This window comes from Bradyrhizobium sp. CCBAU 11361 (assembly GCF_028128935.1).
Taxonomy (GTDB): domain Bacteria; phylum Pseudomonadota; class Alphaproteobacteria; order Rhizobiales; family Xanthobacteraceae; genus Bradyrhizobium; species Bradyrhizobium niftali.
This window is the reverse complement of sequence record NZ_LBJZ01000196.1, coordinates 110,356-168,026: the sequence shown is the minus strand read 5'-3', so window position 1 is coordinate 168,026 and position 57,671 is coordinate 110,356. Positions and strand designations below refer to the sequence as shown.

At 64.7% G+C, this 57,671-nt stretch carries 48 protein-coding genes (2 of these 48 only partly in view); 32 read left to right on the top strand and 16 right to left on the bottom strand.

The features are described from left to right. From XI08_RS37620 to XI08_RS37610, 3 genes are all read right to left on the bottom strand, one after another. Positions 1-681 carry the 5' end (the start) of an ATP-dependent Clp protease adaptor ClpS gene (locus XI08_RS37620; protein WP_271578288.1) on the bottom strand. The gene continues 1,029 nt to the left of window position 1, outside the view, so the window shows 681 of its 1,710 coding nt (coding positions 1-681); the start codon lies at positions 679-681; its stop codon lies beyond the left edge, outside the window. A 123-nt stretch (positions 682-804) separates the two neighbouring features. After that, complete coding sequence (locus XI08_RS37615; protein WP_271578287.1) at positions 805-2,424, bottom strand: DHA2 family efflux MFS transporter permease subunit; 1,620 nt, start codon at positions 2,422-2,424, stop codon at positions 805-807. Continuing rightward, entirely contained in the window at positions 2,372-3,619 is a 1,248-nt protein-coding gene (locus XI08_RS37610) for an HlyD family secretion protein (RefSeq protein WP_271578286.1), read from the bottom strand. The genes XI08_RS37615 and XI08_RS37610 overlap by 53 nt, the downstream gene beginning before the upstream one ends. Positions 3,620-3,710: 91 nt before the next feature. On the opposite strand from XI08_RS37610, the gene XI08_RS37605 reads away from it, so the two are divergent. The 7 genes from XI08_RS37605 to XI08_RS37575 all read left to right on the top strand — a co-directional run bounded on the left by XI08_RS37605 (position 3,711) and on the right by XI08_RS37575 (position 11,399). Further along, a complete protein-coding gene (locus tag XI08_RS37605) occupies positions 3,711-4,379 on the top strand; it encodes a TetR/AcrR family transcriptional regulator (protein WP_271578285.1) in 669 nt (222 codons plus the stop codon). A gap of 51 nt (positions 4,380-4,430) precedes the next feature. Continuing rightward, entirely contained in the window at positions 4,431-4,892 is a 462-nt protein-coding gene (locus tag XI08_RS37600; protein ID WP_271578284.1) for a MarR family winged helix-turn-helix transcriptional regulator, read from the top strand. A gap of 12 nt (positions 4,893-4,904) precedes the next feature. Further along, on the top strand, positions 4,905-5,675 hold the full coding sequence (locus XI08_RS37595) for an enoyl-CoA hydratase (protein WP_027543457.1): 771 nt from the start codon (positions 4,905-4,907) through the stop codon (positions 5,673-5,675). Positions 5,676-5,780: 105 nt separating this feature from the next. Further along, complete coding sequence (locus XI08_RS37590) at positions 5,781-7,862, top strand: methyl-accepting chemotaxis protein (RefSeq protein WP_271578283.1); 2,082 nt, start codon at positions 5,781-5,783, stop codon at positions 7,860-7,862. A 124-nt stretch (positions 7,863-7,986) separates the two neighbouring features. After that, the gene (locus tag XI08_RS37585; protein ID WP_271578282.1) at positions 7,987-8,928 is read left to right on the top strand and encodes a dihydrodipicolinate synthase family protein; all 942 of its coding nucleotides are present in this window, start codon (positions 7,987-7,989) and stop codon (positions 8,926-8,928) included. Positions 8,929-9,321: 393 nt separating this feature from the next. Next, positions 9,322-10,722, top strand: coding sequence for a selenium-binding protein SBP56-related protein (locus XI08_RS37580; RefSeq protein ID WP_271578281.1), 1,401 nt, complete (start codon positions 9,322-9,324; stop codon positions 10,720-10,722). An 83-nt stretch (positions 10,723-10,805) separates the two neighbouring features. Further along, complete coding sequence (locus XI08_RS37575; protein ID WP_271578280.1) at positions 10,806-11,399, top strand: hypothetical protein; 594 nt, start codon at positions 10,806-10,808, stop codon at positions 11,397-11,399. 3 nt (positions 11,400-11,402) lie between these two features. Here XI08_RS37575 and XI08_RS37570 read toward each other — a convergent pair whose 3' ends face one another. The 3 genes from XI08_RS37570 to XI08_RS37560 are packed head-to-tail and all read right to left on the bottom strand — an operon-like array spanning position 11,403 to position 13,963. Further along, on the bottom strand, positions 11,403-12,095 hold the full coding sequence (locus XI08_RS37570) for a DUF1045 domain-containing protein (protein ID WP_271578279.1): 693 nt from the start codon (positions 12,093-12,095) through the stop codon (positions 11,403-11,405). 18 nt (positions 12,096-12,113) lie between these two features. Then, the gene (locus tag XI08_RS37565) at positions 12,114-13,307 is read right to left on the bottom strand and encodes an alpha-D-ribose 1-methylphosphonate 5-triphosphate diphosphatase (protein ID WP_271578278.1); all 1,194 of its coding nucleotides are present in this window, start codon (positions 13,305-13,307) and stop codon (positions 12,114-12,116) included. Next, positions 13,304-13,963, bottom strand: a complete 660-nt coding sequence (locus XI08_RS37560; protein ID WP_271578277.1) for a chloramphenicol acetyltransferase — start codon at positions 13,961-13,963, stop codon at positions 13,304-13,306. Before XI08_RS37560 ends, XI08_RS37565 begins: the two co-directional genes overlap by 4 nt. A gap of 173 nt (positions 13,964-14,136) precedes the next feature. Between XI08_RS37560 and phnC the strand changes: the two genes are divergently transcribed. The 4 genes from phnC to phnE (XI08_RS37540) all read left to right on the top strand — a co-directional run bounded on the left by phnC (position 14,137) and on the right by phnE (XI08_RS37540) (position 17,751). Beyond that, the gene (phnC, locus tag XI08_RS37555) at positions 14,137-14,946 is read left to right on the top strand and encodes a phosphonate ABC transporter ATP-binding protein (RefSeq protein WP_027543449.1); all 810 of its coding nucleotides are present in this window, start codon (positions 14,137-14,139) and stop codon (positions 14,944-14,946) included. Positions 14,947-15,010: 64 nt separating this feature from the next. Further along, positions 15,011-15,946: a phosphonate ABC transporter substrate-binding protein gene (gene phnD, locus XI08_RS37550; protein WP_025575172.1), complete on the top strand. Its 936-nt coding sequence runs from the start codon at positions 15,011-15,013 to the stop codon at positions 15,944-15,946. A gap of 75 nt (positions 15,947-16,021) precedes the next feature. Next, complete coding sequence (phnE, locus tag XI08_RS37545; protein ID WP_027543447.1) at positions 16,022-16,906, top strand: phosphonate ABC transporter, permease protein PhnE; 885 nt, start codon at positions 16,022-16,024, stop codon at positions 16,904-16,906. Continuing rightward, positions 16,903-17,751: a phosphonate ABC transporter, permease protein PhnE gene (gene phnE / locus XI08_RS37540; protein ID WP_271578276.1), complete on the top strand. Its 849-nt coding sequence runs from the start codon at positions 16,903-16,905 to the stop codon at positions 17,749-17,751. The genes phnE (XI08_RS37545) and phnE (XI08_RS37540) overlap by 4 nt, the downstream gene beginning before the upstream one ends. Before the next feature lie 57 nt (positions 17,752-17,808). Here the strand turns inward: phnE (XI08_RS37540) and XI08_RS37535 are convergent, their stop codons facing one another. Further along, a complete protein-coding gene (locus XI08_RS37535; protein WP_271578275.1) occupies positions 17,809-19,368 on the bottom strand; it encodes a winged helix-turn-helix domain-containing tetratricopeptide repeat protein in 1,560 nt (519 codons plus the stop codon). Between XI08_RS37535 and XI08_RS37530 the strand changes: the two genes are divergently transcribed. The 3 genes from XI08_RS37530 to XI08_RS37520 all read left to right on the top strand — a co-directional run bounded on the left by XI08_RS37530 (position 19,261) and on the right by XI08_RS37520 (position 22,490). Continuing rightward, positions 19,261-19,515: a hypothetical protein gene (locus XI08_RS37530; RefSeq protein ID WP_271578365.1), complete on the top strand. Its 255-nt coding sequence runs from the start codon at positions 19,261-19,263 to the stop codon at positions 19,513-19,515. The genes XI08_RS37535 and XI08_RS37530 overlap by 108 nt on opposite strands. Before the next feature lie 243 nt (positions 19,516-19,758). Continuing rightward, positions 19,759-21,120, top strand: coding sequence for a 3-carboxy-cis,cis-muconate cycloisomerase (gene pcaB, locus XI08_RS37525; RefSeq protein WP_271578274.1), 1,362 nt, complete (start codon positions 19,759-19,761; stop codon positions 21,118-21,120). A gap of 113 nt (positions 21,121-21,233) precedes the next feature. Then, positions 21,234-22,490 carry an aminopeptidase gene (locus tag XI08_RS37520; protein ID WP_271578273.1) on the top strand — a complete coding sequence of 419 codons (1,257 nt, stop codon included), beginning with the start codon at positions 21,234-21,236 and terminating at the stop codon, positions 22,488-22,490. Positions 22,491-22,672: 182 nt separating this feature from the next. Here XI08_RS37520 and XI08_RS37515 read toward each other — a convergent pair whose 3' ends face one another. Then, positions 22,673-23,227, bottom strand: a complete 555-nt coding sequence (locus XI08_RS37515) for a hypothetical protein (protein ID WP_271578272.1) — start codon at positions 23,225-23,227, stop codon at positions 22,673-22,675. Between the two features lie 238 nt (positions 23,228-23,465). On the opposite strand from XI08_RS37515, the gene XI08_RS37510 reads away from it, so the two are divergent. Beyond that, positions 23,466-23,921 carry a cupin domain-containing protein gene (locus XI08_RS37510; protein WP_027543441.1) on the top strand — a complete coding sequence of 152 codons (456 nt, stop codon included), beginning with the start codon at positions 23,466-23,468 and terminating at the stop codon, positions 23,919-23,921. A 107-nt stretch (positions 23,922-24,028) separates the two neighbouring features. On the opposite strand, the gene XI08_RS37505 is transcribed toward XI08_RS37510, so the two are convergent. From XI08_RS37505 to XI08_RS37485, 5 genes are all read right to left on the bottom strand, one after another. After that, a complete protein-coding gene (locus XI08_RS37505) occupies positions 24,029-25,081 on the bottom strand; it encodes an amidohydrolase family protein (protein WP_271578271.1) in 1,053 nt (350 codons plus the stop codon). A 112-nt stretch (positions 25,082-25,193) separates the two neighbouring features. Continuing rightward, positions 25,194-25,715 carry a hypothetical protein gene (locus XI08_RS37500; protein ID WP_271578270.1) on the bottom strand — a complete coding sequence of 174 codons (522 nt, stop codon included), beginning with the start codon at positions 25,713-25,715 and terminating at the stop codon, positions 25,194-25,196. A 65-nt stretch (positions 25,716-25,780) separates the two neighbouring features. Then, a complete protein-coding gene (locus XI08_RS37495; protein ID WP_027543438.1) occupies positions 25,781-26,596 on the bottom strand; it encodes an MBL fold metallo-hydrolase in 816 nt (271 codons plus the stop codon). A gap of 91 nt (positions 26,597-26,687) precedes the next feature. Further along, entirely contained in the window at positions 26,688-28,214 is a 1,527-nt protein-coding gene (locus XI08_RS37490) for a permease (RefSeq protein ID WP_271578269.1), read from the bottom strand. Next, entirely contained in the window at positions 28,211-28,960 is a 750-nt protein-coding gene (locus tag XI08_RS37485) for an ABC transporter ATP-binding protein (protein WP_027543436.1), read from the bottom strand. Before XI08_RS37485 ends, XI08_RS37490 begins: the two co-directional genes overlap by 4 nt. A 261-nt stretch (positions 28,961-29,221) precedes the next feature. Between XI08_RS37485 and XI08_RS37480 the strand changes: the two genes are divergently transcribed. From XI08_RS37480 to XI08_RS37455, 6 genes are all read left to right on the top strand, one after another. Continuing rightward, positions 29,222-30,097, top strand: coding sequence for a branched-chain amino acid ABC transporter permease (locus XI08_RS37480; RefSeq protein ID WP_025575149.1), 876 nt, complete (start codon positions 29,222-29,224; stop codon positions 30,095-30,097). Between the two features lie 5 nt (positions 30,098-30,102). Further along, entirely contained in the window at positions 30,103-31,248 is a 1,146-nt protein-coding gene (locus XI08_RS37475; protein ID WP_271578268.1) for a branched-chain amino acid ABC transporter permease, read from the top strand. Next, entirely contained in the window at positions 31,245-32,003 is a 759-nt protein-coding gene (locus XI08_RS37470; protein ID WP_271578267.1) for an ABC transporter ATP-binding protein, read from the top strand. The genes XI08_RS37475 and XI08_RS37470 overlap by 4 nt, the downstream gene beginning before the upstream one ends. A gap of 4 nt (positions 32,004-32,007) precedes the next feature. Continuing rightward, a complete protein-coding gene (locus XI08_RS37465; protein WP_271578266.1) occupies positions 32,008-32,796 on the top strand; it encodes an ABC transporter ATP-binding protein in 789 nt (262 codons plus the stop codon). A gap of 159 nt (positions 32,797-32,955) precedes the next feature. Further along, a complete protein-coding gene (locus XI08_RS37460; RefSeq protein WP_271578265.1) occupies positions 32,956-34,794 on the top strand; it encodes an AMP-dependent synthetase/ligase in 1,839 nt (612 codons plus the stop codon). Between the two features lie 107 nt (positions 34,795-34,901). After that, positions 34,902-36,101, top strand: a complete 1,200-nt coding sequence (locus XI08_RS37455; protein ID WP_027543432.1) for an ABC transporter substrate-binding protein — start codon at positions 34,902-34,904, stop codon at positions 36,099-36,101. Between the two features lie 170 nt (positions 36,102-36,271). On the opposite strand, the gene XI08_RS37450 is transcribed toward XI08_RS37455, so the two are convergent. Together XI08_RS37450 and XI08_RS37445 are read right to left on the bottom strand one after the other, a co-directional pair. After that, positions 36,272-37,396 carry a lysozyme inhibitor LprI family protein gene (locus XI08_RS37450; protein WP_271578264.1) on the bottom strand — a complete coding sequence of 375 codons (1,125 nt, stop codon included), beginning with the start codon at positions 37,394-37,396 and terminating at the stop codon, positions 36,272-36,274. A gap of 94 nt (positions 37,397-37,490) precedes the next feature. Next, positions 37,491-38,222 (bottom strand): transglutaminase-like cysteine peptidase, encoded by a 732-nt coding sequence (locus XI08_RS37445; RefSeq protein ID WP_271578263.1) that lies wholly within the window; start codon positions 38,220-38,222, stop codon positions 37,491-37,493. Positions 38,223-38,897: 675 nt separating this feature from the next. On the opposite strand from XI08_RS37445, the gene XI08_RS37440 reads away from it, so the two are divergent. Together XI08_RS37440 and XI08_RS37435 are read left to right on the top strand one after the other, a co-directional pair. After that, complete coding sequence (locus XI08_RS37440; protein WP_271578262.1) at positions 38,898-44,210, top strand: VCBS domain-containing protein; 5,313 nt, start codon at positions 38,898-38,900, stop codon at positions 44,208-44,210. A gap of 145 nt (positions 44,211-44,355) precedes the next feature. Continuing rightward, positions 44,356-46,587, top strand: a complete 2,232-nt coding sequence (locus XI08_RS37435; RefSeq protein ID WP_271578261.1) for a CHASE2 domain-containing protein — start codon at positions 44,356-44,358, stop codon at positions 46,585-46,587. Between the two features lie 371 nt (positions 46,588-46,958). Here the strand turns inward: XI08_RS37435 and XI08_RS37430 are convergent, their stop codons facing one another. Next, positions 46,959-48,554 (bottom strand): ABC transporter substrate-binding protein, encoded by a 1,596-nt coding sequence (locus XI08_RS37430; RefSeq protein ID WP_271578260.1) that lies wholly within the window; start codon positions 48,552-48,554, stop codon positions 46,959-46,961. Between the two features lie 200 nt (positions 48,555-48,754). Here XI08_RS37430 and XI08_RS37425 point away from each other — a divergent pair, with 200 nt between their 5' ends. From XI08_RS37425 to XI08_RS37385, 9 genes are all read left to right on the top strand, one after another. After that, positions 48,755-50,413 carry an ABC transporter substrate-binding protein gene (locus XI08_RS37425; protein WP_271578259.1) on the top strand — a complete coding sequence of 553 codons (1,659 nt, stop codon included), beginning with the start codon at positions 48,755-48,757 and terminating at the stop codon, positions 50,411-50,413. 195 nt (positions 50,414-50,608) lie between these two features. Continuing rightward, complete coding sequence (locus XI08_RS37420; RefSeq protein WP_271578258.1) at positions 50,609-51,562, top strand: ABC transporter permease; 954 nt, start codon at positions 50,609-50,611, stop codon at positions 51,560-51,562. A 3-nt stretch (positions 51,563-51,565) separates the two neighbouring features. Further along, on the top strand, positions 51,566-52,468 hold the full coding sequence (locus XI08_RS37415) for an ABC transporter permease (RefSeq protein ID WP_271578257.1): 903 nt from the start codon (positions 51,566-51,568) through the stop codon (positions 52,466-52,468). 3 nt (positions 52,469-52,471) lie between these two features. Continuing rightward, positions 52,472-53,533, top strand: coding sequence for an ABC transporter ATP-binding protein (locus XI08_RS37410; RefSeq protein ID WP_271578256.1), 1,062 nt, complete (start codon positions 52,472-52,474; stop codon positions 53,531-53,533). After that, complete coding sequence (locus XI08_RS37405) at positions 53,530-53,727, top strand: hypothetical protein (RefSeq protein ID WP_271578255.1); 198 nt, start codon at positions 53,530-53,532, stop codon at positions 53,725-53,727. Before XI08_RS37410 ends, XI08_RS37405 begins: the two co-directional genes overlap by 4 nt. Beyond that, positions 53,724-55,139 carry an amidase gene (locus XI08_RS37400; protein ID WP_271578254.1) on the top strand — a complete coding sequence of 472 codons (1,416 nt, stop codon included), beginning with the start codon at positions 53,724-53,726 and terminating at the stop codon, positions 55,137-55,139. The genes XI08_RS37405 and XI08_RS37400 overlap by 4 nt, the downstream gene beginning before the upstream one ends. Then, complete coding sequence (locus tag XI08_RS37395; RefSeq protein WP_271578253.1) at positions 55,136-56,116, top strand: ABC transporter ATP-binding protein; 981 nt, start codon at positions 55,136-55,138, stop codon at positions 56,114-56,116. The genes XI08_RS37400 and XI08_RS37395 overlap by 4 nt, the downstream gene beginning before the upstream one ends. Positions 56,117-56,223: 107 nt before the next feature. After that, entirely contained in the window at positions 56,224-56,493 is a 270-nt protein-coding gene (locus XI08_RS37390; RefSeq protein WP_011090639.1) for a GlsB/YeaQ/YmgE family stress response membrane protein, read from the top strand. Positions 56,494-56,756: 263 nt separating this feature from the next. Then, on the top strand, positions 56,757-57,671 hold the 5' portion of the coding sequence (locus XI08_RS37385; RefSeq protein WP_271578252.1) for a type I secretion system permease/ATPase. The gene runs 834 nt beyond the window's last position; 915 of the gene's 1,749 nt are visible here — the first part of the coding sequence; its start codon is at positions 56,757-56,759; its stop codon lies beyond the right edge, outside the window.

Genomic DNA, 57,671 nt, shown 5'->3' with positions numbered 1-57,671 from the left:
TCCGTTATCCAGACACTTGACCGGGCTCTTCTCGCCGACATCGACATCGGAATATTGTAGCGGCGCAATGGCGAGCGCATAGCGGCCGCTCTTGAGGAGCCGCGAAATCGACAACGTTTCGTAGCGTTGCTCTTCGTTCAGCCCGATCAACCGGATGGCCTTGCCGAAGAGCCGGTCCACCGCTGCTTGGACATCGACCCGCATGTGGCCGGGAAATTGGCGGATCGTGGTCACGAGTTTGCCGCGCGCGGTGCTGGCAAAGTGCCAATCAAGAACGTCGCAAGCAAAGTCGAAGCTCTCTTCTTGTTCGCTCGAGGGCCCGTCCGCTGCACGCATGCATTCGCTGCACAGCCAGACGGTGCGATTGCCGATCCGAACGTCCGTCTGTCCCTCGGGCTTGCCACACAGTTCGCAAGGAGTCTTGATCGCCTCAAGCGTGACCTGCAGTCGGTGGCCAGCCAGGCAGATGAATTGCTGCGCGGATTTGAAAAGGGCTTCGGCGACGGACTGCGGGTAGGGCCCGCAAACCGCCTTTTCCTTCTGCTCGATTTGAGTAATCAGCGCGGTCGCTTCACGCTCCGATTTGCCGAAAACCTGACGGAGCAGCTCCATCACGAATTGGTGTGGCGTATCGTCGTCATTATGAATTACGAGCTGGGTCGGCTGGTTCTCGCCACGCATACTATTCATCAGGAAAAGGTCTCCGGGACAATCTATGATTGAATAGAACGAATAGGGAACATAAAAAGAAGCGACCGTCAAGTGTGACGGCCGCGACAATTTGGTGGTTAGTTTTCGAAACTGTTAGTGCGCGCCGCCCCCGCCACCGGCCGCCTTCACCTTCCGCGTCAGCAGGACCGCGATCGCGGCGAGCACCAGCACGACGCCGATCACCGCAAAGGTGTCGGAATAGCCCATCACCAATGCCTGGCGCTTCACGGTCTTGCCGAGGGCGATGATGGCCTGCTCGCGCGCGGCATGGGGGTCGGGTACGCCGTGCGCGATGAAGTAGTCCGTCATCTGCGCGATGCGGGTGCGGACCTCCTCACGGCCGAGCGTGACCGACTGGCCGATGATGTTGGAGTGGAATTGTTCGCGCTTGGTGATGATGGTGGCGAGCGTCGCCGTACCGATCGCGCCGCCGAGATTGCGGAACATGTTGCTGATGCCGGAGGCCGCAGCTGCGTCTTGCGGCGCGATGCCGCCCGTCAGCACCGAGGTCAGCGGCGTCAGCACCATGGCCTGTCCCACGGCGCGCACGATGTTCGGGATCCAGAGCTGGTCGCCGGCATAGTCCGGCGACATCGCCGTGTTCATGAAGCAGCTGTAGGCGAAGATCAGAAGGCCGGTGATCGCGATGTAGCGCGTGTCGAAGCGCTGCATCAGCTTCGGGATCAGCGGGATCAGCACGAGTTGCGGCAGGCCGGTCCAGGCCAGCACATTGCCGATCTGCTCGGCATTGTAGCCCTGCGCCTGGCCGAGATAGGCCGGCAGGATGTAGACCGAGCCGAACAGCGCGAAGCCGACCATGGTCATCGCGAGCGTGCCGAAGCCGAAATTGCGCTGAGCGAGCAGGCGCAGCCGGATCAGCGGCTTTTCAATCGTGAGCTCGATCGTGACGAACAGCGTCAGGCTGACGGCCGCGATCACCGCGAGCTTGACGATGAAGGGCGAGGAGAACCAGTCGTCCTTGTTGCCTTCCTCCAGCACCGCTTGCAGCGCCGACAGTCCGATCGCCATGGTGACGATGCCGGCCCAGTCGCCTTCCTTCAGGAGGCCGAGCTGCATCTTCTGCTTCTCCAGCGTCAGATAGAGCGCCGCCACCATCACCGCGGTCGGGATCACGTTGACGAAGAAGATGGTGCGCCAGCCATAGGTCTCGGTGAGATAGCCGCCGATGGTCGGGCCGATCGCGGGGGCAAAGGTCACGGACAGCGCAAAGATCGCGAGCCCTACCGGCTGCTGCGGCTTCGGCAGCTTGGTCAGAACCAGCGTGAATGCCATCGGGATCAGCACGCCGCCGGCAAAGCCTTGCAGGCCGCGCATCGCGATCATCGACGGCAGATCATTGGTGAAGGCGCAGGCGACCGAGAACGAGGCGAACAGCGACGCGCTCGCGAGCATGTAGCGGCGGAACGAGAACACGCGGCTCAAATAGTCGGTCAGCGGGATCACGATGATCTCGCCGATCAGATACGACGTCGAGATCCAGGAGCCGTTGTCCGCGCCGGTGCCGATGCCGCCCTCGATGTTGAGCAGCGAGGCGTTGGTGATCTGGATGTTCAGGATCGCCATGAACGAGCCGATCATGGCAGCGAGCACGGCGATCCAGGTCGCGGCGCTCGCGCGATTCGGATCGGCGGCGGCGCGATCAGGCGTCGCGGCCGGTGTTGCTTGCGTCGAAATTGAGAGGCTGTTTGACATGGCACGACCCTCCGGAGACGAGCTTCGCTTTGGGCGCCGCGACCGCATTCGCGGTCGGCGCGGTCGAACGTGTTGCAATGGTCGGGACCACGGACATGCCGGGCCGGAGCGCAATCGCGGGGCCATGCGCGGCGTCTAGCGCGATCTTGACCGGGATACGTTGCACCACCTTGGTGAAATTGCCGGTGGCGTTGTCGGGCGGCAGCAGCGCGAATTCCTGGCCGCTGGCCGGTGCGATGGAATCGACGCGGCCGTGCACGATCTGGCCCGGGAACATGTCGACCTCGATGTCGACGGCCTGTCCCGCCTGCACGTGGGTGAGCTGCGTCTCCTTGAAATTGGCGACGACATAGGCGCCATCCGTCGGCACGATCGACATCAGCTGCGTGCCGGCCTGCACGAACTGGCCGACGCGCAAGGAACGGTTGCCGATCACGCCGTCGATCGGCGAGACGATCGTGGTGTAGCCGAGATTGAGCTCGGCCTGCTGCTGGATCGCGGCTGCGCGCGCGGCGGCGGCCGTGGCTTGCACGATCTCGGCCTTGAGCAGATCGATCTGCTTCTGTGCGGAGATGAGGTTGGCGTTGTCGCGAGCGATCGCGGCGTCCGCGCCGGCGTCGCGTGCTTGCGCCTGCTGCGCATTCTGCACGCTGCCATAGCCGGTTGCGGCAAGGTTGGTGTAGCGCGTGTTCTCCTGGCTCGCGAATGTCTTCGCGGCGGTGTCGACATCGATGGTCGCCCTGGCTGCGGCGATCACCGCCTGCTGAACCTCGAGCTGCGCTTCCTTGCTCGTCACCGTGGCACTTGCGGCGGCGACATCGGCCTTGGCCTGGTCGAGCGCGACGCGGAAGTCGCGGTCGTCGATCCGGGCCAGCACCTGGCCGGCCTTCACATGCTCGTTATCGGCGACCAGAACGCGATTGAGATAGCCGCTGACTTTCGGCGCGATGGTGGTGTTGTCGGCCTTCACATAGGCGTCATCGGTGGAGACGAGGTACTGGCCGACGGTCCAGTAGTCGTAGCCGTACCAGCTTGCGCCGGCCAGTGCGACGATCGCCGCACCCATCAGCAATGCCTTGCGAAGATTGAGCTTTTGGCGGCGGATTTGGGTCGGTGCGGCAGGCAGGACGCCCTCCAGCGCGGTTGCCGGAAGAGCGGTCTGGGCGGCGGCAGTCGGGGTGGTGTGGACGGTCATGGCCGGGTCCCCTGAATTAGGAAACTTGATAATTTCCAAAATGAGACTAGCTTCGGAATTGTCAATGGAATGACAGGCATCATGTAAAGACATGGCTCGAGCAGAATCGTCAGACGCAAAATCTTCGGGGGAGTGCCGCCCGCGTGGACGGCCGCAACTGCGCAGCGACGAGGAGACGAAGGGAATCGTCCTCGACGTTGCGCGGCAGGCCTTTGCCGGTGACGGCTATGCGGCGACCAGCACCGAGGAGCTGGCGCGCCGCGCCGGCATCTCGACCAAGACGCTTTATCGTCTGTTCCCCGGCAAGGCCGCGCTGTTCGAGGCGATGTGCGCCGACAGGCTCGAACGGCTGCTCTCCGCGGTCGATCTCCAGGCCAGCGACGAGGTCGACATCGAAACAGGCCTGCGCGCCGCGCTGCTGGCCTGCGCGGATCTTGCGCTCGATCCCGAAGTCGTGGCGTTGCAGCGCATGGTGCTGCAGGAGTCGGCCGCATTCCCGGAGCTCGCTGCCAACTTCTACAAGAACGGCATCGCCCGCACCGTCACGGCGCTGACTGGCTGGCTGCGCGCCCAGGTGAAGAAGAAGCGCATCGCGCTCGACGACGTCGAGGAGGCCGCCGGCATGCTGATCGGCATGGTCGCATCGGCGCCGCAGCGTGCGGCGATCTATGGCGGGGTGGCGTTGCCGTCACGCAAGGACATCGAGCGTCGCGTCAAGACCTGTGCGACGCTGTTTCTGGACGGTTGTCGCGCTGCCTAGGCCCGGCAGCCGCCCTTTGACAATCCGGTCGGCTTCGGCTATCTATTTCGCATGCGAAATAATGACGCCACAGCGAGGCACCATCGGCTGATCTACCTGCTCAGCGTCGCACAACGCCGGCTGCAGCGCTGGATGGCCGCGCAGCCCGAGAACGAGGTGACGCCGGCGCAGGCGGGGCTGTTGTTCATCCTCGGCAGACAGGACGGCGTTCTGATGGGAGAGGCAGGCGCGGCGCTCGATATGGGGCCGGCCGGCATTTCCGGGCTCGTCGATCGCACCGCAGCCGCAAGGCTGATCGAGCGGCGGGCCGATCGCGAGGACGGACGCGCCTGGCGCGTGTGGCTGACGCCGAAGGGACGTACCGCGCTGGCCCAGGCGAAAACCTCGGCCGCGGAGATCAACGCGGCGCTGACAGAGGGATTCTCCAGCGCGGAGATCGACATCGTCGCGCGCTGGCTGACAAGCATTCAGGACAAGTTTCCAAGAGACCCTGCAAGAGATCCAGAGGAATAAGAGGAGAGCCCAATGACCGAGCATGTCCGGATCGAGAACAACGGTGGAATTCTGACGCTTACGCTGGCGCGTCCCGACAAGAAGAACGCGCTGACCGATGCGATGTACGGCAAGCTCGCCGATTCCATCGAATCTGCCGAGTCCGATCCGTCCGCCCGCGTGATCCTGATCCGCGGCGAGGGCGACATGTTCACCGCCGGCAACGACGTCGGCGAGTTCGCGGCCGTTGCGAGCGGAAGGTCGGAAGGAAGCCGTAACGTCATACGCTTCATCCAGTCGCTGGCGCGCTGCACGCGGCCGCTGGTTGCAGCCGTGCAGGGCCGCGCCGTCGGCGTCGGCACCACGATGCTGCTGCACTGCGACCTCGTCGTGCTCGCCGACAATGCGCAGCTCTCGACGCCCTTCGTCAGCCTCGCGCTGGTGCCGGAAGCCGCCTCCAGCCTGCTGATGCCGGCACGCATCGGCTATGCCCGCGCCTACGAGATGTTCGCGCTCGGCGAGACGGTGCCGGCGAAGGCTGCGCTGGAATGGGGGCTCGCCAACCGCGTCGTGCCGCTCGACAAGCTCGACGCGGAGGCCCTCGCGCTGGCGCAGCGGCTCGCCCGCCAGCCGGCCGGCGCGCTCACCGCCACCAAGAAGCTGATGCGTAACGGCGAGGCGCTGGTCGCGCAGATGCAGGCGGAGGGCGAGCACTTCGCGCAGCGCCTGCGCACCGCGGAGGCGCGCGAAGCGTTCACGGCGTTTGCCGAGCGCCGAGCGCCCGATTTCACGAAAGTCGCGTAAAGAGCGGGCCGCCCGAATGGGTGCGGATCGACTAAAACCTTAACGAAACATTGGCAGGTTGCGATGCAAGGTGGCCACTCGTTGAAGAGTAGGCCCTTTGACCCCATGGCAATGTTTAAGAAATCGGTAAGCTCGCTTCTTCTGACCTTGATGGCCCTGCTTGCGGCCGGCGCGCTGGCCAGCACGGCGATCCAGATGGTCGGGGCCTTCGGCCGCTACAGCGATAGTCTTGAAACCGCTCGGCTTGCCGCCGCCGACAAGACCATCTTCCACGGCGTGCTGTCGCTGCGCAACAATCGCGGCGACGCCCAGAGCGCGCTGCTCGGAGAGGACGAGCCGCGGGCCAAGTTGGCGGCCGCCGAGAAGGCCGAGCAGGCCGGCTATGAATCCATCGCTTCGGCGCTCTCCACGATCGAATTCGACCGGCGCGACGAACTCGCGAATACCCTGAAGCAGCGCTGGAACGAAGCCGCGCCGCAGTTCGAGTTGTTCTACGACGAAGCCAAGCGTCTACGGGCCGAGCGCAAGATGGAGCGTACCAATGTCTGGTACGATGCCGTCACCAAGGTCATCGACACCGCGAACCTCGCCTCCACCGCGGTGTCAAACCGCGCCTGGATGAACGATCCCTACATCGCCCGCATGATTCAGGTCCGCCGCTTCGCCTGGCAGGTGCGCGACCGTTATGGGGTCCATTGTTCGTCGCTTCGCCCGAACGTCAACAGCAGCAAGCCGCTCGACGACGTTCAGAAGCGGTCGGTGGCGCAATGGGATGGCACGATCGCCTCTGGCTGGGCGGGGATGGCCGAGTTGCTGGCTGCGCCCGGGGTGACGGCCGAGCTGGTTACGGCAGCGTCGGACGCGAAGGCCAAGACCGATGGCGTCCTGAAGCAGATCGGAGAGCTCACCAGGAATTTTGACGGCAGCGGCAAGCCCGCGATGCCCGCCTCGGAATGGAATGCGCTGTGCCAGTCGCCGTTCGCGCCCATCGTCGCGGTCGCGAACAAGGCGCTGGACCAGTCGATCGCGCGCGCCGAGGCCGTTCAGGGCAAGGCCCTCACCAATCTCGTCGTGCAGTCGCTCGCTTTCCTTGTGGCGCTCGCGGTGACCTTGGCCGGCGTCTATGTGGTGCGCACTCGGCTCATGCGTCCGGTGCGCGCCATTCTGGATGCCATCGCCCGCATCGGCGCGCGTGACTACGCGACACCGGTTCCGCAATCCCGGTATCCCGACGAGTTCGGTACCATGGCGGCCGCGCTCGAGAGCCTGCGCGAGAGCGCCGCGACCGCCGAGCGTCTCGGTCAGGAACGTGAATCGCAGCAGGCGCTCCAGCTTGCCCGCTCCGGCTCCGTCGATGCCGCCTGCCGCAGCTTTGACGACACCGTGCAGGCCGTCATCCACAGCGTTGCCGCGTCGGCGCGGGAGCTCGATGCGACGGCGACCGATGTGCGTACGCTGGTCTCGGAATCCAGCAGCCAGACCGCGGCGGTCGCCTCCTCCGCCGAGCAGGCCACCAACAATCTCGAGACCATCGCGGCCGCGACCGAGGAGCTCTCGGCCTCCGTCGGCGAGATTTCGGCGCAGGTGCAGTCGAGCGCGCGCGAGGCCCGCGAGGCCGTCTCGCAGGCCGAGCGGACCAACGCCACGGTCGAGATCCTCGACCAGACCGCAAGCCGCATCGGCGAGGTCGTGAAGATGATCAACGCCATCGCCGGCCAGACCAATTTGCTGGCGCTGAATGCCACCATCGAGGCTGCGCGCGCGGGCGAGGCCGGCCGCGGCTTTGCCGTGGTCGCCGGCGAGGTCAAGAGTCTCGCTGCGCAGACCGCTACGGCCACCGAGGAGATTTCCCGCCAGGTCGAGGAGATCCAGGGCGCGACGGGGCAGGCCGTGACCGCCATCCGCTCCATCGGCGGCGCCATCAGCGGCATCGACGAGAAGATGACCGCAATCGCGGCCGCCGTCGAACAGCAGCGGGCGGCCACCACCGAGATCTCGCGCAACTTCCAGCAGGCGGCGCAAGGCACCCGCGAGGTCACCGACACCATCGGCAGCGTCGCCAAGCTCAATCAGGAAACCGGCAACGCCGGCACGGTGCTGTCGGACTCCGTGAAGAAGATGTCGGCAGACGCCGACCGTCTCCGCGTCGCGGTCGAAGGTTTCCTCGGCGCGGTGAAGACCGCGTAACTTTCACATCTCTGTTCCCGGGGAACGCGGATCGGCATTGCCGCCGATCCGCGCCCCGGGTACATCTGTCGTGCCGCGCGAGTGCGGCGGTAGATGTGCGAGAATATCAGGGATGGAGAGTTCGATGCCGGTTACGCCACACCACAAGGCCCAGCGCCCCTATCGCGGGGTGTTCCCGGTCGCGCCCACCATCTTCGACGAGCGCGGCGAGCTCGACCTCGAGGGCCAGCGCCGCTGCATCGATTTCATGATCGACGCCGGCTCGCACGGCATCTGCATCCTCGCCAATTTCTCCGAGCAGTTCGTGCTCACCGATGCCGAACGGGAAACCGTGATGCACGCGGTAATGGAGCAGGTCGCCGGGCGGGTTCCCGTGATTGTCACCACGACCCATTTCAGCTCGGCCGTCTGTGCCGCGCGCAGCAAGCAGGCCGAAGCCGCCGGTGCCGCCATGGTGATGGTCATGCCGCCCTATCACGGCGCGACCTTCCGGGTTCCTGAGAAAGGCATCGTCGAGTTCTTCAGGGTGCTCTCGGGTGCGATCAACATTCCCATCATGATCCAGGACGCGCCGGTCGCCGGCACGCCGCTGTCGGTCGAGCTGCTCGCCCGGCTGGCGCGCGACTTCTCCAACATCCGCTATTTCAAGATCGAGGTGCCGGGCGCCGCTGCAAAGCTCCGCAGCCTGATCGAGGCGGGCGGCAAGGATATCGAAGGCCCGTGGGACGGCGAGGAGGCGATCACGCTGCTGGCCGATCTCGACGCCGGCGCCACCGGCGCCATGACCGGCGGCGGCTATCCCGACGGCATCCGCCAGATCATCGATCCCTATTTCGCCGGCAAGCGCGAGGAAGCGAAAGCCGCCTATGAGCGCTGGCTGCCGCTGATCAACTACGAGAACCGCCAGTGCGGCCTGATCGCCTGCAAGTCCATGATGCAGGCCGGCGGCGTGATCAAATCGGACGCCGTGCGCCATCCGCTCCAGCCGCTGCATCCCGCGACGCGCGCGGGGCTCTTGGAGCTGGCAAAGGAGCGCGATGCGCTGGCGCTGCGGTGGGGGAAGTAGCGGCCAATTCCCCAGTCGTCGTCCCGGCCTAGTGCGCAATTGCGCACGGGGGCCGGGACCCATACCGCGTGATCTATCGGTGAACGCAGGTGTTGGTACCGCGGGAAGACTTTTCACTACTTGCCGTCGCCAAACTTCTCCCTGGGGTTATGGGTCCCGGCCTTCGCCGGGACGACGAGTGTGAGGCGCGCCCTGGCCTGATCCCACCGGCTTCCATCTGCCCGAAGGCGTCGAATTAGCGCGGCTCTAGCCGTTTCCCGCGGCCCGGCGATGACGTATTGTATGCTCGCCAACCAAGCCCGCGGAGCATCTCAGGACATCGCATAACAGCTCTTCATTATGCCGCTATCCCGAGCCAGTTGGCGCGAACCGACAGAACAGGGAGGCAGTGCCATGACGATAAGGCCGGATCCCACCTTTCACGCATCGCCAAAGCTTGCGATGGAAGCACCTGCGGAGAACTTTGCCTATACGTTGCTGCTCAGTCCGGATTTCTCAAAGCCGGATGCTCTCGCGGTCATCGACGTCAAGCCGGGATCGCCGACCTATAGCCAAATCGTCCACACAGTGACGATGCCCAACAAGGGCGACGAGTTTCATCACTTCGGCTGGAACGCCTGCTCCTCCGCCTTGTCGCCGCTCGCCGGACACGCCTTCATCGAGCGGCGCTATCTCATCATCCCCGGGCTGCGCTCGTCGCGGATCTACATCATCGATACCAAGCCCGATCCGACCAAAGCCAAGATCCACAAGATCATCGAACCGGAGGAAGTCTTCAAGAAGACCGGCTACTCGCGGCCGCACACCATCCATTGCGGGCCGGACGGCATTTACGTGAGCACGCTGGGCGGCGGCGGCAAGGACGGCACCAACGGACCTCCAGGCGTTTTCATCATGGATTGCGAGACGTTCGAGGTGCTTGGACGATGGGAGATCGACCGTGGCCCGCAGACGCGGCACTATGATTTCTGGTGGAACTTGCCGCGCGACTACATGGTGACGAGCGAATGGGCGCTGCCGCCGCAGTTCGAGAACGGGATCGTTCCGGAAGATCTGCTGTCGAACAAATATGGCCATTGTCTCCACTTCTGGGATCTCCGCGCCCGCCGCAACGTCCAGACCATCGACCTCGGCGCCAATCATCAGATGGCGCTGGAGGTGCGGCCCGCGCACGATCCGGTTCGCGAATACGGCTTCGTTGGCGTTGTGGTTGACACCACCAACCTCGAAGCATCGATCTGGACCTGGTGGCGCGAAGGCGGAAAATTCCATGCCGAGAAGACGGCGACGATCCCTCCCGAACCCGCGCCAAAGGAGCAGCTCCCGCCGCTTCTGCAGGGATTTGGCGCCGTGCCGCCGCTGGTGACCGACATCGACCTGTCGATGGATGACCGGTTTCTCTACGTCTCGTGCTGGGGCACGGGTGAAATGCGCCAGTACGATGTGAGTGATCCGCGAAAGCCGAAGCTTGCGGGCTCCGTTCACATCGGCGGCATCGCGCGCCGTACCCCCCATCCGAACGGCAAGGCATTTGCGGCAGGTCCGCAGATGGTCGAGATCAGCCGCGACGGCAGGCGCCTGTACTGGACCAATTCGCTCTATTCCACCTGGGACGACCAGTTCTATCCCGATGGGGTTCCGGGCGCGGAAGTCATGGCCAATGTCGGTCGCAACGGCGGCCTCGAACTCGACAAGGACTATTTCGTGAGCTTCCCCGACGGATATCGCGCGCACCAGATCAGGCTCGAGGGCGGCGATTGTTCGACGGACTCCTTTTGCTACCCGTCGGTCTAGATGGGGGGCACGCGAGCCCGGCGCTTGGCTGGCTCTGGCTGGCTCTTGTCGCGAGCGGTCTCTACCACGGGGTCAATCCGGGAATGGGATGGCCGCTCGCCGTTTCGGCCGGGCTCATGGACAAGAACCCACGCGCGCTCTTCCGCGCGTTGTGGGCCCTGTCGGCCGGGCATCTCCTGGCAACACTTATCGTGCTGCTGCCATTCGCGTTCCTGCTCATGCTGGCCGAGTGGCAACGTCCCATCCAGATCGGCGCGAGCCTTCTCGTCATCGGTTTCGGTGTCTATCGGTTGATCGTGCGACGCCATCCCCGCGCGCTGGCACGAATTGCGCCAACGCGATTGGCGCTCTGGTCATTTGCCGTGGCCATTGCTCACGGCGCCGCCTTGATGCTCGTGCCAATCTATCTCGGGCTCTGCCAGGCCTTCGGGCTCGATGCCGGCCATGCGGCGGCGGGCGCGCTGATGAAGGCGAGTCTCGGGATGGCGGTGCTGGTGTCGCTGGTGCACGTTGCCGCCATGGTCGGCGCCGGCGGATGCCTGGCGTGGCTGGTCTACCGCTATCTGGGATTGAGGTTCGTCTCGCGTAGCTGGTTCAATCTGGACGCAGTCTGGGCGACCAGTCTCGTTCTGGTTGGCGCGGTCGCGCTCGGCTTCAATCTTGCGAGCTGGCGCTGAGGTCTACCGCGGCAAAGCCCACTCGCCGATGATGCGGAATCGCGCCTTGGTCTCGTCCTGCTTGAACAGGGCGAGGCGGTCGATCGCCAGCGTGTCGAGACGAAGCGACGCGAACCGCGTCCGCAACATCTCCAGGATCGGGCCGCGGCGTTCAGCATCCAGTCGGCCGGTCAGGGTCATGTGGAAGCGGAATTCCTCCATCACGTAGGGGTAACCCCAGCGGTCGAGATAGTCGCGCTGCCGCTCGCTCAGCTTCTCCGGCTTGCGCCGCGCGCGGTCCTCTGCAGTGAGAGCGGCGCGGAAGGAATCGAACTCGCGCGCGCAATCGGCGGCGAGCTGCTGGAGCGCATCGACCGGCTCGGCCGGGATGACGGCGATGAAGCCGCTGATGGTGTCGACGATCGGGCGGATCGCCGGGATCGGCCGTGCCTTTTCGGCGAATGTCGCGCAGGCTGCCATAAGCTCAGCCTCGGTGCTGCCGGGCGCGAGCGCCATCGGCGCCTTTAGCGTGGCGTGAAAGCCGTATTTGCGGGGATCGGCGGAGACGTCACGCCAGTCCGGTGCAACGTGCAGCGCCTCGCGCGGGAACGGCACCTCGTTGCCGGTGTAGGCGTCATAGCCGAGCAGCGCGGCACCGAAGTGGGAGAGCGCACTGTCGGCGCCGGCGGCAAAATAGATCGCGTAACGGGGAATCATTGCCCGAGCATAACCGGTTTATGCCGCAACAACAGCCTCGCGCGGCGCCGCCGCCGCGCAGAGCAGTCGTGTCGCATCGGTGAGATGCACGAGCTTTCCGCCCGATATCACCGCGACCAGCCGCGGCCGCAGCGGCACGGTGTCGTCGACCAGCAGGATGTCGGCGCGACGTCCTACGGCGAGGATGCCGCGGTCGGCAAGGCCGGTGGCGCGCGCCGGCCCGGCGGAGACCAGGCTCCAGGCCTCCGTCAGCGGCAACACGCCATCGGCGGCGAGGCGGAACGCGGCGAGCAGCTGCGCGGGATAGTAATAGTCCGACGCCAGCACCGAGCAGAGCCCCTTTCCGATCATGTCGGATGCCCTGGTCCAGCCGGTGTGGCTGCCGCCGCGCACGACGTTCGGTGCGCCATAGACGATGGCATCGCCGTGGCTCGCCGCCGCCCGCGCCGTCTCTTCGTTGATCGGAAACTCGGCGATCATCGCGCCCAGCTCGCGAAACTCCTGGCGCATCGCGGGCGTCGCATCGTCATGCGAGAGCATCCGCACGTCGGCCGCACGGGCAGCCGCCGCGAGCCGCGACACGGAGGCCGGAACTTCGGCGGCGCGCGAGATCACGCGGTCGACCAGCCTGTCAAAATCCTCGCTGGACAAGCCGGTGCGCTCCACCATGCGGTTGCGCTTGCGCGGATTGGAGATGTCGGCAACGACCCCGTCCATGTGGTCGTTGAAGGCAAACAGGTCGACGCGGCCCTCGCTGAGCCACTGGCTGATCTCAGCCTCTGCATCGAGATTGTAGGTCTCGTGCCGCAGATGGAAGCGAGTGTCGGCAGCAAATTGCGGCCGCTGCCGCTCGATCGCCTCCATCAGGCCGCGCGCATTGTCGGTGCTGCGCAGGCCCGGCTCCCACGAGCAGGTCGTGGCGTGAAACACGGTGGTGATGCCGTTGCTGATCGCCTGGCGGTCACTATCGGCGAGCGCGACGTCGATCGGGAAGTCCACGCCGGCGCGCGGCATCATCTGCCGCTCGAAGGCATCGCCATGCAGATCGACGATTCCCGGCAGCACCAGCAGATTGCGCGCATCGATCGCGAGCCGAGCCCGGCCACGGGCGGCATCGACCTGTGCGATGTCCGTTCCGGACACGCTGAGTGAAGCCTCGACCAACTCGGTGCCGATCAGGGCCCGGCCGCCCTCGAGGTAAATGTCTGTCACGCGACCGCGCTTCGTTTGCTGGCAGGGGAGTGTGCCCGTGCTTCATACGTGGAGAGAAAATCTTCAATCCCGAGCTTACGGAAATCGGGCAGCGCTTCACGCAATTTGTCGTGATCCCAGTCCCACCAGGCCAGCCTGGCGAGCCGTCCGGCGATCTCTTCCGAGAAGCGGCGCCGGACGATCCGCGCGGGATTGCCGGCGACGATGGTGTAGGCCGGCACGTCCTTGGTGACGATAGCGCCGGCCGCGATCACCGCGCCGGTGCCGATGTTGCGGCCCGGCAGCACGATCGCGCCATGGCCGATCCAGACGTCGTGGCCGACATGGACGTGATGCTGGCGCCGCCAGTCGAAGAAATCCGTGTCGTCGCTCTCGCCCTCGAAATAGGCGCTGGAACGATAGGTGAAGTGCGCCTGCGTCGCGCGATGCATCGGATGGTTGCCGGGATTGATGCGTGTCATCGCCGCGATCGAGCAGAATTTCCCGATGGTGGTGTAGGTGATCTGCGAATCGTTCACGACATAGGAGTAACCGCCCATGCTGACTTCATGCAGGATCGTGCGCGCGCCGACCTCGGTATAGGCACCGAGGCTGGTCTCGTGCAGCTTGGCCGAGGGATCGATGGTCGGTTGGACTGAAAGGGCTTTGCCGGCCATGTCGTATCCGAAGCGTGTGGGCGGGCGTTCCTCTTCGAGCGGCTCGATGACAATGTCATGACGCGGCGATGACAGGGGATGACGTGTGTTGGATCGCCGCACTGCAACGTGCATGTCACACAAGTGTCAAGCGTCGGCGTTAGCGGTGGGTCCCAGCTACTCTGGAGCCCTGCATGCTGGTGGTTGAAGGTCTGACGTGCCGCTTTGGCGCAAAAGCCGCGGTGGACGACGCTTCGTTTCAAATTTCCCCCGGCGGATTCGTCGGGGTGATCGGACGATCCGGCGCCGGCAAGTCGACCTTGCTCCGGACCATCAACCGCCTGGTGACGCCGACGCAGGGACGCATCCTGTTCGACGGCATCGACGTCACCGCGCTGCGCGGCAAGGAGCTGCGGCAGTGGCGAGCGCGCTCGGCGATGATCTTCCAGCAATTCAACCTCGTCGGCCGGCTCGATGTTCTCACCAACGTCCTGATGGGGCGTCTCGCGACGATGCCCGCCTGGCGCTCGCTGTCGCAGACCTGGCCCGAGCACGACAAGGCGCTCGCCATGTCCGCGCTCGAACAGTTCGACATCGCCGCGCTCGCCGCCCAGCGCGCCGACCAGCTCTCCGGCGGCCAGCAGCAGCGCGTCGCGATCGCCCGCGCGCTGGTGCAGCAGCCCGACATCATCCTCGCCGACGAGCCGATCGCCTCGCTCGACCCGCGCAACACCAAGATCGTGATGGATGCGCTGCTGCGCATCAACAAGCATTTCGGCATCACCGTGCTCTGCAACCTGCACTCCCTCGACCTGGCGCGCAGCTATTGCGACCGCCTGATCGGCATGGCGCAGGGCCGCGTGGTGTTCGACGGCGCGCCGTCTGCGCTGACCGATCACGTCGCGCGCGAACTTTACGACCTCGAAGCCACCGACGTCATGGGCGGCACGCCGGTGCCGGCGCCCGAAGGCATTCCGGCGCTCGGAACGGCGGCCGCCGCCTGAGCCGCATCGCTCCTGTAGTTGCCAGTTCTTGCGTCAACCGACCCCAACCGATGAAGAGGGTATCATGATCACTCGCAGATTAGTTCTTGCCGGCGCCGCTGCGCTCGCGTTCACGACTTCAGCCTCCGCCGACGACTGGAAAGCCAAATATCCCGAGCTGACCTTCGCGGTCATTCCGGCGGAAAACGCCTCGGGCGTTACCGAGCGCTGGGCGCCGTTCATGAGCTATCTCTCCAAGGAATTGGGCGTGAAGGTCACGCTGCGCATCGCCAACGACTATGCTGCCGTGATCGAAGGCCAGCGTGCCGGCAATATCCATATCGCCAGCTACGGCTCGGCCTCGTTCGCCCGCGCCCGCCTGACCGGCGTCAAGACCGACGCCTTTGCCAACGACATCAACTCGGACGGCTCGACCGGCTACTATTCGGTGTTCTTCGTCAAGGCGAACAGCCCCTACAAGAGCATTGATCAGCTCAAGGGCAAGAACCTCGGCCTGGTCGACCCCAATTCGACGTCCGGCAATAACGTGCCGCGCTTCGAGCTCGACAAGATGGGCATCGCGGACGCCGACACCTATTTCAGCAAGGTCGTCTTCACCGGCAGCCACGAAAACGCGATCCTGGCGCTGGCGCAGGGCACGGTCGACGTTGCGGCCAACCAGTGGACCAGCGACGACGATTCGACGCTGGCGCAGATGCTGACCAAGGGCATGCTGAAGAATGCCGACGGCTCGCCGATGAAGAAGGACGATTTCCGCATCATCCACAAGTCGGCGCCGATCATCAACGGCCCCTATGCCTACAACTCCGATCTGCCGGAAGAGGCGAAGGCGGCGATCGCAAAGGCGTTCTTCGATGCGCCGGCCAAGGACAAGGCGGCCTTCGACCGCCTCCAGGACGGCCAGAAGAAGGGTTTTCATCCCGCCACCACCAAGGACTGGGATGGCACGATCGAGCTGATCAAGTTCGTCGATGCACTGCGTAAGAAGAAGGCGTCCTGAGTTTCGGGACGAGCTACTTGAGCCGGGTCGATGGACCCGGCTCTTTCTCTTTGATCGGCCACTTTTCCTGATCAGATGACCGTCGCGGTTTCGATCCTGCCTGAGCAGCAACTGGCTGCGCTGAACGCCGCTTATCATCAGGCGGTCGCGCGCAGGCGGCTCCGTCTCTTGCTCGGCGTTGTGGTGTTCGCTGCAGCGCTGCTTCTCGCCGCGATCGGCGCCGAAGTTAACCTGCGCACCCTCTTCACCTATTTCGGCAACTTCGTCAGCTATTTCGATCGCATCCTCACGCTCGACAACGGCCAGCGGGTCTGGACCGATGTCGGCGAGTGGCTGTGGGGCTGGCGCAAATGGCTGAAGATGCTGGGTGAGACGCTGCTGATCAGCTATGTCGGCACGCTGATCGGCGCGACTTTCGCCTTCGTCCTGAATTTCTTTGCGGCGGAAAACACCTCGCCCGCGCCCTGGCTGCGCTTTACGGTGCGGCGTCTGCTCGAATTTGCCCGCACCGTCCCGGGCATCGTCTTCGCGCTGATCTTCGTGATCGCCTTCGGGCTCGGGCCGATGGCCGGCGTGCTTGCGATCGCGATCCATTCCACCGGCGCGCTCGGAAAGCTGTTCTCCGAGATCGTGGAGAATGCCGACATGAAGCCGGTCGAGGGTATCCGCTCCACCGGCGCAAGCTGGCTCTCCTGCATGCGTTTTGCCGTCGTGCCGCAGGTGACCGCGGGCTACGCCAGCTATGCGCTGCTGCGCTTCGAGATCAATGTCCGCGAAGCCTCCGTGATGGGCTTTGTCGGCGCCGGCGGCATCGGCCAGGAGCTCGTCGTCGCCATCCGCAAATTCTATTATTCGGACGTCAGCGCCATCCTGCTTACCATCATCGTCACCGTCTTCGTCATCGACATCACCACCGGCTGGCTGCGCGGCCGCCTGTTCGGCAAGGAGGCGCGGACGTGACGCGGCGGCAAGAGGTCGACACCGCGCAGCTTCGCGCGCGCTATCCCGACGTGTTCGACCGGCCCGCTTCGGCGCGGCTCGCAATGCCCGCGATGATCGTCGCGGCGTTCGCGATCCTGATCTATGGCCTCGTCGATCTCGACTTCTCGCCGTCGCGCTTCCTCGCCGGCCTCAGCCAGCTCGGCTGGATCAGCCTGATGATGATCCCGCCCGATCCCGGCACCTCGCTGCCGATCTATCTGAAGGCGCTCGGCGAGACGCTGTCGATCGCCCTGCTCGGCACGACGCTCGCGGCGGTGTTCGCGCTGCCGGTCAGCCTGCTCGCCGCCCGCAACGTCGTGCCGTCGAACATCCTCCGCTTTCCGATCCGCCGTTTCCTGGATTCGATCCGCGGCGTCGACACGCTGATCTGGGCGCTGGTGTGGATCAACGTGGTCGGGCTCGGCCCCTTCGCCGGCGTGCTCGCCATCGCGGTGTCCGATTTCGGCGCCTTCGGAAAACTGTTCTCGGAGGCGATCGAGGGCGCCGACCAGAAGCAGGTCGAAGGCATCCGCGCCTCCGGCGGCAGTGCGCTGCACGAGATCCGCTTCGGCCTGTTGCCGCAGGTTCTGCCCGTGATTGCCGGCCAGGTGCTCTATTTCATCGAGTCCAACACCCGTTCGGCCACCATCATCGGCATCGTCGGCGCCGGGGGCATCGGCCTCCAGCTCGCCGAGCAGATCCGCGTGCTGGAATGGCAGAGGGTGTCGTTCCTGGTCCTGATGATTCTGGTCGCGGTCGCCGCGATCGATTTCATCTCGGGCAAGCTCCGTTTCGCCATCATCGGAAGGCGCGCGGTGGCTTAGGTTGTTCTCTCCCTTCGCGCCTTATGGGAGGAGGGGGCGACCATCTGCGCGAGACGTCTACTCCATCCCCGCGCGCCGCAACCCTTCGAGATAATGCTCGCGGTCCTGCTCCAGCAGCATCGGCAGCTCGCTTGTGATCCAGGCGAGCGAGATGCCGGGCTGGGCGCGGCGCAAGCCTTCCAGCGCGGACGCGGCAAGGGCCGGATCACCCAACATGCCGGCGGCCGCCGTCAGCACGCGATGTGCGCCGACGAAATCGGCGCGCTGCCGCATCGATTCGCGCGCCATCTGCAAGCTCGCCTCGTAATTGCGGCCGATGAACTGGGCGTAGGCGGCGACCCCGCAATAGATTGCCGCAAGCGGATCGCGCGGGCTAAGCCGCAGCGCGCGGCGCGCGGCGGCATCGCCGTCCTGCCATCGTCCCGCGTAGCACAGCGTGACGCCATAGAAGGCGTGCGCCATCGCGAAATTCGGATTGAGCCTCAAGGCCAGCTCGAACTCCGCCAGCGCGTCGTCGAAGCGGCGGCGGAACAGGTAGGTATAGGCGAGGCCGTGATGAGCCCAGGCGTCCTCGCGATCGGCCTCCACCGCCGCAAGCGCTGCACGTTCGGCGACCGGTACGGTCGCGGCCATGTCGGCCCAGCCCATATGCGCGCCGAAGATATGGCTGGTCGCGAGCAGGCCCAGCGCCTTGCCATAAGCGGGATCGATCGCGACGGCCTTCTCGAGCAGCCCTTGCGCGGCCGCATTGTCCTCGCGGGTGATGCGCCAGTGGTGCGATAATGCGCGCATCACGAGGTCCCAGGCATCCAGGCTGCCCGGCGGCTTCTGACCGGCGCGAAAGCTCTCGGCCGTATAGAGCTGCGGCTCGATCGCGGCGACGATCGCCTCGGTGATGTCGTCCTGCACGGCGAAGATGTCGGCAAGCTCGCGATCGTAGCGTTCGGCCCAGAGATGGCTGCCGGTCGAGACGTCGTTAAGCTGGGCCGAGATGCGCACGCGCTCGCCGCTCCGCCGCACGCTGCCTTCGACCACGTAGCGCACGCCGAGCTCTCGCGCGACCTCGTGGATGTGCACGGCGCGGCCCTTGTAGACGAAGGAGGAATTGCGCGCGACGACGAAGAACCAGCGCAGCTTCGACAGCGCGGTGATGATGTCCTCGCTGATGCCGTCGGAGAAATAGTCCTGCTCGCGGTCACCGCTCATGTTGGTGAAGGGCAGCACGGCGATGGCGGGCCGCTCGGGCAGCGCGAGTGCTGCCTGCGGCGCCTGTATCCACCGGCCGGGCTCCGGCGTGGCCGCTGCGAGCTTGGTCTCGACATCGCCGACGAAGCGAAATCCCTTGCGCGCGATGGTGCGGATCAGCGCCTGGCTCGCGCCGCTGTCGCCGACCGCCTTGCGTGCCGCATTGATCCGGCTGGTCAGGGTGGATTCGGAGACGCTGCGCCCGTGCCAGATCTTGTCGATCAGCTCGTCCTTGCTGACCACCCGGTCGCGGTTTTCCATGAGATGGACGACGAGGTCGAAAACCTGCGGTTCCACGGAAATGGGAACCTGCTCGCGGCTCAGCTCGCGCCGGTCGGTGTCGAGAAGGTGATCCCGGAACAGAAACTGCACGTCGAAAACTCAGACCTCACAACATCGGGCAATGATGAAATCAAAATGCATTTCGACTCGAAGTCTGTGAGTCCGCCGAGCGGTCAACCCGGTTCACCACAATTGCGTGATGGCAGCCATGCGGTTTCGGATGGGAATACAGCCTGAACGAGAATGTGGCGCCTCTGGTCAGATTGTCGCGGGCTGGACCCCTGCTTCTCCATCGGCGCAATTGACCTCCGTCATCCCCGCGCAACCGCTTCGCGATTGCGCGGGGATGACGGAGCACGCGCGGCGGCGCGATCACCGTAACGGCATTTGAGCATGTGACGAACTGCGAATGTCCATTGCCGAACACGGCAACGTGCGTAAGCTACCCGCATACAGAACGACAGCCACGAAGAAACGCCCATGCCCGCTTTTCACGCCTCGACCACCGTGCTCGACTCCATGCTGTTCCGTGACGCCTTCGGCACGCCTGAGATGCGCGAGGTGTTTTCCGATGTCGCGCTGGTTGCGCGCTATGCCGAGGTCGAGGTGGCGCTGGCGAGGGCGGAGGCCAAATGCGGCGTGATCCCGCAGGATGCCGCCGACCAGATCGCGGCGCGGACCGACGTCGCCGCGCTCGATTTCGACCTGTTGCGGCAGGAGACCGACGTCGTCGGCTATCCGATCCTCCCCTTAGTGCACCAGATGGTGAAGCAATGCGGCGATGCCGGCCGCTACGTGCATTGGGGCGCGACCACGCAGGACATCATGGACACCGCCGTGGTGCTGCAATTGCGTGCTGCCCTCGAGATCGTCGAGCGCGACATCGCGGAGCTGCGAAAGATTCTCGCCGATCTCTCCAAGCGCCATCGCGACACGCCGATGGCGGGGCGCACCCATCTCCAGCAGGCGCTGCCGGTGACCTTCGGCTACAAGACCGCGATCTGGCTCGCGATGTTCGACCGCCACGCCGAGCGTCTGGCGCAATTGAAGCCGCGCGTGCTGGTCGGCCAGTTCGCCGGCGCCGCCGGCACGCTGGCCTCGCTCGGCGACAAGGGCTTTGAGGTGCAGGAGGCGCTCTGCACCGAGCTGAAGCTCGGCGTCCCCGCCTCGACCTGGCACGTCGCACGCGACGGCTTTGCCGAGGCCGTGAACTTGCTCGCGCTCGTCACCGGCTCGCTCGGCAAGATCGCGCTCGACATCATGATCATGGCCTCGACCGAGTTCGCCGAGGTCTACGAGCCCTTCGTCAAGGGCCGCGGCGCCTCCTCGACCATGCCGCAGAAGCGCAACCCGATCTCCTCGGAACTGATGCTGGCGGCGTCCAAGGCGGTGCGCCAGCATGCGGGCCTGATGCTGGATGCGATGGTGCAGGATTTCGAGCGCGCCACCGGCCCCTGGCACGCCGAATGGATGGCGATCCCCGAAAGCTTCGTGCTGACCGCCGGGGCGCTGCACCAGGCGAAGTTCGCGCTCGCGGGCCTCATCGTCGACGAGGCCAAGATGAACGACAATCTCGCCATCAGCCGGGGCCTGATTGTGGCCGAAGCGGTCATGATGGGGCTTGCGCCGCAGATCGGGCGGCAGGAGGCGCATGACGTGGTCTATGACGCCTGCCGGCTCGCCAACGAGAAAGGTTTGACGCTGGCGGACGCGCTCTCGTCCGACTCGCGCGTCTCTGCCAGAATCGACCGCGCTACGATCGACGCGCTCACTTCACCGAAAAATTACCTCGGCCTTGCCCCCGCCATGGTCGACCGGGTGCTGAAATCGGCAACGCGTTGAAAACCAAGATGCGTGAAACTGCGTATCTTTCGTCGCCGCCAATACGCTCGTATACTTGTGTCTCGCGATGCTAGACTTAGATTGAGCGAGAGACTTTCGGCAGAGGACCCGGCATGACCGATCAACGCATCACCTCCACTCCCATCGATCCTGCGAAACTCGACCGGCTGGCCGAGGTGGCGGTGAAGGTGGGCCTGGGCTTGCGGCCGGGACAGGATCTGCTCCTGACGGCGCCCGCGATTGCGCTGCCGCTGGTGCGGCGGATCGCCGTGCATGCCTACAAGGCCGGCGCCGGTATCGTAACGCCCATCCTGTCGGACGAGGAGATGACGCTGGCGCGTTACCGCCACGGTCACGATAACAGTTTCGATCGCGCCGCCGGCTGGCTCTATGAAGGCATGGCCAAGGCATTCTCAGACAACACCGCGCGGCTCGCCATCGTCGGCGACAATCCGATGCTGCTGTCGGGCGAAGATCCGTCCAAGGTGGCGCGCGCCAGCAAGGCCAACTCGATGGCCTATCAGCCGGCACTGGAAAAGATCGTCAATTTCGACACCAACTGGAACATCATCGCCTATCCGAGCCCGTCCTGGGCCAAGCAGGTGTTCCCTGGCGATCCCGAGGACGTCGCGATCGGCAAGCTCGCGGATGCGATCTTTGCGGCCTCCCGCGTCGATCGCGAGGACGCGATGGCCAATTGGGCGAGCCACAATGCGGTGCTGCGCGAGCGCACCAACTGGCTCAACGGGCAACGTTTCCGCGCCTTACAGTACTCAGGACCGGGCACCGACCTCACCATCGGGCTTGCCGATGGCCATGAATGGGAAGGCGGCGCCTCCCTGTCCAAGAACGGCATCAGCTGCAACGCCAACATCCCGACCGAAGAGGTCTTCACCACGCCGCATTGCCGCCGCGTCTATGGTCATGTCGTGAGCTCGAAGCCGCTGTCCTACCAGGGCACGCTGATCGACAACATCGCGGTGCGCTTCGAGGACGGCAGGATCGTCGACGCGAAGGCCTCGCGCGGTGCCGAAGTGCTGAACAAGGTGCTCGACACCGACGAGGGCGCGCGCCGTCTCGGCGAGGTGGCGCTGGTGCCGCATTCCTCGCCGATCTCGCAGAGCGGGCTGTTGTTCTACAACACGCTGTTCGACGAGAACGCGGCCTCGCACATCGCGCTCGGCCAGTGCTACTCGAAATGCTTCGTCAACGGCGCCCAGCTCACACCGCAGCAGATCGCCGCGCAAGGCGGCAACCAGAGCCTGATCCATATCGACTGGATGATCGGCTCGGCCGAGACCGACATCGACGGCATCCTCGCCGACGGCAGCAAGGTGCCGGTGTTCCGCAAGGGCGAGTGGGCGAAGTAAGGCGTCTTGCGGTCCATCCTTCGAGACGCCCGCCGCCGGCGGGCTCCTTAGGATGAGGTCTCGTTTCGCGGCGAGGTTCTAGACCCTCATGGTGAGGAGCGCCGCCTTACGGCGCGCTAGCGGACGATGCTTCGCATCGCCGCGAGAACCATGAAGGCCGGGCACTTACCCTCAAAGCCTTTTCACGCCGCCGCGTTGCGCAGCATCGGGTTGTTGTCGATGCTGAAGCGGTTGAACAGCGTCGTGAACGGGCTGCCGTCGGTGGCCCGCACGATGGCATCGGAAGCAGCCACCGCCTTGTAGAGCGCATCGACCGGATCGTCCGGCTCGGGCAGGTCGAGGGCCTTGCGGATTTGCTCGCGGGCCTCGTTGACCTCGTCCTCGTCGTCGAGGGTCGCCTCCAGCGCGTCGGCCGCGCGCCGCATCTCCGCGAGGTCGCCGCCCGCGGAGAATTTGAGGATGTCGAGCCAGTAGGGGCGGGCGACGACCAGCCGGATGAAGGCCTCGAACGTAGCAGCGATAATTCCTGCGCGGCCCTCCGATGACGCGTAGAGCACATTCTGCGACGGCAGCAGCACGAACGCGCCGCCGGAGCCGTCACTGCCGATCTGGCGGGGGCTTTCGATGCCGTCGACGGTAAACCAGGGCTCCTCGTCCGGCGTGAAGGAGATATCAAGGCCCCCGAGCCGGGCCACGACCTGGCTGTCGGCTGTCAGAACCTCGGGCGTGAGAGGCATCGGCACGGCTCCTTTCAGTCACTTCGCGCATTTTGTCGCACCCCGGAAAAGATGGGTTCATGTACGCGAATTTGCAGGGGAATCGCGGCGTTAGCTGCGTCGCACATGCAACTTGCGGCTGATTGTCGAGGCCTGCGTAAGAAAGAATTAAAAGCCGATCACTAGCGTTCCAAACATCATTGGAAACAATCCGGGCCCCGACCTGGGGCCGAACCTATTTCATTCCCTGAGGAAACAGATGACGCGCGCAATGATTGAAATCGGCAGTTGCAATGTGGATCTTGAGCTGCGGCCGATCGAGCCGTCCTGGATCATCGAGGGCAATCCGGTGTCGCGCTCGCACATCCTGTCCACCAGCGCAGACGGTACCGCGTCGACCATCATCTGGTCCTGCACCGAAGGGCGCTTCAACTGGTACTACGACATCGACGAGACGATCATGATCATGGAAGGATCGATCGTGCTCGAAAGCGACGGCATGCCGCCGAAGCGCTACGGCCCCGGCGACGTCATCTTCTTCCGCGACGGCGCGCATGCCAAATGGCATGTCGAAGGCCACGTCAAGAAGATCGCGTTCTGCCGCAAGACCAGTCCCGTGATGATCGGTTTCCTGATCCGCGTGGTCAACAAGCTCAAGAAGATGTTCGCCTCCAGCGGCGAGCGCCGTCCCGCCTCGCTCATGGGTGCCGGCTAGCGCCTGCCCGGACAACAACCGTTTCAAGGACGCTTCCCAGCGGCCACGACGAAGAGGGGGCGGGATCAACATCCCGGCCCCTCTTCTCGTCATGACGGCAAATCTTGTCATGACGGCAAGTCGAGCCGGTAGACATCGGTCGCGCTCTGCGAGAACAGCGCCGTCTTCTCGGCCTCGCTCAGCGGCGCCGCGATGCGCTTGAAGGCGTTGAAGATCACCTGGTAGCTGCACTGGCCCTTGTCCGGCGGGAAATTGCTCTCGAACATCGCGCGTCTTGCGCCGAACGCCTCGATGCAGGTCTCGATATAGGGCCGCCAGGCCGCGGCAAGCTCCTGGGATGACGGCGGCCTCTCGCGCAGATGGAAATCGTAGCCCAGCAGGCACATCGCGAGGCCGCCGAGCTTCACCACCACGTTCTCGCATTTGGCGATCTCGCGGATCGAGGCGCGCCATTGCGCAAACACCTCCTCGCGCCGCCCGGCAAAGCGGCCGACGCCGGCCGGGCCGCCGCAATGGTCGAGCACGATCCTGGTGTCGGGGAAGGCGCGCGCGAGCTCGGTCAGCTCGCCGATCTGCGGATGGAACAGCCAGGCATCGAAGCTGAGGTTCAGCGGCGCCAGGCAGGCAAAGCCCTTGCGGAAGGTCGGATCCTGCAGCAGTCCCTTCGGCCGGTTCGCATACATGCCGGCGACGACAGGATCCTGGTCCCAGGCGGAGGAATGCCGGATGCCGCGGAAACGGTCGTTGCCCGCCGCGATCTCGGCTTCCAGCACTGGCCTGGCGGCGTCGCCCAGCAGCAGGTTCGCATGGCTGACGATGCCGGCGCAGATCGCGGCCGTGCCGTAAGCACCGCTTGCGCTCATCGCGGCGACGCCGTTGGCGAACTCGACTTCGCCGACGGGCCGGAACGCCTCGGGCCCGTGCGCGCGATACATCGAGCGGCAGTCGACATAGACGGTGGCGATGATGTTGTGGCCGGAGGCGATGTCGGCCGCCATCTCCTCGATCAGGTAGCGGTGCCCGCGATTCCAGAGGTGGTGATGGGGATCGACGATCGGCCGCGAGGGATCGATGATCTCCTCCTGATGCAGCGCGAGCCAGTCCTCGCGCGGCTCGACGAATAGCCCGCTCGTGTTGGCGGGTAGACCACTTGCAGCCATCGGCGTTCGCTCCCGTTTTGTTCTTATATCGGGAGCCTAGCATCTCGTCCTTGCGTCCAGCAGCGCGCGCCGCGCAACCTCGCCCTTCACCGCGAGCACAACGGCGCGGTCGTCAGCCCTTGCGCCGCTTCGCCCTCACATCGACCACCAGCCGCCAGTCAGACGCTGCAGTCGGCTTGACCTCGCCGAGCCAATGGAAGGCGTCGTCGGCGATCTCCGTAAAACTCCAGCGCGTCAGGTCGCCGGACTCGGTCGTGCCTTCCTGTACGATATCATCGCCACGCGGGCGGCCGATCTGCTGGCGGAACACGCTGCGGCCGGGATCGAACCAGGAGATCCGCCACGCGGATATCGAGGGGTCATAGACCCGCAGCGTCGTGCCGTACCAGTTGCCGGCGATCGGAAAGGCCGGGCTGCCGGTGCGACGGGGAATGATCCAGACGTCCTGGACGGCGCGTCCTTCGAGCACCCAGCCGAAATGGATTTCGCCGGACGCGACATGTTTCGTTCCATCGGGGCCGCGGGCGATGATCTCGGCATCCCAGTCCCCGACGAAGCGGCCGTAAAGCTGGAGCGCCGCGGCGTGCTCGGGGTTTGGTCCATCCGCGTGCAACAATCGCGCAAAGTCGGTCATGTCGATCTCCTGTTGCGGGAAGATCAACACCAATGGGCGACAGCCGGCTTGGAGAAAATTGCGCCTCAGACGCCGTCGAGGATGATCACCGTCGGCTTCGACGGCAGCGCATCGCGCGACATCCGGAAGGAGCGCTCAAGGCGCCGGTCGATCTCGAACTGCTGGCCGATCCGGCGCATGAAATCGTCGAGCGGGGTCGCGAAACGGTGCATCGGCAGCACCACGGAGGAGCGCAGCCGTTTGGTGATCTCGGAGATGCCGTCCAGCGACATGGTGTAGGTGCCGTCGATCGGCACCATCACGATGTCGAGCCGCCCGATCTGGGCGAAATGGCTGTCGTCGAGCTTGTGGTGGAGGTGACCGAGATGGCCGATGCAGAGGCCGGCGACCTCGAAGATGAAGATCGAATTGCCGTCGCGGATCATGTCGGTGCCGGCATCGTCGCCGAAATAGCGGCGGATGTCGGTGGTGACGTTGCGGATGAAGGCGTCGCCAATGCGCTCAGAGACGATGGCCGGCTTGCCGTCCTCGCTCCAGCCATGCAGCACATGGGGAATGCGCTTGTCGGGGAAGAGCGTGTAATGGGTGCTGTGGGCCCGGTTCATGGTGGCCACATCGGGCAGCCGGCCGACCTGATAGGCGCCGCTATAGTCGGTCGCGATGCGCAAGCCGCCGGGCGTGTCGATGGTGTAGGTGGAATGGCCGGCGTAGGTGATCTCGACCTCCGCGGCGGCGGTCGCCTGCCTGAAGGCGACCGGCATGACCCGCGGCGCGGTGTTGGCCATCGCCAGGCACTCGCTGCGCTGGGGCTGCTGCTGGGCGAGGGCAGGCGAGAGGAACGCGCCGAACAGCGCCAGAGCCGCCGAAACAAGTCGCCACATATCCGTCCCCGATGACTTCAGGGGAAAGTCTAGCGTGCAACGCAGCGCGAGGCCAATGGGCTGCGATCAACAGCGCGTCAGTGTCGCACCCTCACTCCCGCCGCGGGCTGAATTTCCAGGTGATGGCGACGAGGCTCGCAGTGATCAAGCCGCTGACGAGGCCGGCGAGGGGCATGGCGAGCAGCAGCGCGGCGGTCGCGGCCCAGCCGATCGAGGAGAAGGCTTCGGCGAAGGTCGCAAGCCGCGAGGAGGTCTGGCGGCGGCGGAATTGGCTGCGCCGGGCCTGCACCCGGAACCAGAGCTGGATCGCGGTCGCGGAGGCCGCGCCGATGATGATCGCACCGGCACTGACCGCAGCCTGGATCGGCGAGGCAATTGCCAGCGCCGCGACCAGTGGGCAGAAGATGACCGCGATCGCGATCAGCACCACCTCGATCTTGGCGCGGATGACGCTGGACGGCGTCAGCGGCGCGGTTGCGACCAGGTCGGGGGCGTCCTCGCCCGAGATCGTCAGCCAGGCCAGCCCGCCGGCGAGCTGTCCCGCCGCCATCACGATCACGGGCGTGATCAGCGTCAGTGCGGCAGAGCTCTCGGCAAAGCTGCGCCAGAGCAGCAGCGCCGGCGGCACCAGATAGAGCAGCTGCATCAGGGTCTGCGAGATCAGCCAGGGATCGCGCCATAGCAGCGAAAATTCCTTGCGGCGCAGCGCCTGCTGCCGCGATCCGCCGCGGAACGGACGCTGCTTCGCGCTTCGGCGGCCGGATGTGCCGTAAGCCGCGGCGTCGATCGCTGTGTCGGCAAAGCGGCCCGAGAAGATCGCCATGACGCTGCCCAGCAGCATCAGCCCGAGCGCGAGAAGCAGCAGCAGTGCCTCGCTGTCACCCATCACTGCCCGCGCCGGCCACCACCAGATACTGTCGAGGTCGGGGGCGTGTTCGGCGAAGGTGCCGGAGGTCAGGATGGTGATGCGCGACAGCGTGCCATAGGACATGATCGCGGCGACCTGGAGCGCGATCACGAAGCCGGCGCCGATGATGGCGGCGAGGATCTGCGCCACGAAACGCGTCCGCGCCGGGCCGATCAGGCGGAACAGCAGGATGGTGACGGCGATCGCGATCGCCGCGGCCGACAGGCCCATCGCGACGACGACGCCGAACGCCGCAAACCAGCGCGGTCCACCGCCGATCACCAGCACGTCGATGAAGGGTGTCGAGAACAACAGCGCCAGCACCGTGACGGCGAGCGCGATTGCGGCGATGCGCACCGAGAACAGGTTGGCCAGCGTCGCCGGCGAGGACATGATCAGATCGAGATCGGCGCGGGCGTAAAACACCCGCGTCACCGATTCGATCGCCTGCGACAGCATCAAGGTCCAGGCCAGAAAGATCGTCGCCGTGATCACGATCAGCGAGGATTTGTCGAGCGGCAGTTGCAGGTCCGCGAGGTGGCCGATCACGGCCCAGGCCGGCACGTGCAGGAGCGCTGCGAACAGAAGCAGGCCGATGACGGCGGCGCGCGTCCGCTTGCGCCGGCCGCCGGTCATCACGGCTAGCCATTCGCGCCAGGCGAGCCGGAGCTCGTGGCGGGCAAACCAGGACAGCGCAGTCGCCGAGCTCATGCGGCTTCCTGGAGCGTCACCAGTGCGATGAAGAGATCTTCCAGGCTGGTGTCGGCATGGCCGTTCTGCTGGCGCAGCTCGGTGAGCGTGCCTTCGGCGACCAGGCGGCCCGAGGCGATCACGCCGATGCGGTCGGCCATGCGCTCGGCAACCTCGAGAATATGCGTGGTCATGATCACGGTGCAGCCGGCGCGGACGCGCTCGCTCAGGAGGCCCTTCACGTGGCGGGCGGAGACGGCATCCAGCCCCGTCAGCGGCTCGTCGAGGATGATGAGGCGAGGATCGTGCACCAGCGCGCCGGCCAGCGCCACCTTCTGGCGCATGCCCTTGGAAAAGCCCTCGCAGCGTTCGTGCCGGTGTGCCTCGAGCCCGAGCGAGCTGAGCAGCCCCTCGGCGACCGGTTCCGAGACGGATGGCGCGATGCCCCAGAGCCCGGCGACGAATTCGAGGTACTCCAGCGGCGTCAGCTTGTCGTAGATCATGGGCTCGTCGGAGACCCACGCCATCACCTGCTTGGCGGCGACCGGATTTTGGAGCGCATCGATGCCGAAGATCGAGACCGCGCCGGCGTCGGGCCGCAAGAGGCCCGCAACCATGCGCAACGTGGTGGTCTTGCCGGCGCCGTTGGGGCCGACCAGGGCGTAGAATTCACCGGCGTGAATTGTGAGGTCGAGGCCATCGACCGCCAGACGGTCAAAACGCTTCGTTAACCCTCGGACTTCGAGCGCCGAGCTGTCCGGCTTCATGACGGCCATACCATCCGGTTTTGCATCGCCCGCGACCATGACCTGAAGATGTTTCGGCACGGTGAATCGCATTGCCGCAAATTCCGTCATCCGTCTTGGACTAAAGGCAAGTCACCGTTTGTTGACAGCGCTTGGCGGTTCAGGCTGAATTGGCGCCGGGACAAATGGCGCTAACGCAGCGAAACGACTGCGTAGCGACTGGACACAAGATGCGACGAGGCGATCGAAGAGCCGCCGGTTGCGTCAGGAGGAAGCGCGGCGATGCTGGATTTCGTTCAGCAGCTGGTCAGCGGTGTTGCGCTCGGCTGCGTCTACGGCCTGATCGCGCTCGGCTTCGTGCTGGTCTACAAGGCGACCGAGGTCGTCAATTTCGCCCAGGGCGATCTGATGATGCTGGGCGGCTTCTTCGCCTTCACCTTCATCGGCATGATGGGCCTGAATTACTGGATCGGCTTCGCCGGTGCGGTGGCCGCGATGGCGCTGTTCGGCATGCTGGCAGAACGCGTGGTGGTGCGGCCGATCCTCGGCTATCCGCAATTCTCCATCATCATGGCGACCATCGGGCTCGGCTACTTCCTGCGCTCGATCGCCGGCATGATCTGGGGCACCGACGATCTGAAGATCGAGACGCCGTTCAGCCAGGGCGTGCTCCGGATCGGCTCGCTGGTGCTCGCCTACGACAAGCTCTCGGTGATCGCGGCGACGATGATCCTGTGCACGCTGCTCTGGCTGTTCTTCAACAAGACCACGCTCGGCACCGCGATGCGCGCCAGTTCCGAGAACATGCTGGCGGCCTATTACATGGGCATTCCGGTCAAGCGCGTGGTGTCGATCGTCTGGGCGATCAGCGCGGCGGTCGCGACCTGCGCCGGCGTGCTGCTGGCGCCGATCACCTTCATCCACTCCAATGTCGGCCTCGTGCTCGGGCTCAAGGCATTCCCCGCCGCAGTCCTCGGCGGCTTCGGCTCGATCCCGGGCGCGGTGGTCGGCGGCGTCCTGATCGGCGTGATCGAGAGCATGGCCGGCTTCTATCTGGCCGAGGGCTGGAAGGACGCCGCGCCCTACATCGTGTTGCTCGCCGTGCTCTTGCTCAAGCCCGAGGGCCTGTTCGGCCTTCACGTCCGCAAGAAGGTCTGAACGCCATGCGCTTCCTGTTCAAGACCGACTACGAAGACGACATCAAGCTGTTCCCGCATTCGGGCTATTTCGTCTCTTACGGCATCCTGCTCGCGCTGCTGCTGATCGCGCCTTACGTGCTCTCCAGCTATCTGATGAGCCAGCTCGTCTTCGTCTGCATCTATGCGACCGTCGGCGTGGCGCTGCTGATCCTGACCGGGTTCACCGGCCAGGCCTCGCTCGGGCACGCGGCGTTCCTCGCGATCGGCGCCTACACGGCGGCCTATTTGCAGAAATACAACGTTCCGTTCCCGGTCTACTTCCTCGCCGCAGGTCTTCTGACCGGCTGCATCGGCGCGATGGTCGGCTTTCCCGCGCTACGGCTCCAGGGCATCTATCTCGTCATCGCCACCATCTCCTTTGCCTTGATCGTCGAGGAGGTCCTGGCGCGCTGGGAGAGCGTCACCAACGGCAACGAGGGCATGCGGGTCAAGACGCTGTCGCTGCTCGGCGTCGCGGTGCCGCGTGACAGCCCCACCTTCTATTTCCTGTGTCTCGCCGTGCTGGTGCTGACCATCGTCGGCACGCTCAATCTGTTGCGCTCGCCGACGGGCCGCGCCTTCGTCGCGATCCGCGACAGCGAGACCGCGGCGCGCAGCATGGGCATCAACGTCGCGCTCTACAAGGTGAAGTCCTTTGCGATCTCGGCGGCGATCACCGGCTTTGCCGGCGTCTTGTTCGCGCACAAGCTCTCCTTCATCTCGCCGGAGATGTTCACGCTCCAGCTCTCGATCGAGTTCATCATCGTGATCCTGATCGGCGGCAGCTTCAGCCTGCACGGCGCCGTGCTGGGCGCGATCTTCATCGTGATGATCGACCCGTTCCTGACCTATTTGAAGGACGACATGCCCGGCATCATCGCCGGCATTGCCGCCGCTTTCGGCGCCGGCGCGCAGGGAGCGGCCCAGTCCAGGGTCGCAGCCTTCGCCTCGCTCAACGGGCTGAAGGGCGCGATCTACGGTATCATCATCGTGCTGTTCGTGCTGTTCGAGCCGCTCGGGCTCTACGGCCGCTGGCTCAAGATCAAGCTCTTCTTCCAGCTCTTCCCGCTCTACAAGCGCGCCACCTTCAAGCGGCAGAAGATCTACGTGAAGTCGGAGCGCAACCGATGAGCTATTTCCGCGCCGAGAATCTGTCGCTGCATTTCGGCGGCCTCAAGGCTGTCGATGCGGTGTCGTTCGCGGTGGAGAAGGGCGAGATCCTCTCGATCATCGGTCCCAACGGCGCCGGCAAGAGCTCGATCTTCAACCTGATCTCGCGCATCTACCGGCCGACCTCGGGCCGCATCTTATTCGAGGACCAGGACATCACCGAGCAGCCGCCTTACGATATCGCAAGACTCGGCATCGCCCGCACCTTCCAGAACATCGAGCTGTTCGAGAATGCGACCGTGCTGTCCAACCTCCTGGTCGGACGCCACCGCCATTCCACCACGCAGCTCTGGCAGGAACTGCTGTTCCTGCCCAGCGTACGCGCCAACGAGAAGGTGCATCGCCGCCGGGTCGAGCAGGTGATCGAGTTCCTCGACCTCGAACCCTATCGCGACAAACTGATCTCGGGCCTTCCTTACGGCGTGCGCAAGGTGATCGAACTCGCGCGGGCGCTGTGCTCGGAGCCGAAGCTGATCCTGCTCGACGAACCGTCCTCGGGCCTCAATGTCGAGGAGACCGACGACATGTCGTTCTGGATCCGCGACATGAAGAACGAGCTCGGCGTCACCGTGCTGATGGTCGAGCACGACATGTCGCTGGTCAACCGCGTCTCCGATCGCGTCATCGCGCTGAACTATGGCCGGGTGCTGGCGATGGGCTCGCCGGCCGAGGTGCAGCAGCACCCTGACGTCGTCGCCGCGTATCTGGGAGCCTGATGCGATGGATGCCGCGGTGACTCCGGACATCATCCTGAAGCTCTCCAACGTCGAGAGCTATTACGGACCGATCATGGCGATCCGCGGCATCTCGCTTGAGGTGCCCCGCGGCCGCATCGTGACGCTGCTCGGAGCCAACGGCGCCGGCAAGACCACGGTGCTGAAGACGATCTCCGGCATTCTCGATCCGCAGAAGGGCACGATCGAGTTCATGGGCAAGCCGATCCAGCGCATGGAGGCCGACCGGATCGTGCGGCTGGGCCTCAGCCACGTGCCGGAGGGGCGCGAGGTGTTCCCGTTCCTCTCCGTGCGCGAGAACCTGATGATGGGCGCCTATCCGCGCAAGGACCGGGACGGCGTCGCGGAGGATCTGGAGCGCGTCTACGGCTATTTCCCGCGGCTGAAGGAGCGTATCGACCAGCCGGCCGGCCAGCTCTCCGGCGGCGAGCAGCAGATGCTCGCGATCGGTCGCGCGCTGATGAACCGGCCGACCCTGCTGCTGCTCGACGAGCCCTCGCTCGGCCTGTCGCCGATCCTGGTGAAGGAGATTTTCACGATCATCCGCCGGGTCAATGAGGAGCAGGGCATGTCGATCCTGCTGGTCGAGCAGAATGCCAAGGTGGCGCTGGAGACGGCGCATTACGGCTACGTGCTGGAGATCGGCCGGATCGTCATGAACGACAGCTGCGACCGCTTGATGCATTCCCAGGACATCCAGGAATTCTACCTTGGCGCCAAGGAGGCGGGCGCGCGAGGCGAGCGGCGCTGGAAAAAGAAGAAGACGTGGCGTTAGGGGACTCGGCGTTAGAAGACTTGGCGTTGGAAGACTCGGCGTTAAAGGAAGTTTTGGCGTTAAAGCAGGAATTGGCGTTAAATGGGATTGCCCGTCCGCAAGACATAGACCGCCGGCAAGGCAGGCAGCGGAGCGGACAGCGACAAGGAGGAGACGCGCATGGCCCGAGCGGTGGTGCTGACGGTCGCTGATACGATCGCGAAAAGCTTCTTGCGTGCCGCGGAGACGCGGGGCGACAGGCCGGCGATCCGCGAGAAGAAATTCGGCATCTGGCAGCCGACGAGCTGGCGCGAGTGGCTGGAGATCTCGAAGGAGATCGCCTACGCGCTTCGCGCGATCGGTTTCATGCCCGGCGACGTCGCCTCCATCATCGCCAATGCCGTGCCGGAATGGGTCCATGCCGACATGGGCATCCTGTGCGCCGGCGGCGTCTCCTCCGGAATCTATCCGACCGATGCATCGTCCCAGGTCCAGTATCTCGTCAACGATTCCGGCACGAAGGTGATCTTCGCCGAGGACGAGGAGCAGCTCGACAAGATCCTCACCTGCCGCACACGCTGCCCGTCCCTGCAAAGGATCGTCGTGTTCGACATGGAGGGCCTCAGCGGCTTCTCCGACGACATGGTGATGTCGCTCGAGGAGTTTCGCGCGCTCGGGCGCAACCATATGGTCGGGCGCGAAGCACTGTGGCAGGAGATGATCGACAGCCGCAGCCCGAGCGATCTCGCGGTCCTTGTCTATACGTCCGGCACGACCGGTCCCCCCAAGGGCGCGATGCACGCCAACCGCAGCGTCACGCACCAGATGCGGCATGCCAACGACTTCATCCCGGCGCGGGAGAACGAAGACCGGCTGATCTTCCTGCCGCTCTGCCATGTCGCCGAGCGCATCGGCGGCTATTACATCTCGGTCGCCCTCGGCTCGGTGATGAACTTTGCCGAAAGCCCGGAGACGGTGCCGGACAACTTACGCGAGGTGCAGCCGACCATCTTCCTCGCGGTGCCGCGCATCTGGGAAAAATTCTATTCCGCCGTCACCATCGCGCTGAAGGATGCGACGCCGCTTCAGCAATGGGTCTATCGCCGTGCGATCGGGGTCGGCTACCGCATGGTCGATTGCCGGATCGAGGGCAGGACGCCGCCGCTGTCGCTGCGCATTGCAAATCATCTCGCCTATCGCATCGCATTCCGCAACATCCGCCGCATGATCGGGCTCGACCGCTGCCGTATCGCCTTCACCGGCGCGGCGCCGATCGCGCCGGAACTGATCCGCTGGTATCTCGCGCTCGGCATCGACATGCACGAGCTCTACGGTCAGACCGAGAATTGCGGGGTCGCCACCATGATGCCGGCGGAACGGATCAAGCTCGGCTCGGTCGGCACGGCCGTGCCCTGGGGTGAGGTCGCGTTGTCACCCGACGGCGAGATCCTGATCAGGGGCGACTTCCTGTTCATGGGCTACCTGAACCAGCCGGAGAAGACCGCCGAGACCATCGATCAACGCGGCTGGTTACACACCGGTGATGTCGGCACCATCGACAATGAAGGCTTCGTCCGCATCACCGACCGGATGAAGGACATCATCATCACCTCCGGCGGCAAGAACATCACACCGTCCGAGATCGAGAACCAGCTCAAATTCTCGCCCTACATCTCGGATGCCGTGGTGATCGGCGACAAGCGGCCGTATCTGACCTGCCTCGTGATGATCGACCAGGAGAATGTCGAGAAGTTCGCCCAGGACCACGACATCCCCTTCACCAATTATGCGAGCCTGTGCCGGGCGACGGAGATCCAGGACCTGATCTGGCGCGAGATCGAGCAGGTCAACGGCAATTTCGCCCGCGTCGAGAGCATCAAGAGGTTCTATCTGATCGAGCGCCAACTGACGCCCGAGGACGAGGAGCTGACGCCGACCATGAAGCTGAAGCGCGGCTTCGTGAACAAGCGCTACGCCGCCGAGATCGAGGCGATGTATCGCGAGCGTGCGGTTGCTTGAGCATGATCCGGAGGATCATGCTCAAGAGAGATGGATTTGAGAAAACGGCGAAGGCTTGAGAGGCCCGATCCTTCGCTCAACACGGGCCACTGAAGGAGGAGACTGCAATGTCGAAATCGCTGAAGGCGCTGGGCCTGGCGGTGAGCGCCCTTGCGCTGACCTGTCTGCCGGCCGCCGCTCAAACGAAGGTCACCAATGAAGGCATCTCGGCATCCGAGATCGTCATCGGCACGCATCAGGACCTGTCGGGCCCGATCAAGGGCTGGGGCGTACCGGTCTCCAACGGCATGAAGATGGCGACCGAGGAGATCAACGCGGCGGGCGGTGTCCAGGGCCGCAAGATCAAGCTGGTCGTCGAGGATAGCGGCTACGATCCGAAGAAAGCTGTGCTGGCTTCGCAAAAGCTGATCGAGCGCGACAAGATTTTCGCGATGGTGGGACCAATGGGATCGCCGACCGTGCTCGCTGCGCAGGATATCCTGCTCGACGCCGGCGTGCTTCAGCTCTTCCCGCTGACGGCGGCCGAGTTCACCTTCAAGTTCGATCCGGCCAAGCCGCAGGAGCGGCTGAAGTTCAACAACCTCCTGCCCTATGTCGAGAGCACACGCGCAGCGCTCAAATACATGATTGAGGCAAAGAATTTCAAGAAGCCGTGCATCATGCATCAGGACGACGAGTACGGAAAAAACGTGCTCGATGGTTTTAACCAGCAGCTCGCCGTCATGAAGGTGCAGCCGGCCTCGATCACGAGCTACAAGCGCGGCGCCTCCGACTTCTCGGCGCAGGTCGCCAAGATGAAGTCCGACGGCTGCGACCTCGTCGTGCTCGGTGCCGTCCTCCGTGAGCCTATCGGCACCATGACGGAGGCCAAGAAGCTCGGCTGGGAGGTCACCTTCCTCGGTGCCACGCCCGTTAACGTGCTCGAAGTGCCGGCGCTCGGCAAGGAAGTGGTGGAAGGCTTGTATGCCGCTTCGAACTTCGAAATTCCCTACGAAGACACCGCGAAGGGAAAGGTGAAGGACTGGCTGGTCAATTACAAGAAGATGTTCAACGCCGACGCCAACACCCAGGCGATCATCGGCTACAATGCGGTGATGACGTTCGCGCATTATGCCAACAAGGCTGGCAAGGATCTCACTGGCCAGAAGATGCTCGACGCGCTGGAGTCCGGTGACAAGTTCCAGGATATCTTCAATTCGCCGCCGACCGTGTTCTCGAAGACCAACCATCTCGCCACCACCGTCACCCAGGTGCAGCAGGTGAAGAACGGCCGCTGGGTGCTGGTGAAGGACAATCTGATGTTTTGATATCTCGCGGCGATGACGGTGCACCCTCTCCCCTTGCGGGAGAGGGTGGCTTCGCGTGAGCGAAGCCGGGTGAGGGGTTTCTATCCTCACGAACAGTCTGACGCGTGGTGAGAACCCCTCATCCGGCGCTTCGCGCCACCTTCTCCCAAAAGGGGAGAAGGGAAGAATCGCTACGATCCCCCGCCCGCGGTGCCCGAATTCACCGGTGCCAGTTCGTCTTCTCGGCAGCGCCAGCCGTCGGCGGCTTTCACGAAGGCGAAGGTGCGCTGGATCCTCAGGCGGCGCGTGACGTTGAAGGCGTCCGCGGAGCGCTCCTTGTTGCCGGCGGCTCCCGGCTGCGGACGACCCGTCCTGGCGTCCCAGCAGGTGCCGGTGCAGGCGGAGGCGACCCTGCTGCAAGTGGTGAAGGGCGCCAGCACGACCATTTCGATCTCGCCCGTGACCTGCGCCTCCTGGTCGGTCACCTGGCTGTCGACGGCGTAGACGCGGTTGATGCGCAGGAAATTGCCGCACGAATTGGCCGCGTGAATCCGCGCGGCGCAGAAGTCGACGGCGTCGGTGTCGGGCGACCGGGCCGCGACCTGGCGGCCGAACACCTTCTTCGGATCACCCTTGGCGGCGCGGATGTCGTCGGTCTTGTGCGTCAGGTAGTCGGCAAGACAGCTTTCCGCGGATTCGAGCTCTTGCAGCGGCACGTTCTCCTTGCCGACGAGATTGCATCTGCGGTCGCGCTCTCGCGTCCACCGGCCGTATTCGGCGAAGGCAAAGCGGGCCGCGGTCGGGTCCAGTTTGCCGATCAGGCCGAGCACCTGGCTGTTCAACTCGGTCTCGGCAAGCGCCAGCGACGGGTCGGCGCAGATCAGCGCGCCTGCGGCGGTGTTGGCTGCGAGACAGTCGAAATCCGGATCGCGCAGGATCGCGGCCCGCTCCTCGGTCACCTTGAGAAGGCACGCCATGACCCGGCTGACATCGTCGGCGCGGATCGCGGTCTGGCCGATGATGCCGCAGCCGAGATTGCGCTGTCGGATCCAGATGGCGTTTTCCTCGATCGCCGGCAGGCGATCGGGCAGGCGCGCGAGCCGTGCCTCGATTGCCGTGCTCAGCTTCTCGGCGGCGGCGGCAAGCTCGGCGTCACCGCAGAACAATTGATTGCCGGGGTCGCGAATCTGCTGGCAGTTGTTCTTGGCGAACAGCGGCAGTCTGTCGGCGATGGAGCGGTCGGATGGGCCGGATTGCGCGAACGCGGGTGCCGCGAGCGTCAGCAGCGCGAGCACAATCAGTCCGATGAACCGCATTCCGGTCGTCCCCCGCATTGCCGGAGGCATGCTAGCGTCACGGATCGCGCGGTGGAATGGGTTTGTGGGAGAGGTCTATCGGGCTACGAGAAAATCAATGCGCCTCGGCGGGAGCCATCGACAGCCGTACCGGCTCGTCGACATATTTCATCACGGCCGACGGGTAGAGCACGAACAGCGGCTGGTAGGTGCGCGCGTCGTCGTCGTCGACCATCGCCATGCGGCGGTTGTCGAGCATCAGCCAGTGGCCGTCGAGCTTTGCCGCGGCAACCGCATGCTCCTCGCCGGCGCGGGTGTCGCGCACCACGACGATGCGGAGGTCCTCGGTGGCAACGCCGGCGAGTCGCAGCGCGGCCAGCTTGGCGATGGCGTAGTCTTCGCAGTCGCCGGCGCCGCGCTCGAAGGTCGCAAGCGGCGAGCTCCAGACGTCGTCGACGCCGTCATTGGCGGCCCGGATCGAGAGGTTGATGGCGCGATTGGTCTCGCCCAGCCGGGCGCGGCCGTCGCGGGCGCGGGCCTGGTCGACGATGGCGAGCAGCTTGAGTGCCGCAGGCGATGCGCAATTGTCCCGGTCGCCGTCGCACAGCGCGAGCTGCACCATGTCGTCGTCGAGCCTGGACTTCAGCGCGGACCATTTCTGCTGGAGGCTGCCGGACGAGATGGCAAAGGCGAATACGCCGAACGGTTCGGCGGATTTGCGCACGAGGACGCCGGCACCCGGCGACAGCAGCGTGCCGGCGCGAAGCTCTGCGACCGATCCGAACAGGACCAATCCACACAGGACAAGGATTGCGCGCCAGGCGCGCGAGCGAGCAGCGGTCTCCATCTGACATCCCCTTCCGGCTTCGCCAGATCCCCCTCGACCTGGTCGTGCCGGGCTTTGTTGCTTTCACGGAGATAGTGCGAGACGGGCGGTTCTGTTCTGCTTAACGCGGCCGCCAGGGGCCCCAAAACCATGGGACAGGCTGAAACGGGTCTGCCCAAATTGCGTAAAATTTTACGAATCGGGGGATAAGAGGAGTCCGTTTGCCGCGAAACCGCACCATTTGCAGGCAGAAGTTGTGGGCATGCTGATTCTGTCGCCTATGGCTAACGGCCCGCTATTTCACGGGTTCTGTTAGTTGGGTCACAGATTTAGTTCCGTATTTCCCGCAGGATGCCACGGGGTCCCACGAAGAAAAGATGACATGAGTATCTGCCGCTTGATCTATACGGCAGTTTACCTTGGATGACTGGAAATGCGTGAAATTCGTTCGAATTCTACCTCGATATACTGCAAGAAATACTTCGCCTTCTCTCTGAGGGCAGTGCTCCCAGGTGGCTCCGATCGGCAAGTGACGCGAAATCACACAAGCAATAGATGGTTTCGCTAATGATTTAGTAATGCTATGCAAGCTTAGGCGGATGATACTTACTTAAATTTTAACTCTTTTACGGTGCCCGGTTGAATTACGCTGGCAAATTTGACGCCGCGATCATCTTGGACGGCCTGGGTTCCCACTTGCCCGGCGATGTCCATGGCGATTCCTTTACCGCCAAGCCCTTCATCGCGAAGGCGCATGGTCACGTGCCCGACGGCGCGTTCGTGGTTCCCGACCCGAACCTGATCTTCAACGGCGAGTTCAAGCGCGCCGGTCTCGACCTCGTGCTGTCCCATGAGGGACACGAGTTCGTCGTTCACGATTATTTCAGGGGCGACAAGCGCGCCGCGATTGCCTCGCCCGATGGCGCCCACCTCACCGGCGACATCGTCAACGCGCTCACGGGCCATGTGCAATATGCGCAGGCCGCACCCGGCGCCGCCGCGGCCCAGGTCATCGGCCACGTCACCAAACTCTCCGGCAGCGCGACCGCGGTCCGCAACGGCGTCTCGGTCATCCTGAACAACGGCGACAATGTCGAGAAGGGCGACGTCGTCTCGACCGGTGCCGATTCGACGCTCGGTATCACCTTCATCGACGGCACCGTGTTCGGCCTGTCCTCAAATGCGAGGATGGTGCTGAACGAGATGGTCTACGACCCCAACGGATCGAACAACTCCTCGCTGCTCAGCCTGGTCGCGGGCACCATCACCTTCGTCGCCGGCGAGACCGCCAAGCACGGCGACATGAAGGTCGACACACCGGTCGCCACCATGGGCATCCGCGGCACGGCGGTGCTGACCCAGATCAACTTCGTCGTTCCCGCCGGTGGCGGCGATCCGCAGCCGCAGGCCAGCTTCCAGGTGCTGGTGGAGCCGAACGGCACGACGGGTTCCTACATCCTGTTCGACAAGGTCACGCTGCTGCCGATCGCGACGGTCAACCAGGCCGGCCAGATGATCCAGATCAGCGGCGGCAACGTCTCGATCACCAATGCGCTGATGTCGCCGGACGTTCAGAAGCTGATCACGGACGTGTTCACGCTGAAGTTCACCGACACCAACACCAACACCAAGCTGACCTCCAACTTCACCGACACAATCACGCAAACCGGCCAGGATCTGGTGTTCAAGTCGGGGTCGGGTGCCGTCGTGATCGCAACCTTCACGAACCTCAATCCGCAGGGACCTGAGGCACCCGGCACTTCAACGCCGCCCGCCACCCGTATTCCCGGCCAGCCGCTGGCGCGAAGCCTCGATTTGAGCGGCAATGTGAAGACGGCGTTCGCGCTGCCCGAGCGCGCGGACACCACCGGCGACACGACGCCCGATACGATCTCCGGCCGGATCACTTTCGTCGACCAGAACCTCGGTGACCGGCCGACGGTGAAGGTGAGCCTCGCCGATGCGCCGAACTATGTCTACAAGAGCGCCGGCCAGCAGGACGTCACCGGTTCGCTCACCGCGCTTCAGAAGCAGGACATCGCCGCGACGCTGATCCAGATCAACGTCGCCGCCGACGGCGGCAACAACAACAACGGCTCGGCGGTCTGGACCTACACGATCCCCGACCACGTCTTCGACTTCCTCGCGGCCGGAGAAACGCTGACGCTGACCTACATGGTCCGCGTCGATACCAATTTCGCGGTGAACCCCGAGACCGCGTTCATCCCGATCACCATCACGATCACGGGCACCAACGACAAGCCGGTGCTTGCCACGTCGGGCGGAAACGTCATCGAGAAGGTCGGGACCGGCAACACGGCCCTGGACACCATCACCGGCACCGTCACCTTCAGCGACGTCGACCTGACGGACCGGCCGATCGTGAGCGCGGCGCTCTCGTCGACCCAGCCGTTCAAATATCTCGATGCGCAGGGCCACGATATCACGGCATCGCTGACCCCGGAGCAGCTCGCCGCGATCGCGGCCGTCGAGGTGCCGCTGACCGTGGTGCAGGGCGCGGGAAACAGCAACAACGGTTCGGCCACCTGGACATATAGCGTTCCCGACCACCTCTTCGACTTCCTCGCCGAAGGCGAGAGGCTGGTCCTCAACTACGTGGTGCAGGTCGATGACGGGCACGGCGGCGTCGTCAGCACGCCGGTCACCGTGTCCATCAATGGTGCCGACGTCGATGTCGAAGGCACCAACGACGTTCCGACGATCGTCGCGGGCTCGACCACGGCGACCGGCGCGGTGGCCGAGGATACGGCGGCAACCCTGGCGGCCAACGGCACCATTACCTTCAGCGACCCCGACCTCACGGACACGCACACCGCCAGTTTCGTTCTGAAGTCGTCGGATGCAAGCGCCAACCTGCCCGGCTACTCGGAGACCGCGCCGCTCGGCAAGATCGGCACGTTCGCACTCACCGCGGTGGGCGAGAGCCCCGGCGTCAACTCCATCGGGTCGGTGGGCTGGAGCTTCACACTCGACGACAACGACCCGGTGCTGCAGTCGCTGGCCGAAGGCCAGACCATCACCCAGGTCTACACCGTTACCATCGACGACCATCACGGTGGAACGGTCACCCAGGACGTTACGGTCGTCATCACCGGCAAGAACGACGCGCCGACCATCACCAGTAGTGTTGCGGCGGCAATTGGCAAGGTCACCGAGGACTCGGGCCTGACGCTGTCGATCGACGGCACGCTGGCAATCCAGGACCTCGACCTGATCGACACCCATACGGCGCAGGCGGTGTTCAAGTCGTCAGCGTCGAGTGCGCATCTGCCGGGCTTTGTGGAAGGCACCACGAACCTCGGCACCTTCACGATCGACCCGTCGGTGACGGAGCTGACCACGGACACCGACAACGGCGCGACGCTGGGCTGGCATTTCACGCTCGACAACAGCAATGCGATGCTGCAGTCGCTGGCGGAAGGCCAGACCATCACCCAGGTCTATACCGTCACCTTCACCGACAATCACAATGCGACGGTGACGCAGGACGTCAGCGTCACGATCACCGGCGTCAACGACGCCCCGACCATCACCAGCAGTGCGCCGGCGGCAACGGGTAAGGTCACCGAGGATTCGGGCCTGACGCTGTCGATCGACGGTACGCTGGCGATCCAGGACCTCGACCTGATCGACACCCATACGGCGCAGGCGGTGTTCAAGTCGTCAGCGTCGAGTGCGCATCTGCCGGGCTTTGTGGAAGGCACCACGAACCTCGGCACCTTCACGATCGACCCGTCGGTGACGGAACTGACTACGGACACCAACAACGGCGCGACGCTGGGCTGGCATTTCACGCTCGACAACAGCAATGCGATGCTGCAGTCGCTGGCGGAAGGCCAGACCATCACCCAGGTCTACACCGTCACTTTCACCGACAATCACAATGCGTATGTCACGCAGGACGTCACCGTCACGATCACCGGCGTCAACGATGCCCCGACCATCACCAGCAGTGCTGCGGCGGCAATTGGCAAGGTCACCGAGGACACTGGCGCGACGCTGTCGATCGAAGGTACGCTGGCGATCCAGGACCTCGACCTGATCGACACCCACACCGCGCACGCGGTGTTCAAGTCGTCGTCATCGAGTGCGGATCTGCCCGGCTTCGTGGACGACGCCACGAATATCGGCACCTTCACGCTCGACAATTCGGTGTCCGAATCCAGCACCGACACCAGCAATGGCGCGACGCTGGGCTGGCACTTCACGCTCGACGACAGCAATGCGATGCTGCAGTCGCTGGCCGAAGGCCAGTCGATCACCCAGGTCTACACCGTCACCTTTACCGACAATCACAATGCGTGGGTCACGCAGGACGTCACGGTCACGATCAACGGCGCCAACGACGCCCCGACCGTCACCAGCGATGCGGCGGCGGCGACCGGCGCGGTCACCGAGGACGAGAGCTCGTCGCTGTCGACCTGCGGTACGCTGGCGATCCGGGATCTCGACCTGATCGACACCCATACCGCGCAGGCGGTATTCAAATCGTCATCCGTCAGCTCGGCTCTGCCGGGCTTCGACGACAATACCACGAATATCGGCACCTTCACGCTCGACAATTCGGTGTCCGAATCCAGCACCGACACCAGCAATGGCGCGACGCTGGGCTGGCACTTCACGCTCGACGACAGCAATGCGATGCTGCAGTCGCTGGCCGCAGGCCAGACCATCACCCAGGTCTACACCGTCACCTTCACCGACGACCATGGTGCCTCGGTTCACCAGGACGTCACGGTCACCATCACCGGCACCAACGACGCGCCGACGCTCGCCGATGCGACGCTGGCGTCCGTCGCCGGCAATGACGGTGATCCGGACGGCGCGACGATCAGCAGCCTCTTCCTGGGCAAGTTCGCCGATGTCGACGCCGGCTCGAGCCTGAAGGCGATTGTCGTGACGTCGGATACGGCTGCGGCCACCCAAGGCGTCTGGCAGTACGAGCTCGCTGGCACGCATCAATGGGTCGATATCGGTTCGGTTGGCGACACGCATGGGCTGGTGCTGAACCCGGATACCCTGATCCGGTTCGTGCCGGCCGACGGCTTCACGGGGACGCCGGACGCACTGGGCGTCCATGCGCTCGACGATACCTACGCCGGCGCCATCACGACCGACGCGTCGACGCCGGCGACGATCGATCTCACGGCCACGGGCACCGGCGGCACGACGCCGGTGTCGCACGACCTCACCAACATCGGGACGAGCGTGACGGCGGCGCCCGCCGTTGGCCCGGTCATCGACACCGAGAGCTTTCGGGTCGAGCATGTCCGCGAGAACAGCACCGACATTATCTACGATCTCGTGGTCACCGACACCGATGCCGGTGCCGCGACCGACGACTTCACCGTCACGGTGTCGACCGCGCATCCGGATCTCAGCCGCGTTGATTTCTATCCGGCGTCCGGCTCGCTCGACGACATCAACACGGGCTTCGAGACCGGCATCACCTACAATCCGACCGGAGCCAGCACCGATCAGTACCCCGAGCCTCCGGAGGCCGACCAGATCACGCTGACGGTGACGGACAAGACCACGGGTCTGTTCGATACCGTCCACTTCATCTTCAACGAGGCCGGCGACACCAGCCAGGGCATCACGCTGCAGGGTACCAGCGGCAAGGACGTCATCTTCGCGACCGATACCAACGACACGCTGACCGGCGGTGGCGGCAAGGATCAGTTCGTGTTTGCACCGGGCGCAATTGAGCATGACGATGACGGGCACCCCGTGACCGATTTCTCGCACACCATCACCGACTTCACGGTGGGCCTGGACAAGATCGACCTGCGCCAGTTCTCGGATGTCAGCTCCATCTACAGTCTCCACATCGCCCAGCAGCAGGACTCGGGCGACACGCTGGTCACGTGGCACCAGCAGGTCATGCAGCCGGAGGGCGCCCCGGTTACCGAGACCGAGGCGCTGTTGCTGAAGAACGTGATTGCGGCGAATCTCAAGGCCAGCGATTTCATCTTCCACATCACCTGATCTGCGCCCGGTGGCCTCCCGCCGGCTCGCGGTTCGACCGCGGCAAAAAATCCATGCTCCTCCACCGCCAGGGAATAGCCAAGCGCCCGCGGACGTTCCATGATCGGTGCGCACGGCGTGATGCAGGTCAGGAAGCCCGACCCGAATGAAGCGTCTCAAAATCCTCCGGCGGTGGTTTGCGCGGAAGTTCGGCTTTGCGCGGCTGATGTGTCTGGCGCTGCTGGTCGTCTTCGCCGGTGCTCGGCTCTGGGACCCGCCGCCGATCCAGGAATTGCGGCTGCGCACCTTCGACATGTTCCAGCTGATCGATCCGCGCCACAAGACGTCGCGACCGGTCACCATCGTCGACATCGACGACAAGAGCCTCGCCAAGCTCGGCCAGTGGCCGTGGCCGCGCACGCGGATCGCGGACCTGATCCAGAACCTCACCAATAACGGCGCGGTGACGATCGGCTTCGACATGGTGTTCTCCGAAGCCGACCGGCTCAACCCCGATCTGGTCGCGAGCCAGATGCGCTATCTGGACGATGCCACCCGTGCAAAGTTGCGCGAGCTGCCGACCAACGACCAGGTCCTCTCCGAAGCTATCAAGCGCTCGCGGGTGGTGCTGGGCGAGACCGGGCAGCGCGCGATCTCGTCCGAGATCGACAAGTCGCTGCCCTTCACCGGCATCGCGACGGTCGGCGAAGAGGGCGCCGAACGCTTCCTGTTTGAGTTTCCGGGCCTGCTGCGCAACGTGCCCGTCATCGAGAAGGTCGCCGCCGGCCGCGGCCTGTTCTCGATCAAGACCGAGCGCGACGGCCTGATCCGCCGCGTGCCGTTGATCATGCGTGCGCAGGGCATGGTCATGCCCTCGCTCAGCCTCGAGATTTTGCGAGTGGTGACGAACACGCCGACGCTGCTGGTCCGGACTGACAAATCCGGTGTGCGGGCGGTTCGCCTCAAGGGTGTCGAGATTCCGACCGACAAGAACGGCCAGCTCTGGGTGCATTATGCGCGCCAGGATTCCTCGATCTACGTCTCAGCCGCCGACGTGCTCGACAACACCGTGCCGCCCAGCAAGATTGCCGGCAAGCTGGTGCTGGTCGGCACCTCCGCGGTCGGATTGAACGACATCAAGACCACGCCGGTATCCTCGACCATGCCGGGTGTCGAGATCCATGCCCAGGTGCTGGAGAGCGTGCTCGGCGGCGCGGTGATCTCCCAGCCGAACTACGCGCTCGGCGTCGAGCTGCTCGCCGCGCTCGTCATCGGCCTCCTCGTCATTACCTTCACGCCGAATCTCGGCCCCGTGCGCCTGGTGCTCGCGGGTGCGATGTTCGCTGCCATCCTCGTCGGTGTGTCCTGGTTCTTCTACGCGCAGTACCGCTACCTCATCGACTTCACCTATCCGCTGCTGTCGACCACCGCGATCTATCTGACGCTGATCTTCGCCAGCTTCGTGCACGAGCAGCGCCAGCGCGTGCAGATCCGCGGCATGTTCGCGCAGTACATGTCGCCGGTTCTGGTCGAGCAGCTGGCGCAGTCGCCGGAAAAGCTCGTGCTCGGCGGCGAGGAGCGCGAGATGACGATCATGTTCTCCGACGTGCGCGGCTTCACCACGATCTCGGAGAGCTACAAGCAAGATCCGCAAGGCCTGATCACGCTGATGAACCGCTTCCTGACGCCGCTGACCGACGTGATCATCGATCAGAAAGGCTACATCGACAAGTACATGGGCGACGCCATCATGGCGTTCTGGAACGCGCCGCTCGACGATGCCGAGCACGAGGTCAACGCCTGCGAAGCGGCGATCCAGATGCTCGAGCGGATCGACGCGGTCAACAAGGACCGCGAGCAGGAGGCCGCTGACGGCGGCCACGTCTATATCCCGCTCAATGTCGGCATCGGCCTCAACACCGGCATCGGCGTGGTCGGCAACATGGGCTCCGACCTGAAGAAGAACTATTCGGTGCTCGGCGACAGCGTGAACCTGGCCTCGCGGCTCGAGGGACAGTCGAAGGAGTACGGCTTTCCCATCATCGTCGGCTCCAGGACCGCGCTCGCCGCCAAGGACAAGTTCGCGATCCTCGAGCTCGACTTCATCATGGTCAAGGGCAAGACCGAGCCGGAGGTGATCTACGCCATCGCCGGCCGCGAGGACGTGATGCATTCGGGCCCCTTCCAGCGCCTGCGCAACGTCACCATCGAGATGCTCGGCTGCTACCGCAACCGCGACTGGCAGGGGGCGCTGGACGCCATCGAGCGAGGCCGTCGCAGCGAGGACGCCGACACGCTGGAGAAGCTGTTCAAACTGTACGAGGCGCGGATCAAGGAATTCCAGGTCAATCCTCCGGCGGAAGGCTGGAACGGGGCATATGCGCTGCTGACGAAGTAGCGGGGGCGGGCGTGTGGTTTGAAAGCCGCCACACACTCGCTGTCGTCAGGCTTTCGCCGGGACGACGGCGGAGGGTTTTGCGCGAATGCGCCGCCTCACCAAAAGTGTCGTCCCGGCGCAGGCCGGGACTCCGAGGCGGAAGTTGTAGCGCGAGATCGGAGTTGGCTTTCGCCAGGACGACGGCGGAGGGTTTTGCGCGAGTGCGGCGCCTCACCAAAGGTGTCGTCCCGGCGCAGGCCGGGAGCCATACTCCGAGGCGGAAGTGATTGCGCGAGATCGGAGTTGGCAATCTTCGCCAAATTCAATCCTGCGGTAATGGGTCCCGGCCTGCGCCGGGACGACAATGTTAGCTGGAGCAGCCTACGTAGCCCTCACTCCACCCCAATTGTCGTCAGGTCCTGGAACCAGTGCTGCGCCTGGACGAACTGCTTCACCTTCGGCGACAGCGCATGCGGGTTGGTGTCGTGGACCACCCACACCAGCGTGGCGTCGTCGACGATCAGCGCGTGTGCCTGGGCCAAGAGTTCGTCCTGCTTGGCGCTGTCGAAGGTCTGCTTGGCCTCGTCGATCAAGGCGTCGACCTTCGGGTTCTTGTAGCCGCCCCAGTTGACGCCGACCGGCGCGATCTGGCCGGAATGGAAGAAGCGGACGATGGCGTAGAGCGGGTCTGACGTGACATAGGCGATGTTGTTGGCGGTGATGCCGGCGTTCATCTCGTCGGCCGCGCCCTTGCGCCAATGCGTGTAGAGCGTCTCGAGCTCGACCACCTTGAAGTCGATGTCGATGCCGATTTCCTTGAAACTCTGCTGCAGGAACTCGTTCATCGGCAGCGACAGCATCTGGCCGGTGCCGCCCTGCGCGATGATGAAGGTGGTCTTGAGCGGCTTGGCCTTGGAGTAGCCGGCTTCCTCGACCAGCTTCTTCGCCGCCGCAGGATCGTATTTCAGCTCGAAGCTCGGCTTACCGAACCACGGGCTCGACGGATCGACCTGGCCCTTGGCGGGTTTGGCCAGGCCGTTCATTAGGCCGACCACCGCCTCGCGATCGATCGCAAGGTTCAGCGCCTTGCGCAGGCGGATGTCGGTCCAGGGCGAGCCCGGCAGCACGCTCAGATGATAATTCCAGACATGCGGCGTGACGTTGTCGACGAGCTTCATGCCAGCCGCCTTGAGCTGCGGCACGGCGTCCGGCGCCGGCGTCTCGATCAGGTCAACTTGTCCGGCGAGCAGCGCGTTGGTGCGCGTCAGCGCTTCCGGCATCGGTACCAGCACGAGCTTGTCGACCTTGGGAATCCGCTTCTTGTTCCAGTAGTCCGGGTTCTTGGTGAGCTCCGCAAGCTCGCGCGGCACCAGCTTGGTCAGCTTGAATGGGCCGGTGCCGGAGGGCTGGCTGGCGAACTTGTCCCAATCCTTGCCGAGCTTCTCGTATTGCGTTGGGCTCGAGACCAGGAACCACAGCATCTGATAGGGAAAGAACGAGTCGACCGTCTTGGTCGTGATCTCCACCGTGGAGTCGTCGATCTTGGCGTAGCTCGCGACGGACGGCAGCCGGGTCTTCACCTGCGCGCTCTGCCGCTTGTCGAATTGCGGCGCCTTGTCGTTGAGCACCTTGTCGAGATTCCAGATCACGGCATCGGCGTTGAACTCGCTGCCGTCGTGAAACTTCACCCCCTTGCGCAAGGTGAAGCGCCATTTGGTCTTGTCGGCATCATCCACCTTCCATTCGGTGGCGAGCCCGGGCACCAGCTTGCCGGGGCGGTCGGCGACGTCCATCTCCCACGCGACCAGCGGATCGTAGATCGTGTAGGCCGTGAACTGATAGGCGCCGGCGCCGCGATCGGGCTGGCCGGTCGTCAGCGGAATGTCCGCCATCGAGATGCCGTAGCGCACCACCGTTTCGGCGCGTGCGGAGATTGCGGAAGCCGCCAGCGCAAGCACGGCGAGGCAGGTCGATAGTCGGATACGCATGGCCCAAAGCTCCCAGGAGATTTCAAGGCCAAACTTGCAATCTTGATGCCAGAATAGGCAGGACGGTGCCTTTGCCGACACGTGATCACAAAGACTTGTCGTCGCAGGGGCAATTTGCAGAAAAAGTTTCCCCATTGGCATAGCCATTGCATACGTTTGCATCAAAATTAGTCATTGAAAGCCAGAAGAGGACTGAGACGATGCTGATCAAGAAAAACAAGACCCGCGCGGCGCTGATCGCGGCGCTGGCGCTGACGAGTGCGGCCGCTTGGCCGCGCGCGGCCAGTGCCGACACCGTGCTGCGCATCGGCATGACCGCTGCCGATATTCCGCGCACATTGGGCCAGCCCGATCAGGGTTTTGAAGGCAATCGCTTCACCGGCCTCACTATGTACGACGCGCTGACCGGTTGGGACCTGTCCTCGGCCGACAAGGCGAGCGTGGTAATCCCGGGCCTTGCGACCGAGTGGAAGGTCGACGATGCCGACAAGACCAAGTGGACCTTCAAGCTTCGTCCCGGCGTCACCTTCCATGACGGCTCGCCGTTCAATGCGGATGCCGTGGTGTGGAACGTCGAGAAGGTGCTGAAGCAGGACGCGCCGCAGTTCGACGCCAGCCAGGTCGGCGTCACCGCGTCGCGCATGCCGACGCTGGCCTCCGCCAAGAAGATCGACGACATGACGGTCGAGCTCACCACCAAGGAGCCCGACAGCTTCCTGCCGATCAACCTCACCAACCTCTTCATGGCGAGCCCGGCGAAGTGGCAGCATTTCTATGACAAGGCGGAAGGCGCCGACGCCAAGGCAAAGTCGCAGGCCGCCTGGACCGCGTTCGCCAAGGACGCCGCGGGCACCGGCCCGTGGAAGATGGCGAGCTTCACCCCGCGCGAGCGGCTCGAGCTGGTGAAGAACGCGAGCTACTGGAACAAGGATCGCGTGCCCAAGGTCGACAAGATGGTGCTTTTGCCGATGCCCGAGGCGAATGCACGCACCGCGGCGCTGCTCTCGGGGCAGGTCGATTGGGTCGAGGCGCCGGCGCCGGACGCGTTGCCCGAGCTGAAGCAGCGCGGCTTCAAGCTCTACGCCAACGAGCAGCCGCACGTCTGGCCCTGGCAGTTCTCGCGCGTCGAGGGCTCGCCCTGGAACGACATCCGTGTGCGCAAGGCGGCAAACCTCTGCGTCGACCGTGAAGGCCTCAAGGACGGCCTGCTCGCAGGGCTCATGGTGCCGGCGAGCGGCACGTTCGAGCCCGGCCATCCCTGGCGCGGCAGTCCGACCTTCCAGATCAAGTATGACAAGCCGGCTGCGCAAAAGCTGATGCAGGAGGCCGGCTTCGGCCCGAACAAGAAGCTCGAGGTGAAGATCCAGACCTCGGCGTCGGGCTCGGGCCAGATGCAGCCGCTGCCGATGAACGAGTATCTCCAGCAGGCGCTTGCCGAATGCTATTTCGACGTGAAGCTCGACGTCATCGAGTGGAACACGCTGTTCACCAACTGGCGCCGCGGCGTGAAGGATCCGAGCGCGAACGGCTCGAACGCGACCAACGTCACCTATGCGGCGATGGATCCGTTCTTTGCGCTGGTGCGCTTCCTGCAATCGGGCATGGCGCCGCCGGTCTCGAACAATTGGGGTTTCATCAACAATCCAAAGTTCGACGAGCTGGTGAAGAAGGCGCGCCAGACCTTCGACCCGGCCGCGCGTGATGCCGCGCTCGCCGAGCTGCACGCAGCCTCCGTCGACGACGCGGCCTTCCTCTACGTCGCCCACGACGTCGGCCCGCGCGCCATGAGCCCGAAGGTGACCGGCGTCGTGCAGCCGAAGAGCTGGTTCATCGACTTCTCGCTGGTGTCGATGCAGTAGTTCGCGCCACACGCACGCTGCACCCTCTCCCCTTGTGGGAGAGGGTGGCTTCGCGAAGCGAAGCCGGGTGAGGGGTCTCTCTCCGCGAGTGACCCCCTCTCTCATTCGATAATGCTGTAACCGCGGATAGATACCCCTCATCCGGCGCTTCGCGCCACCTTCTCCCACAAGGGGAGAAGGAAGAAAGAACCAAACGTGCTCGCCTATATCGCCAGACGCATCGTCTATGTCATCCCGATCGTCATCAGCGTGGCGCTGGTGTGCTTTCTGCTCGTGCACATCACGCCGGGCGATCCGCTCGTTGCCGTGCTGCCGGCCGATGCCTCGCAGGAGCTCGCGGCGCAGCTGCGCGCCGCCTACGGCTTCGACCGGCCGCTGCCGGTGCAGTTCGGCCTGTGGCTGCTCCGTGCCCTTCATGGCGATCTCGGCAATTCCATCGCGACGGGGCGTCCGGTGCTCGCCGAGGTCATGCGCGCGGTCAGCAACACCGTCACGCTCGCAATCGCGGCCGCCATCATCGGCTTTACGATGGGCATCCTGCTCGGTCTGATCGCCGGCTATTTCCGCGAGAGCTGGATCGACAAGGTCGCGACCTCCTTCGCCATCGCCGGCGTCTCGGTGCCGCATTACTGGCTCGGCATGGTGCTGGTCATCATCTTCTCGGTGCAGCTGAACTGGCTGCCCGCGGTCGGCGCCGGGCCGAACGGCTCCAACTCCTGGGCCTGGGACTGGGCGCATCTGAAATACCTGGTGCTGCCGGCGATCACGACCTCGGTGATCCCGATGGGCATCGTCACCCGCACCGTGCGCGCGCTCACCGGCGACATCCTCAGCCAGGACTTTGTCGAGGCGTTGCGCGCAAAAGGCCTGCACGAGACCGGCGTGTTTCGCCACGTTATCAAGAATGCCGCGCCCACCGCGCTCGCGGTGATGGGGCTTCAGCTCGGCTACATGCTCGGCGGCTCGATCCTGATCGAGACCGTGTTCTCCTGGCCGGGCTCGGGCTTCCTGCTCAATTCGGCGATCTTCCAGCGCGACCTGCCGCTGCTCCAGGGCACGATCCTGATCCTGGCGCTGTTCTTCGTCTTCCTCAATCTGCTGGTCGACATCGCGCAAGCCGCGATCGACCCGCGCATCAAGCGGGGCTAGCCAATGAGCGAGCTTCCGTTGTCAGCGACCGCCGATGCTGCGCTCCAGGCCGCGCCCGCGACCAAGGCGCGCGGCTATTGGGCGACCGTCGGCCGCCGCATCATGCGCGACAAGGTCAGCATGGCCTGCGCGCTGGTGCTGCTGCTGATCTTCCTGTCAGCGATCCTCGCGCCGTGGCTGGGTCTGGAAGACCCTTACAAGGGCTCGATGATCCGGCGCCTGCGCCACATCGGCACAACAGGCTACCCGCTCGGCACCGACGAGCTCGGCCGCGACATGCTGGCGCGGCTGATCTATGGCGGGCGGCTGTCGCTGGTCATCGGCATCCTGCCCGTGATCCTCGCCTTCTGCATCGGCACATCGCTTGGCCTCGTCGCCGGCTATGTCGGCGGCAAGCTCAACACCGCGATCATGCGCACCGTGGACGTGTTCTACGCCTTTCCGTCGGTGCTGCTCGCCATCGCCATCTCCGGCGCGCTCGGCGCCGGCATCCTCAACTCCATCGTGGCGCTGACCATCGTGTTCGTGCCGCAGATCACCCGCGTCGCCGAGAGCGTCTCCACCGGCGTGCGCAACATGGATTTCGTCGAGGCCGCACGCGCCTCGGGTGCCGGAGCCTTCACCATCATGCGCGTGCATATCCTCGGCAACGTGCTGGGTGCGATCTTCGTCTATGCCACCAGCCTGATCTCGGTCTCGATGATCCTGGCCGCCGGTCTCTCCTTCCTCGGCCTCGGCACCAAGCCGCCGGAACCGGAATGGGGCCTGATGCTGAACACCTTGCGCACCGCGATCTACGTCAATCCCTGGGTCGCCGCGCTTCCCGGCGCGATGATCTTCGCGGTCTCGATCTGCTTCAACCTGCTCTCGGACGGCCTGCGCAGCGCCATGGACATCAGGAATTAGGCCATGAGCGAGAGCAACAAATCCGTTGAAATGCTGGAGCCGGTCGAGGACCGCGGCGGCGTCGCGCAGCCGCTGCTCCAGGTCAACGGCCTGACCAAGCACTTCCCCGTCCGTGGCGGATTGTTCGCCGCGAAACGCACCGTGCGTGCGGTGGACAACGTCTCCTTCTCCGTCGCCAAGGGCGAGACCGTCGGCATCGTCGGCGAGTCCGGCTGCGGCAAGTCGACCACCGCGCGCCTCCTGATGCATCTGATGCCGCGCGATGACGGCGACATCGTCTATGACGGCATGACCGTCGGCCAGGCGCTGTCGCTGCGCGAGCTGCGCCGCGGCATGCAGATGGTGTTCCAGGATTCCTATGCCTCGCTCAATCCGCGCCTGACGATCGAGGAATCCATCGCCTTCGGCCCGAAGGTCCACGGCATGGCCGATGGCACGGCGAGGGCGCTGGCGCGCGAGCTGCTCGGCAAGGTCGGCCTGCGCCCGGAAAACTTCGCCAACCGCTACCCGCACGAGATTTCCGGCGGCCAGCGCCAGCGCGTCAACATCGCGCGGGCGCTGGCGCTGTCGCCGCGGCTGGTGATTTTGGACGAAGCCGTCTCCGCGCTCGACAAATCCGTCGAGGCGCAGGTGCTCAACCTCCTTGCTGATCTCAAGCGCGAGTTCGGCCTGACCTATCTCTTCATCAGCCACGATCTCAACGTCGTGCGTTACATCAGCGATCGCGTGCTGGTGATGTATCTCGGCGAGGTCGTCGAGCTCGGCCCGGTCGACCAGGTCTGGGATAGCCCTGCGCATCCCTATACGCGCGCGCTTCTTGCGGCGATGCCGTCCTCAGATCCTGACAGGCGTACGGAAAAACCGCCGATCACCGGCGACCCGCCCAATCCGATCGATCCGCCCTCGGGCTGCCGCTTCCACACGCGCTGCGCGTTTGCGGAGCCGCTCTGCGCAAATGCCGCACCAAAGCTCACGGCGGTCGATACAATGGGCCACGAGGCCGCGTGCTACATGGCCATTCCGGGTTCAGGCCATAGCCGCGCGTCCGCAGGGGAAATCGCATGACGAGACCGACACCAAAAGAGATCAGGCCCATGGCGCAGATCGCCGGCGTTGCCGTGGATGACGAGATCGCAACGCGCATCTCCAACTCCATCGGACCCGCCTTCGAAGGCTTCGCCGCCATCGCCGGCACGCTGCCGTTCGACCTCGAGCCGGCTTCTTATGTGCTGGCGCAGACGCAGAAGGTGTCGAAATGAGCACCGAACCTGCATTGATGACGCTCACCGAGGTCGCGCGTGCGATCGCGATGAAGCAGGTGTCCTCCCATGAGGTGACGCGCGCGCTGCTGCACCGCATCGCGCAGTGGCAACCCCATCTCAACGCCTTCATGTCGATCGAATCGGAGGCGGCGCTGAAAGCGGCCGAGGCGGCCGATGCCGAGCTGGCCAAGGGTGAAGTGCGCGGGCCGCTGCATGGCGTGCCGCTCGCGCACAAGGACATGTATTACGACGCCGGCAAGGTCTCGACCTGCGGCTCGCTGATCCGCCGCGATTTCGTCGCGACGACGACCTCCACCGCCCTGCAGCGGCTGAAGGATGCCGGCCAGGTCCGCCTCGGCACGCTGCACCTCGCCGAATTCGCCTATGGACCGACCGGCCACAATGCCCATTACGGTCCGGTGCGCAATCCCTGGAATGTCGCGCATATCACCGGCGGCTCGTCCTCGGGCTCCGGCTCGGCGGTTGCCGCGCGCCTGACCTATGCGGCGCTGGGCTCCGACACCGGCGGCTCGATCCGCATGCCCGCGCATTTCTGCGGCGTCACGGGGTTGAAGACCACCTGGAGCCGCGTCAGCCGCGCCGGCGCGATGCCGCTGTCGCAATCGCTCGACACGGTCGGCCCGCTCGCCCGCACCGCCGAGGACTGTGCGCTGCTGCTGGCGCTGATGGCCGGTCCCGATCCCGAGGATTCGACCGCGAGCCACGAGCCGCTGTCGGACTACGTCGCCGCGACCAAAGGCTCGCTGAAGGGCCTCAAGATCGGCGTCCCCGCGTCCTTCTACGTCGACGATCTCGACAGCGAGGTCGCGCGAGTGCTGGATGAGACCATCGCGGTGCTCAAGCGCGAGGGCGCCGACATCGTCAAGGTCGAGCTGCCCGATCAGCGGCAGTTGCAAGCGGCAAGCCAGCTCGTGCTCGCGGCGGAAGCCGCCGCCTTCCACAAGCGCTGGATGATCGAGCGCCCGCAGGATTATGGCCCTCAGGTGCTGATGCGGCTGCAGAACGGGCTTGCCGTGCCCGCCATCACCTATCTCGAGGCGATGCGCTGGCGTGGCCCGGCGCTCGCCGCGCACAATGCCGCAACCGCCGGCGTCGATGCGGTGATCGCGCCCGCGTCGCCCGTGCCGGCGCCGACGATCGAGGAGAGCGACGTCGGCGGCGGGCCGAACGCGCCGGCGTTGTTGCAGCGGCTGACGCAGTTCACCCGTCCGGTGAATTTCCTCGGCCTGCCGTCGTTGACCGTGCCGTCCGGCTTCACGGCGAGCGGCCTGCCTGTTGGCATGCAGCTGATCGGCCGCTCCTTCGATGAAGCGACCCTGCTCACCATCGGCGCGGCATTCCAGCGCGTTACCGACTATCACGATCGATTGCCGAAACTGCCGTCATGACAAAGCTCGTCGAGATCTCAGGCCTCAACATCCGCTTCACCGGCGAGCGCACGGTCTATGCCGTGAACGATCTCAGCCTCTCGCTGGGAGACGGCGAGGTGCTGGGCCTGCTCGGCGAGTCCGGCTCGGGCAAGAGCGTGACCTTGCGCGCGCTGATGCGGCTGTTGCCGAAGAAGCGCACGCAGATCTCCGGCCGCGTCAATGTTCTGGGGCGCGACGTTCTCGCCATGAACGACGAGGAGCTCTCATCGTTCCGCGGCCAGACCGTGTCGATGATCTTTCAGGAGCCCGCGCTCGCGCTCGATCCGGTCTACACCATCGGCGCGCAGATCGCCGAAAGCGTCGTGCGTCACGAAGGCAAGTCTCAGGCGGAAGGCAGGGCACGCGCGCTCGAAATGCTCGAGGTCGTGCGCATTCCCTCGGCCAGGCGCCGGCTGGACGCCTATCCGCACGAGATGTCCGGCGGCATGCGCCAGCGCGCGATGATCGCGCTGGCCCTCGCCTGTCGTCCCAAGATATTGCTCGCGGACGAGCCGACCACCGCGCTCGATGCCACCGTGCAGATCCAGATCCTGCTGCTGCTGCGCGAGCTGCAGCGCGAGTTCGGCATGTCTGTCATTTTCGTCACCCACGACATCGGCGTCGCCATCGAGATCTGCGACCGCGTCGCGGTGATGTATGCCGGCCAGATCGTGGAGCAGGGGACGCTCCGCGACATCGTCCGCTCCCCGGTGCACCCCTACGCCAAGGGCCTGCTCGCCTCCACCATCCACGGCGCCAAGCGGGGCGCGCGGCTGGAGACGATCCCCGGCACCCCACCCTCGCTGGCCGAAAAGCCCCACAATTGCTCCTTCGCCCCCCGTTGCGCCGCCGCCCAGCCGCGCTGCCTGGAGCAGCTGCCTGCGAATGTGGAGGTGGGACCGGGCCGGGCGGCAAGGTGTGTGCTGGCGGAGCCGCTCACCGTCGATCTGAAGTAGGGTTGCTTTCGACTTTTTTGCCTGCGCGTGGGCGGGCGACCACCATTCAGACCCCATTCATCCCGGTTCCGGTTCCATGGCCCCGTTCACGGAGAGGGACCTCACTTATGTACATTTCCAACGAAGGCCTGCTCGTCATCCTGTTCGTCGGCCTGGTCGCCGGCTGGCTGGCCGGCAAGGTGGTGCGAGGCGCCGGTTTCGGCATCATCGGCGACATCGTGATCGGCATCGCCGGCGCGTTTGTGGCCAGCTTCCTGTTCCCGAAGCTCGGCATTCGCATCGGCACCGGGCTCGTGTCGGAGATCGTCTATTCCGCCATCGGCGCGGTCATCCTGCTGCTCGTGGTGCGGCTGGTGCGCGGCGGCGGCCGGTTCTAGCGGCGCCCCGAGTTCAGTTGACCCAACTTTCGACCTCTCCCCGCCCGGGGAGAGGTGACATGTCTGCAAGAAAAAGCCGCAAGCCTGTGAAATTCCGGACTTGCGCGCCGGGCCATCAGGGGGTGATGTGCCCCCACAGGGGATCGGGTTGATTCAGCCGCGTTGGACAAGGGACGAAAACGCGATGTTAATCCGGGTCAATTACTCCTGAAATTGCCTTTGAAATCAGGGGCCTTGCCCCTTACCCGAAAGAGATCAGACTGATGGCAGCCGTCCCTGGCGTTCGCCGTTCGGAGCTCGCTGACGCGCTGCGCGCTTGTCGCACGGCGTTCGTCGGCGTCGGCCTGATGAGCTGCATGATCAACCTGCTCTATCTGACCGGGTCGATCTTCATGCTGGAGGTCTACGACCGCGTGCTGCCGAGCCGCAGCATTCCGACGCTGGTCGGCCTGATCGTCCTTGCCAGCTTCCTCTACATGGCGCAGGGCGTGCTCGACATGATCCGCAACCGGATCCTGGGGCGGATCGGCACCTCGCTCGACGAAGCCCTGAACAAGCGGGTGTTCGACACCGTCGTGCGCCTTCCGCTGCTGGTCGGCAACCGCAACGAGGGCCTCCAGCCGCTGCGCGACCTCGACAATGTCCGCTCTTTCCTCGGCGGCATGGGACCGAGCGCGTTCTTCGACCTGCCCTGGCTGCCGCTCTATCTCGCCATCTGCTTCGCCTTCCACGTCATGATCGGCGTGACCGCCCTGGTCGGCGCCATCATCCTGGTCGGGCTGACGGTGGTCACCGAGTTCATGTCCCGCCAGCCGGCGAAGGAGGCGATGGGGCTTGCGGCCCAGCGCAACGATCTCGCCGCCTCCAGCCGTCGCAATGCCGAAGTGATGGTGTCGATGGGCATGACCAGCCGGATGAACCAGCGCTGGAGCGAGGCCAACGAAAAATATCTCGCCGGCAATCAGCGTGCGAGCGACGTGGCCGGTGGCCTCGGTGCGATCGCCAAGGTGCTGCGCATGATGCTGCAATCCGCCGTGCTCGCGGTCGGCGCCTATCTCGTCATCCACCAGGAGGCGACCGCCGGCATCATCATCGCCGGCTCGATCCTGTCGGCCCGCGCGCTGGCGCCGGTCGATCTCGCCATCGCGCATTGGAAATCCTTCGTCGCGGCACGCCAG

Coding starts and splice junctions, on each gene's coding strand:
- XI08_RS37615 (WP_271578287.1), bottom strand. CDS start 2,424: ATGTCAAACAGCCTCTCAATTTCGACGCAAGCAACACCGGCCGCGACG.
- XI08_RS37610 (WP_271578286.1), bottom strand. CDS start 3,619: ATGACCGTCCACACCACCCCGACTGCCGCCGCCCAGACCGCTCTTCCG.
- XI08_RS37605 (WP_271578285.1), top strand. CDS start 3,711: ATGGCTCGAGCAGAATCGTCAGACGCAAAATCTTCGGGGGAGTGCCGC.
- XI08_RS37600 (WP_271578284.1), top strand. CDS start 4,431: ATGCGAAATAATGACGCCACAGCGAGGCACCATCGGCTGATCTACCTG.
- XI08_RS37595 (WP_027543457.1), top strand. CDS start 4,905: ATGACCGAGCATGTCCGGATCGAGAACAACGGTGGAATTCTGACGCTT.
- XI08_RS37590 (WP_271578283.1), top strand. CDS start 5,781: ATGGCAATGTTTAAGAAATCGGTAAGCTCGCTTCTTCTGACCTTGATG.
- XI08_RS37585 (WP_271578282.1), top strand. CDS start 7,987: ATGCCGGTTACGCCACACCACAAGGCCCAGCGCCCCTATCGCGGGGTG.
- XI08_RS37580 (WP_271578281.1), top strand. CDS start 9,322: ATGACGATAAGGCCGGATCCCACCTTTCACGCATCGCCAAAGCTTGCG.
- XI08_RS37575 (WP_271578280.1), top strand. CDS start 10,806: ATGGGATGGCCGCTCGCCGTTTCGGCCGGGCTCATGGACAAGAACCCA.
- XI08_RS37570 (WP_271578279.1), bottom strand. CDS start 12,095: ATGATTCCCCGTTACGCGATCTATTTTGCCGCCGGCGCCGACAGTGCG.
- XI08_RS37560 (WP_271578277.1), bottom strand. CDS start 13,963: ATGGCCGGCAAAGCCCTTTCAGTCCAACCGACCATCGATCCCTCGGCC.
- phnC (WP_027543449.1), top strand. CDS start 14,137: ATGCTGGTGGTTGAAGGTCTGACGTGCCGCTTTGGCGCAAAAGCCGCG.
- phnD (WP_025575172.1), top strand. CDS start 15,011: ATGATCACTCGCAGATTAGTTCTTGCCGGCGCCGCTGCGCTCGCGTTC.
- phnE (WP_027543447.1), top strand. CDS start 16,022: ATGACCGTCGCGGTTTCGATCCTGCCTGAGCAGCAACTGGCTGCGCTG.
- XI08_RS37530 (WP_271578365.1), top strand. CDS start 19,261: ATGGACGACGAGGTCGAAAACCTGCGGTTCCACGGAAATGGGAACCTG.
- pcaB (WP_271578274.1), top strand. CDS start 19,759: ATGCCCGCTTTTCACGCCTCGACCACCGTGCTCGACTCCATGCTGTTC.
- XI08_RS37520 (WP_271578273.1), top strand. CDS start 21,234: ATGACCGATCAACGCATCACCTCCACTCCCATCGATCCTGCGAAACTC.
- XI08_RS37515 (WP_271578272.1), bottom strand. CDS start 23,227: ATGCCTCTCACGCCCGAGGTTCTGACAGCCGACAGCCAGGTCGTGGCC.
- XI08_RS37510 (WP_027543441.1), top strand. CDS start 23,466: ATGACGCGCGCAATGATTGAAATCGGCAGTTGCAATGTGGATCTTGAG.
- XI08_RS37505 (WP_271578271.1), bottom strand. CDS start 25,081: ATGGCTGCAAGTGGTCTACCCGCCAACACGAGCGGGCTATTCGTCGAG.
- XI08_RS37500 (WP_271578270.1), bottom strand. CDS start 25,715: ATGACCGACTTTGCGCGATTGTTGCACGCGGATGGACCAAACCCCGAG.
- XI08_RS37495 (WP_027543438.1), bottom strand. CDS start 26,596: ATGTGGCGACTTGTTTCGGCGGCTCTGGCGCTGTTCGGCGCGTTCCTC.
- XI08_RS37490 (WP_271578269.1), bottom strand. CDS start 28,214: ATGAGCTCGGCGACTGCGCTGTCCTGGTTTGCCCGCCACGAGCTCCGG.
- XI08_RS37485 (WP_027543436.1), bottom strand. CDS start 28,960: ATGAAGCCGGACAGCTCGGCGCTCGAAGTCCGAGGGTTAACGAAGCGT.
- XI08_RS37480 (WP_025575149.1), top strand. CDS start 29,222: ATGCTGGATTTCGTTCAGCAGCTGGTCAGCGGTGTTGCGCTCGGCTGC.
- XI08_RS37475 (WP_271578268.1), top strand. CDS start 30,103: ATGCGCTTCCTGTTCAAGACCGACTACGAAGACGACATCAAGCTGTTC.
- XI08_RS37470 (WP_271578267.1), top strand. CDS start 31,245: ATGAGCTATTTCCGCGCCGAGAATCTGTCGCTGCATTTCGGCGGCCTC.
- XI08_RS37465 (WP_271578266.1), top strand. CDS start 32,008: ATGGATGCCGCGGTGACTCCGGACATCATCCTGAAGCTCTCCAACGTC.
- XI08_RS37460 (WP_271578265.1), top strand. CDS start 32,956: ATGGCCCGAGCGGTGGTGCTGACGGTCGCTGATACGATCGCGAAAAGC.
- XI08_RS37455 (WP_027543432.1), top strand. CDS start 34,902: ATGTCGAAATCGCTGAAGGCGCTGGGCCTGGCGGTGAGCGCCCTTGCG.
- XI08_RS37450 (WP_271578264.1), bottom strand. CDS start 37,396: ATGCGGTTCATCGGACTGATTGTGCTCGCGCTGCTGACGCTCGCGGCA.
- XI08_RS37445 (WP_271578263.1), bottom strand. CDS start 38,222: ATGGAGACCGCTGCTCGCTCGCGCGCCTGGCGCGCAATCCTTGTCCTG.
- XI08_RS37435 (WP_271578261.1), top strand. CDS start 44,356: ATGAAGCGTCTCAAAATCCTCCGGCGGTGGTTTGCGCGGAAGTTCGGC.
- XI08_RS37430 (WP_271578260.1), bottom strand. CDS start 48,554: ATGCGTATCCGACTATCGACCTGCCTCGCCGTGCTTGCGCTGGCGGCT.
- XI08_RS37425 (WP_271578259.1), top strand. CDS start 48,755: ATGCTGATCAAGAAAAACAAGACCCGCGCGGCGCTGATCGCGGCGCTG.
- XI08_RS37415 (WP_271578257.1), top strand. CDS start 51,566: ATGAGCGAGCTTCCGTTGTCAGCGACCGCCGATGCTGCGCTCCAGGCC.
- XI08_RS37410 (WP_271578256.1), top strand. CDS start 52,472: ATGAGCGAGAGCAACAAATCCGTTGAAATGCTGGAGCCGGTCGAGGAC.
- XI08_RS37405 (WP_271578255.1), top strand. CDS start 53,530: ATGACGAGACCGACACCAAAAGAGATCAGGCCCATGGCGCAGATCGCC.
- XI08_RS37400 (WP_271578254.1), top strand. CDS start 53,724: ATGAGCACCGAACCTGCATTGATGACGCTCACCGAGGTCGCGCGTGCG.
- XI08_RS37395 (WP_271578253.1), top strand. CDS start 55,136: ATGACAAAGCTCGTCGAGATCTCAGGCCTCAACATCCGCTTCACCGGC.
- XI08_RS37390 (WP_011090639.1), top strand. CDS start 56,224: ATGTACATTTCCAACGAAGGCCTGCTCGTCATCCTGTTCGTCGGCCTG.